Raw genomic sequence first — 57,225 nt, 5'->3', positions numbered from 1 at the left:
CGCCGCTGCATCCGGAAGTCTTCATGTCGCGGCGCTCGATGGCCGGCGCGCTGATCCAGGCCGGCCGCATCGGCGAAGCGCACGACCTGCTCGCACCGCTGCTGGCCGACGCGACGCGCGCGCTCGGCGCCGACCATCGCCTGACGATGAACATCGAACAGGCGCTCGGCACCACGCTGCACTACGGCAAGGACTACGCCGGCGCCATGCGGGTCTTCGAGGGTGTCTACGCGCGGCAGCGCCGGGTGCTCGGCGAGCTGCACACCGACACGCTAGTCACGCGCAGCGGCATGGCCTACCTCTACAGCGACATGGGCGAGCCGCGCAAGGCGATCGCCATCTATCGCGAGGTGCTCGCCGCGCAGACCGCGAAGTTCGGCGAGCGCGACAGCCAGGTGCTGGTGGCCATGCACAACATCGGCCGCATGCTGCAGGATCTCGGCGAATGGCAGGACGCCGCCGACATGCAGCGGCGCGCGCTGCGGGTCATGGAGCAGATCTACGGCCGCCAGGACCACTGGCTGCACGCGACCGTGCTGTCGGCGCTGGCGCACAGCCTCGACAAGCTCGGCGAGGACGAGGAAGCCGCGCAGCTGTTCGGCGCGGCGATCGCCGAGCTGGAGCGCGTGCCGCAGGCCAACCCGCGCTATCTGCAGCGCGCCCGCCAATGGCAGACGGACATGAAGCCGGGCCGCGCCTGATCGCTCAGCCGCGCCGCCAGACGCGGCAGCGGTTGTGGGCCGGCATCGCCAGGTCGGCGGCGAGCGCGAGGCCGTGCCGGGCGGCGAGCGCGTCGACCGCCTCGGCGTCGCGGATACCCATGTGCGCGCCGCGCGCCTTCAGCCAGCCGTCGAAATCGGCGTTGCCCGGGCTCGTGTAAGTGCCGCCCTGGTTGAAAGGTCCGTAGACGACGAGCGTCGCGTCGTCGGCATCGAGCACGCGCGCGAGGCCGGCGAACAGTGCCTCGATGTCCGTCCAGCTCATGATGTGCAGGGTATTGGCGCTGAAGGCGGCGTCGTAGCGGGCGTCCGGCCAGGTGTCGGCGCCGACGTCGAGCGCCAGCGGCGCGAGCACGTTCGGCAGCGCGGCCTCGTCGAGCCAGGCGCGGATGCCCGCGTGGTGTTCGCGGCGGTCCGAGGTCTGCCATTGCAGCCACGGCAGCGCGGCGCCGAAGTACACCGCGTGCTGGCCGGTGCCGCTGCCGATCTCGAGCACGCGGCGCCGATCGGCGAAATGCTCGCGCAGCACGGCGAGGATCGGCTCGCGATTGCGCTCGCAGGAGGGAGCATGCGGTTTGTCCATCGCCGCAGCTTCGCGGCGCGGCGCCGGCGGCGCAAGTCTCAGACGGCGTGCGTCCAGCCGCGCACCTGCGCGATCACCCAGTCGGCGTCGTCGAGCGGCAGATCGTGCCCGGCGTCCGGATGCGCGGCGATCGCGCATTGCCAGCGCCGCGCCAGGCGCTGCGAGCAGCGCGGATCGACGAGGCGATCGCCGAGCCCGACCAGCACCAGCGTCGGCGGCGCCGGCGCGCGACGCGGCGCGCGAAAACGCAAGGCCGCCAGCAGCTGGCGCAGCGCGTTGCCGCGCGATACCGGCCGCGCGAGGCGCCAGGCGATCCAGTCGTCGAGCACCACGCTGCGCTCGGCGGCGCGACTGCTGGTCAGGCGCAGGATGGCCGCTTCGCCATGGCGCGCGTCGGGATTGAGCAGCAGGCGCACGACGGTCGGATAGGCCTGCGGGCGCAGGCGCTGCCAGAACGGGCTCAGCGGCCGCAGGCTGGTGTTGACCAGCACCATCGCGGCGATCTCCTGCGGATGCGCGTCGGCCCAGGCCGTCGCCACCATGCCGCCGAGCGACATCGCCAACAGGCGATACGGCGGCGCGATGCCGCGGCGCCCGAGTTCGGCGCGCGCGTAGGCGACCATGCCGGCGATCGTCGTCGGACTGTCTTGGTGATTCAGCTCGCCGTTGCCCGGCAGGTCGAGGGCGAGGACGTCCGCGCCGCCGAGGCCGGCCGCGAAGCGCTGCGCAAACTCGCCCCAGTGCCGGCGGTCGCGGATCAGGCCGCGCAGCAGGACCCAGGTCGCGGATTTTTGCGGCGGTTCGCTCATGCCGGCACTTTCGCATACCAGCGCGCCATCGCGTCCGCGCGGTGCTGCTCGCGCGCCGGACCGCGCGGCAGCCAGCGCGCATGGCCGATCGCCGCGCGCACGAAGAAATCGAGCAGCGCATGGTGGCGGCGCATGACGCGCTGCTGGCGATGCGCGATCAGCGGATTGAAGATGCCGTAGCGCGTGAAGATCTGCCGCGGATTCTTCTTGACCCACAGCCAGGAGCCCATCTCCAGGGTCAGCGGCAGGAAGGTCGACGCCGGCGTGTCGAGCGCGCGCCGATAGAGGTAATCCCAGAGATCGCCGTGCGTCAGGTATTGCAGGCTCTGCGGCTCGAACACGTAGCGATGATGCGCATGGCTGTTGGCGAAGATCTGGCTCAGCGCATGCATTTCGGCGAGATGCGGAATCGGCGCGCGCGTGTGCGCGTACGGAAACCACAGGCGATCGTCGACGCCGAATCCGGAATGGCAGTCGATGGCGATGCTCAAGGGCCGGCCGAGCAATTCCTGCTCGACGAGCGCGCACAGCGCCGCACTCTCGCTCTCCATCGGTGCGCCGCTGGCGCCGCGGTACCAGGGCAGGCCGGCGCTGAGGCGCTGGCCGCCGACCATGAACGGCACCGACTCGACGGCGTCGATCGGCGCGTTGCGCATCAGATCCACGCCGCGCGGATTGGCGCGCGTGCCGAGCCACAGGCCGCCCGGATTGACGAGCGGCATGAAGACCAGGCGCACGTGCTCGAGCTGCTGGTGCAGCGAGGCGTCCCAGGACAGGCGCGACACCAGGCTGCGCAGGTAGGCGATGACCACTTCCGCGCCGATGCGTTCGAGCCCGTGCACGCCGCCGAAGAAACCGACCGCCGGCGCTTCCGGCGACGGATTGCCGAGCGTCAGCGCATGCACCGGAAACACGCGGTCGCGCACGCGCACCTCGCACAGCACACGCGCCTCGAGCGGCGCCGGCGTGGTGTCGATCAGGCGCTGCAGTTCGGCCAGTTCGGCCGGAGGCGCGGAGGTGAGAAGTGCGGTCATGGCAGTGCGCCAGTGTCGCGCCGCAACATGTCATCCCTTTGACATGCCGCCGTCACAGGAGCGCCTGTCATGCAAGCTCCATCGGGCCGTCACAAAGTCTTGCTACGGTGGCTCCAGACTTCGCAACCCCGGCATTCAGGCAAGGCCGGTCTGGAGCTTCCGATGGCCCGCATCGTCCGCAAAGTAATGACCTCGGCTCCCGTCACCCTCGGCGGCGCCGTCGTGCTCGGCACGCTCGAATTCGTCGCCCTGCAGCGCTCGCGGGCGATGGCGAAGCTGCAGCCGCGCGGCTAGGCGTCCGCCCGGGCGCCGCGTTGCCGCGCACCGGGCACGGCGAGCTAGGCGCGGCGGATATTCACCACGCCCGCCGACACATGCCCGGTGGGGCCGGCGACGACCGCCGACTCGCAGTGCGTGAGCTGGTCGTCGAAGAAGAAATCCGGTTCGAACTCCTTCAGGAACGGCCCCTTCTGCAGGCCGCCGAGGAACATCGCCTCGTCGACTTCGATGCCCCAGTGCATCAGCGTGCGGATCGCGCGCTCGTGGGCCGGCGCGCTGCGCGCGGTGACCAGCGCGGTGCGCAGCTTGACCGGCACTTTCGAACCGGCGGCGCGCTGCAGGCGGTGCAGCGCTTCGAGCAGCGGCTTGAACGGCCCCGGCGGCAGCGGCAGCGCGGCGTTGGTCGTCTCGTGATTCTGGAAGGCGTCGAGGCCGCTGGCCTGGAACACGCGCTCGGCCTCGTCGGAGAACAGCACGGCGTCGCCGTCGAAGGCGATGCGCAGTTCGTTCGGATGACGCGCGGCGTCGATCAGTGATTTCGAGAACACGCGCGCGGCCGGGAAGTTCGAGTCCAGCGCGCCGTGCACGTCGTCCGGATTCGCCGACAGGAACAGGTGCGCGCCGAGCGGCTTGAGATAGCGGTACGGCGGCGCGCCCTTGGTGAAGACGCCGCGTTCCAGCTTCAGGCCCTCCGCCTTCGCCGAATTGAACACGCGCAGGCCGGAGGCCGGGTCGTTGCGCGAGAGGATCACGACCTCGACGCGATGCTCGCCGTCGTCGTTGAAGGCGAGCAGCTTCTTCACCAGCGGAAACGCGACGCCGGGCCTGGCCGGCTGGTCGATGCGCTCCAGCTGGAATTGCTCGTAGGCGTCGTCACCCTGTTCGTCGAACACGCGGTTCTCCGCTTCGAAATCGAACAGCGCGCGCGAGGACAGCGCGACGACCAGCTTGTTGTCGAGAGTGACGCCCATGACGGCTCCAGCTACGCATGCGGTTGCACGTATTGTGCGCGCATGCCGGCTCAATTGATGCGCCCGCCATCCGGGCATGCGGCTACACTGCGCGGCCGCCGGCGTCGGCGGTGCTGAAGGCACGGCACCGATCGTGCATGACGATCCGGCATCGGTCCGGACCGCCACCAGCGCCGCCCTGCGGGGCGGCGGCAGCGATGCGGACACGAGCAACGAATGGTCATCATGAGCAAGGCAAGGGAATGCGGCATCGTGGCGGCAGCGCTGGCCTGCGGGCTGCTGGCGGCCTGCGGGACGAGCGACCCGGCAGCGGCCGGCCATTCCGCGGCGACGGCGGCGACGGCGGTGGAATCGCTGTACGTGAGTCCCGCCGACACCGGCGACGGCATCCGCAACGTGCTCGGCGAGAAGCGCCAGCACTACGTCGTGCAGCCGGCCGGCGGCGAGCGGCGCAATGTGCTGGTGATCTTTCTCGGCGGCACCAACAGCAAGCCTTCGGACTACACGACGCTCGCCGACTACGTCGGCGGCCTCGGCTTCGCGGTCGTCGACCTGCGCTATCCGGACGGACGCCTGATCGGCGCGCTGTGCAATGCCAGCGATGCCTGCTACGCGAAGCTGCGCGGTGAAACGATCTTCGGCGCCGACACCGCCTACGTCGCCGGCGCGCCGCTCTACGACTTTGCCCTGATCCGCGTCGACGCCGCCAACTCCATCATCGGCCGCACGGTCGCGCTGGTCGACTACCTCGCCAATGCCGGCGGCAGCTGGGATCAGGATTTCTGGGACCAGTTCCTGATCGCCGATCCGTCTTCGCCGTACACCGCGCGACATCTAGGCCCGGCCTATCCGGACTGGTCGAAGATCATCGTCGCCGGCCACTCGCAGGGCGGCGGCGATGCCGCGTTCATCGGCATGCACCTGCCGGACAGCGCGGCGCTGCGGCGTGTCGTCATGCTGTCGGCGCCGAACGACAACGTCGACGGCCTGATCAGCGCCAGCTGGATCTCGCAGCCGTCGTCGACGCCGCTCACGCGCTTCTGGGGCTTGCGCGCCGGCGCCGAAGGCCTGTTCGGCGGCTTCATCGCGCGCAACTGGGCGCAGCTCGGCGGCGCCAATGCCGGCGGCGTCGGCGGCCGCGACGAGGCGGAGCGCAACATCGGCGACGGCAGCGGCGACCCGCAGGGTGCGCATCGCCTCGTGCTCGACAGCAGCGGCGGCCCCTTGCAGCAGCACAACAGCACGGCGACCAACGATCCGCGCGACCGCTTTCCGGTGAACCGCGACCTGGCCTGGCAGTACCTCTTTACCGCGCCCGAATAAGCATCAGGCGCGCCCGGCGTTCGCGGCGATCAGCTCGGCCCAGCGCGGCATCAGCGGCAGCGCGACGTCGTGGCCCATGCCGTCGATCAGCTCGAGCCGCGCGCCGCGGATCAGCTGCGCGCTGCGCCGGCCGCAGGCCGGCCGCAGCAGCGGATCGGCGAGACCGTGAATGACCTGCGTCGGCGCCCGGATCTGCGACAGCAGCGGCTCGATGCTGCCGGTGGCGAGGATCGCCTGCGTCTGGCGGAAGCTGCCTTCCGGACGGAACGCGCGGTCATAGGCGCGCCCGGCGAGCGCCCGGCGATATTCCGCCGGCGTCGGGAATTTCGGGCTGCCGACGCGGTTCAGCATGGCCGTCGAGCGGCGGATCACTGCCTCGCGCGATCTCGCGCGCGGCACGCTGGCCATGCGCCACAGCACGTCGAGACGCGCGGCCGGCAGCTTCGGATGATTGGTGCTCGACATGATCGAGGTCAGCGAGCGCACGCGCTGCGGGTGCCGGCCGGCGACGATCTGCGAAATCATGCCGCCCATCGACGCGCCGACGATGTGCGTGCGGCGGATGCCGAGCGTGTCGAGCAGGCCGATGATGTCGTCGGCGTTGTCGTAGAGCGTGTAGTTCGACGGCGTCGAGCGGCCGAAGCGGGCATCGAGCCAGGCTTTCGGCAGGTTCACCTTGACGCCGCGATCACCGGCGCCGGACAGGCCGGCATCGCGATTGTCGAAGCGGATCACGCGGAAGCCGTGCTCGACCAGCGCTGCGCACAGCGCATCCGGCCAGTGGATCAGCTGGCCGCCGAGACCCATCACGAGCAGGAGCGGATCGCCGTGCGCCGGCCCCGTCTCTTCCCAGTGCAGTTGCAGGCCGTTGACGCAGGCGCTGCCGGCGGTCCAGCACAGTTTCATTGCAGTCGCGTGTCCTTTTGGTGACGAATCGGTGAATGTTGCGGGACCTTAGCAAACGACGGGCCTCGTTCGTCACCTCGCCCGGGCGTCGCGCGATGAACGGTGCCTCCATCGCGCCGACGCGCGGCGGCAGCGGCACCGCGCGGCCCGGTCGCCCGACATGTCCTTGATTTGCCGCGACGCGGAGCCGGGCGCCGACACCCGCTTGGCGAAGGTCGTAAGCTAGGACGATGCAGCAGCCGCTTGCCCTCGCCGCACCCGCGACCGCCCAGGACGGGCCGCTCGCGGGCCTGTTCCATCCCGCCGTCGCCGGCTGGTTCGCGGCCGCCTTCGGCGAGCCGACGGCGGTGCAGCGCGCCGCCTGGCAGCTCACGTCCCGGCATCGCGACGCCCTGATCACCGCGCCCACCGGCTCCGGCAAGACGCTCGCCGCGTTCCTCGCGGCGATCAACGATCTGGTCGTCGAGGGCATCGAGCAGGGCCTGCCCGACGAGACGCAGGTGCTGTACATCTCGCCGCTCAAGGCGCTGTCGAACGACGTACAGAAGAATCTCGAAGCGCCGCTGGCCGGCATCGCGCAGCGCGCCCGCGAACTCGGGCTGCGCGAGCTGTCGATCCGCACCGCGGTGCGCACCGGCGATACCTCGAGCGTCGAACGCGAGCGCATGAAGAAGGTGCCGCCGCACATTCTCGTGACGACGCCGGAATCGCTGTTCATCCTGCTCACTTCCGACGCCGGCCGCGCCATGCTCGGCAAGGTGCGCACCGTCATCGTCGACGAACTGCACGCGGTGGCCGGCAGCAAGCGTGGCGCGCATCTGGCGCTGACGCTCGAACGCCTCGCCGCGCTGTGCGGCGGGGCGCCGGTGCGCATCGGCCTGTCGGCGACGCAAAAGCCGATCGCCCTGATGGCGGAACTGTTGTGCGGCGCTGATGCCGCGCGCTGCACGATCGTCGACACCGGCCACAAACGTCGGCGCGACATCGCGCTCGAAGTGCCGCTGTCGCCGCTGACGGCGGTGATGGCGACCGAGGTCTGGGGCGAGATCTACGATCGCCTCGCGGCGCTCGTGCACGAACACCGCACGACGCTGATCTTCGTCAACCAGCGCCGCCTCGCCGAACGCATTGCCCACCACCTCGCCGAGCGCATCGGCGAGGAGCACGTCACCGCGCATCACGGCAGTCTCGCGCGCGAACACCGCCTGAAAGCCGAGCAGCGCCTGAAGTCGGGCGAGCTAAAAGCATTGGTCGCGACCTCGTCGCTCGAACTCGGCATCGACATCGGCGACATCGATCTGGTCTGCCAGATCGGCTCGCCGCGCGGCGTCAACGCCTTCCTGCAACGCGTCGGTCGTGCCGGCCATGCCGTGCGCGCGACGCCGAAAGGCCGGCTGTTCCCGGTCTCGCTCGACGATCTCGCCGAATGCGTCGCCCTGCTCGACTGTGTCAAGCGCGGCGAGCTCGACCGCGCGACGATCTTGCCGGCGCCGCTCGACGTGCTCGCGCAGCAGATCGTCGCCGAAGTCGCCTGCCAGGACTGGTCGCTCGACGAGTTGCACGCGCTCTACACGCGTGCGCGGCCGTATCGCGAACTCAAGCTCGAACGCTTCGAGGAAATCGTGCAGATGCTCGCCGACGGCTACGCGACGCGGCGTGGCCGACGCGGTGCGCTGCTGCACTACGACCAGGTCAACCGCCGCCTGCGCGGCCGCCGCGGCGCCAAGCTGACGACGGTGACGAACGCCGGCACGATTCCCGACCAGTTCGACTACGAAGTCGTGCTGGCCCCGGAGGACCTGCGCATCGGCACCTTGAACGAGGATTTCGCGTTCGAGTCGCTGCCCGGCGATATCGTGCAGCTCGGCAACACCTCGTATCGCGTGCTCAAGGTCGAAACCGGGCGCGTCATCGTCGAGAGCGCCAAGGGCCAGCCGCCGAGCATGCCGTTCTGGCTCGGCGAGGGCCTGGGTCGTACTGACGAGCTGTCGGTCGCGGTCTCGAAACTGCGCGCGAAGGCCGATGCGATCATCGACGAAAACAGCGATGCTGCGGTCGACGCACTGGTCCATTGGCTCGTCGACGAACTGGAGGTCCGCGGTGGCGCGGCCGTGCAGCTCGCGAATTACCTGGCAGCGGCGAAGACCGCGCTCGGCCTGTTGCCGACCCGCGAGAAGATCATCTTCGAACGCTTCTTCGACGAAGTCGGCGACACGCACCTCGTCATTCATGCACCGCTCGGCTCGCGCATCATGCGCGCCTGGGGTCTGGCGCTGCGCAAGCGTTTCTGCCGCCAGTTCAACTTCGAGCTGCAGGCCGCCGCGCTCGACGATTCTCTGGTGCTGTCGCTGGGCCCGACGCACAGCTTTCCGCTGGAAGACGTCACGCATTACCTGCATTCGAACAGCGCGCACGACGTGCTCGTGCAGGCGGTGCTGCAGGCGCCGATGTTCGGTACGCGCTGGCGCTGGGCGGCGTCGATCGCGCTGGCTGTCGCGCGCAACCGCAACGGCAAACGCGTGCCGCCGCAGTTTCAGCGCGCCGATGCCGAAGACCTGCTGACGCATGCGTTTCCCGATGCGCTCGCCTGCCAGGACAACCTGCCCGGCGATCGCGAGGTCCCCGATCATCCGCTCGTGCAGCAGGCGCTCGACGACTGCCTGCACGAGCTGATGGACGAGGACGGTTTCATCGCCCTGCTGCGTCGTCTCGAATCGGGCGCCGTGCAGGTGATCTGCCGCGATCTGACCGCGCCGTCACCGCTGTCGGAATCGATCCTCAACGCCAGGCCCTACGCCTTCCTCGACGACGCAGCCGCCGAGGAACGCCGCACGCTGGCGGTGAAAAGCCGCAGCAGCCTCGAACCACAAAGCGCCGTCGATCTCGGCCGCCTCGATCCGGAAGCGATCGCCCGCGTGCGCACGGAAATGTGGCCGGACCCGGCGAGCGAGGACGAAGTCCACGACGCGCTCGTCGTGCACGGCTTCCTCACCGCCGCCGAAGCGCGGCCGTGGACAGACATGCTGATGAGCCTGATGGCGGCGCGCCGCGTCGCGCGTGTCGCCGCGCCGAATTCCTCTCCCTCGCCCCCGCTTGCGGGGGAGAGGGTTGGGGTGAGGGGGCGGCTGCCATCAGCGCAGGACGGCGCCGAATCGACTGCCCCCCTCGCTGCGGGGGTAGAGGGAGAAATCGAGCTGTGGGTCGCCGCCGAACGCCTGCGCGAACTGCTCGCCGTGCTGCCCGATGCCGGCGTCGCCGGCGATGCGCCGCGTCTCGGCGCGGCGGTCGAGCGCGGAATCGCGCTGCGCGAGCTGATGCGCAGCCGCCTCGAAGGGCTCGGTCCGGTCACCGCGGCGGAACTCGCCGCGCCGCTCGGCGTCGACGTCTCCGAGGTCGACGTGGCTTTGCTCGCGCTCGAACAGCAAGGTTACGTGATGCGCGGCGGGTTCTCCTCTCCGCTCCCCCTTGGGGGGGAGCTTTTGGGGGGGACAGACACATGTGCGCCAGCACCATTCCAGACGGAACGTCTGGAATGGTGCGAGCGCCGTCGTCTCGCGCGCATCCACCGCTACACGCGCGACCGCAAGCGCGCCGAATACGCGCCGGTGCCGCCGGCGGCGCTGATGCGCTTCCTCTTGCACTGGCAGGGTCTCGCCGGCGGCGAGCAGCGCGAAGGCCCGGTCGCGCTCGAAGCGGTGCTCGCGCAGCTCGAAGGCTTTCCCGTCGCCGCCAGCGCCTGGGAAAGCGAAATCCTGCCGGCGCGTATGCGCTGGTACGAGCCGCACTGGCTCGACCAGCTCTGCGCGACCGGCCGCGTCATCTGGCAACGCCTGCCGAACAGCAACGGCCGCCCTCTGCCCGCCACGGGCATCCGCCCGGGGTCCTCCCCTCCCCCGCAAGAAGGAGGAGGGGAGGTCGCGTCGCGATGCGACGAACATGTCCGTCCGCGCAAGAGTGCGCCGGTGCGCGCCACGCCGGTGGTGCTCCTGCGCCGCGAACACGCCGCGTACTGGCAGTCACCGCCGGACAGCGATCCGGACCTGTCCGGTGCGGCGCGCGACGTGCTGGAGGCCTTGCGCACGCACGGCGCCTCGTTCTTCGTCGATCTGGTCAGCGATACGCGGCGCCTGCGCAGCGAAGTCGAGGCCGCGCTCGGCGAACTGGTCAGCCACGGCCTCGTCACCGCCGACGGCTTCGCCGGCCTGCGCGCGCTGATCGCGCCGGCCGAGATCAAGGCGCGGCGCCTGCGTCGCGGCGGTGTGCGCGCGGCGTTCGAGAATCTCGAAGGCGCCGGCCGCTGGAGCCTGGTGCGCGCGCGGCGCCGCGACGAGGAAGCCGACAGCGGGGAGACCGCCAGCCAGACCGAGTACATCGCCCGCGTGCTGCTCAGGCGCTACGGCGTCGTGTTCCGAAGGCTCGTCGAACGCGAGCCGCAACTGCCGCCGTGGCGCGAGCTGTTCTACGTGCTGCGCCGCCTCGAAGCGCGCGGCGAGATTCGCGGCGGCCGCTTCGTCAGCGGTTTCGCCGGCGAGCAGTTCGCCCTGCCGGAAGCGGCGGCGAACCTGATGCGCCAGCGCGAGGACCGCGACGGCGCCCTGGTCGCCGTCTCCGGCTGCGATCCGCTCAACCTCACCGGCCTCATCGTGCCGGGCGAACGCGTGCCGGCGCTGCCCGGCAACCGCGTGCTGCTCCGTGGCGGCGTGCCGGTCGCCGCCAGCATCGGCGGCAAACCGAAGTTTCTCGTCGACGCCGATGCGGAGACACAGTGGGACTGGCGCAACAAGCTGCTGCGCCGCGGCGGCGGCGGCGCGGCGGCCGACGCCGAGCCCGAGGCCGGCGCGGACGGCGACGACACGCCGGTCGCGCCGGAGCAGAACGCTCGCTGATCGCGGCCGGCAAGCGGCGCGTCTTCTGCGACGAGCTCAGGCCCTGAGCGCCGACGCGCCGCGCCCCACCTGCTCGACCAGCCACTCGCGCAGCGAGTCGATGGCGTCGATCTGCGGATGATCGGTGCGCCACACGAAGAAATACGAGGACGGGTCGGGCGCGAAGATATCGAACAGGCGGACGAGGCGGCCGCTCTGCAGATCGCCTTCGGCGAACACGCGGCGCGCCAGCGCCACGCCGAGGCCGTGGGCGGCGGCGTCGAGCAGCACGGCGGAATCGGTGAACACCGGGCCGCGCTTCGGCTCGCGGATGTCGGCCCCGGCCGCGTGCAGCCAGGGCTCCCACGGCACCCACGGATTGCGCAGCAGCGTGCAGCCGGCGAGCTCGTCCAGCGTCTTCGGCAGGGCGCCGCCGCGGTAGTGCGGCGCGCAGACCGGCAGCAGTTCGTCGCCCATCAGGCGGACTTGCTGCACGTCGGGCCAGCCGCCGGTGCCGTAGCGGATCGCCGCGTCGGCTTCGCCGGCCATCAGGTCGGCGAGGCCGGCGCGCACGTCGATGCACAGATCGATGTCCGGGTACTGCTCGACGAAGCTGGCCATGCGCGGCACCAGCCAGCGGCTCGCCAGTGACGACAGCACGCTGAGCGTGAGGCTGACGTGCTCGTTCTGGCCGGCGCGGGCGAAGCCGCGTTCGAGCAGGCCGAGCGCCTGGCGGACCTTGATGACGAGGATGCGGCCGTGGTCGGTCGGCACCATGCGGTTGCGGTCGCGCACGAACAGGCGCAGGCCGAGGCGTTCTTCGAGCATGGCGATGTGATGGCTGATCGCGCCATGGGTCAGCGCCAGTTCCTTCGCGGCGCGCGTGTACGACTGGTGGCGCACGGCGGCTTCGAAGGCTTGCAGGGTTGCGAGCGGCGGCAGACGGGTCGGCATGGCGGCAGGAGTGTATGCCGCACGCGGCAGCGCTGTGAATTCGGCTCACAGCGGCGGGCAAAACCTTTCGATTCCCTGGTCGCGGCGGCGCGCTCACACTGCGCGGCGTCGAAAAGCCGGACGAGATCGTCATGCCGCACTACCGCCTCTACTACGCACCCGGCGCCTGTTCGCTTGCCGCCCACATCGCGCTCGAGGAAATCCAGCTCGCCGGGCTCGGCGATTACGCGACGACGCGCCTGCTGCTGGCGGCCGGCGACCAGCGCAAGCCGGAATTCCTCGCCGTCAATGCGCGCGGCCACGTGCCGGTGCTGAGCTTCCGCGTCGACGGCGAGGCGCAGACGCTGACCGAGAATCTGGCGATCCTGCGCCTGCTCGCCGGGCGGCATCCGCAGGCGAAGCTGCTGCCGGCCGACGCCGTCGGCGCGGCGCGCGCCTGGGAATGGCTGTCGTGGCTCGCCACCGACGTGCACGCCCACGCCTTCATGCAGGTCTTCTATCCGGCTCGCTACGCGGCCGAGGCGGCGGCGCAGGCCGCGGTCGAAGCCAGCGGCCGCGCGCTGCTGAGGCACTGCTGGCAGGACCTCGAAGCGCGCCTGCCGCGACAGGTGCTGGACGCCGGTGCCGGTGCGCAGGGCTACGCGCTCGGCGCCTTCAGCCTCGTCGACGCCTGCCTGATCGTCTTCTTCCGCTGGGCGCGGCGCTACGGCTTCGCGCCGCAGGAACACTATCCGCGCTGGACGGCGCTGACGCAGCGCACGCTGGCGCGGCCGTCCGTGCAGCGCGTGTTCGCCGACGAGCACATCACGCTCGACGATCCGCTGCCGGCACGGTCGAAGCCGGCCGTGTCCATGAGCTCGTTCGGGGAGAACGCCGCATGAGTGCCACCGTCAACGAGGCGGAATCGCGGCGCGGCTTTTCCGCCGCCTTCGGCGCCTTCCTCACCTGGGGCATGCTGCCGCTGTTCATCGGTCTGCTGAAGGCGGCCGGCGCCGTGGAGATCATGGCGCACCGCGTGGTCTGGGCCTGCCTGTTCGTGTTCGGCTGGCTGGCACTGCGCGGCCAGCTCGGCAAGGTGCGCGCAGTGCTGCGCGACCGCGCCATGCTGATCAAGCTCGCCCTCTCGGCGGCGATGATCAGCTGCAACTGGCTGCTCTACGTCTGGGCGATCGGCGCCGGCCACGTCATCGAAACCAGCCTCGGCTACTTCATCAATCCGCTGGTCAGCGTGCTGCTCGGGGTGTTCGTGCTGCGCGAACGCCTGACGCGGGCGCAGTGGCTCGCCGTGATGATCGCCGCGCTCGGCGTGGTCTGGCTGACCTGGCAGGTCGGCCGCCTGCCGTGGATCGCGCTGAGCCTGGCCATGTCGTTCGCGCTCTACGGCCTGGTGCGCAAGATGGCGGTGGTCGACGCGATCGCCGGGCTCGGCGTCGAGACGCTGCTGATCGCGCCGCTGATGCTCGTCTACCTCGGCTGGGAATGGCAGGCCGGCACCCTGCAGTTCCTGCAGCACGGCAGCCTGTTGGCGACGCTGCTCGTCGCCAGCGGCGTCGTCACCGCCGTGCCGCTGGTGCTGTTCGCCTACGGCGTGCGCCGCGTGCCGCTGTCGACGATCGGCCTCATGCAGTACGTGGCGCCGACCCTGCAGCTGCTGTCGGGCGTGTTCGTGTTCCACGAGTCGTTCCCGTCGACGCAGGCCATCGGCTTCGGTCTGATCTGGTCGGCGCTGTTCGTCTATGCCGGAGAAGGCCTGTGGCGCGCGCGCCGCGTGCGGCCCGCGCTGGCAACGGCGTAAGCGCGCCGGCGCGCGAGTTGCGGATCGTCTGGCGCTACACGCCGGACCCGCAACGGCTGCCGGAATTTCTCGCCACCTACGCCAGCGACGGCGTCTGGGCCGAGCTGTTCCGCCAGGCCGACGGCTATCTCGGCACCGAGCTGCGGTCGCTGGCCGACGGCACCTACCGCACGATCGACCGCTGGCGCTCGCCGGACGACTACCGGCATTTCCGCGCGCGCTTCGCGCCGGTCTACGCCCTGCTCGACGAAGCCTGCGCAGCGCTGACGCTCGACAAGCGGCAGGAAACGACCTGAAAAAGGAAGAACGATGGAGACAGGAAATTCCGCGCGCGCGCAGTGGTGCCTGATGATCGCCGCGGCGACCATCCTCACGCTGACCATGGGCGTGCGCCAGTCGCTGGGCCTGTTCGTTGCGCCGATCCACGCGTCGAGCGGCGTCGGCATCGTCGGCATCAGCTTCGCGCTCGCCGTCGGCCAGCTCATGTGGGGCGTCGCGCAGCCGCTGTTCGGCATGCTCGCCGACCGGCGCGGCGCGGTCGGCGTCGTGCAGGCTGGCGGTCTGCTGCTCGCCTTCGGGCTGGTGCTGACGCCCTTCGTTCCGGGCCAATTCGGACTGACGCTGTGCCTCGGCCTGCTGGCGGCGGCGGGCGCCGGCGCCGGCAGCTTCTCGATCCTGATCGGCGCCACCGCGCGCCAGCTGCCGGCCGAGCATCGCGCGTTCGCGGCCGGCTTCATCAACGCCGGCGGCTCCTTCGGCCAGTTCCTGTTCGCGCCGCTGGCGCAGGCGGTGATCGCCGTGGCCGGCTGGGCAGCGGCGCTGTACGCGCTCGCCGCGAGCAGCCTGCTGACCTTGCCGCTGGCGCGTGCGCTGCGTGCGCCGCCTCGGGACGAACCGGCAACCGTCGCAGGCACAGCCGACGACGGACTGAAAGCCGAGCTGCGCCGCGCCTTCGCCGATCGCAACTACTGGTTCCTGCACGCCGGCTTCTTCACCTGCGGGCTGCACATCGCCTTTCTCGTCACGCATTTGCCGGGCGAGGTGCAGCTCTGCGGCCTGCCGGCGAAGGTGTCGTCGAACGCGCTGGCGCTGATCGGCCTGTTCAACATCGCCGGCAGCCTGTTCGCCGGCTGGCTCGGCCAGCGCTACCGCATGAAGTGGACGCTGGCGGCGATCTACGCGAGCCGCGCGCTGATGATCGCCCTGTATCTGGTCTCACCGCGCACGCCGCTGACCTTCTATCTGTTCGCCGCCGGACTCGGCTTCACCTGGCTCGCCACCGTGCCGCCGACCGCGGGCCTGGTCGGCAAGCTGTTCGGCACCCGTTACCTCGCGACGCTGTTCGGCATGACGCTGCTCAGCCATCAGCTCGGCGGTTTCTTCGGCGCCTGGCTCGGCGGCGTGACGCTGGCGCGCTTCGGTGATTACAACTGGATGTGGTATGCCGACATGGCCTTCGCGCTCGCCGCCGCGCTGATCAATGTGCCGATCCGCGAGGCCCGGCCGCTGCCGGCGGCGGCACCTGCCTGAGCCCGCTCTGGCGATGGCAGCCGCAGCGTTATAACATTCGTTAAAACGTCGCGGAGGCCGCCATGGAACTGAAGATCATCGCCGTCGGCAATTCCGCCGGCGTATTGCTGCCGAAGGAACTGCTGGCGCGCCTGCGCGTCGACAAGGGCGACACGCTGTACGTGGCCGAAACGCCGGACGGCATCAAGCTGATGCCGCACGACCCGCAGCTGGCGGCGCAGATGGCGGTAGCCGAGCAGGTCATGCGTGAGGATCGTGCCGTCCTGCGCAAGCTCGCCGACAGCTGAGCACCGGCCATGATCGTCCGGATCGAGAAGCCGCTGGTGCTGATGCTGCACGACCGGCAGATCGCCGAACACGGCGGCAGCGCCGGCCTGCGCGACGAAAACCTGCTCGATCCGGCACTCGCGCGACCGCGGCAATTGTATGCCTACGGCGATCCGCCGCCCGATCTGGCGGCGCTCGCCGCGAGCCTCGCGTTCGGCATCGCCAAGAACCATGCCTTCGTCGACGGCAACAAGCGCACCGCCTTCGTCGCCTACCGTACCTTCCTCGCGCTCAATGATGCGGTGCTGGAGGCCTCCGCCGAGGCCAAGTACACGACCATCCTCGGCCTCGCCGAAGGCCGCATCACTGAAGCCGATTTCGCCGCCTGGCTGCGCGAGCACACGCGCCTGAATCCGCCCGCCCAGGTGCAGGAAGCAACAGCCGCGTACGCAAGTCCCGGCAAGAGCCGGCCGATGACCGCGAAACGCGGGCCGCGCTGAGACGCCTCAGTAGCCGGCCGCCAGTCCCGCCGGCCGGCGCCGGTCGTTGGCGCCGGTGAGCGTGCCGTCGGCATCGACGACGATCGCCGCGTCGGCACCCCAGGATTTGCCGTCCCTGATGGTATGGCCGAGCGCCTGCAGCTGCGCGCGCACCTCCGGCGTCAGCAGGCCCGGCTCGACCATGATCTGATCCGGCAACCACTGCATGTGCAGGCGCGGCGCATCGACGGCCTGCTGGGCGTTCATCCCGTAGGCGATGACGTTGACGATGCTTTGCGCCACCGTCGTGATGATCGTCGAGCCGCCGGGGCTGCCGGTGACCATGAACGGCTTGCCCTTGTCGAGCACGATGGTCGGCGCCATCGAGCTGAGCGGCCGCTTGCCGGCTTCGATCTGGTTCGCCGTGCCCTGCACCAGACCGAAGCCGTTCGGCACACCGGGCTTGGCCGTGAAATCGTCCATCTCGTTGTTGAGGAAGAAGCCGGTATCGCCGGCGATCAGCGCATTGCCGAACAGATAGTTGATCGTGTACGTCACGCCGACCGCATTGCCCTGCGCGTCGACGATCGAATAGTGCGTCGTGTGCTCGCCTTCATCGGCAAACAGATTGCCCTTGATCTCGCTCGAGGGTGTCGCGCGATCGTCGCGAATCGTGCGCCGCAGCGCCGCCGCATGCGCCGGCGCCAGCAACTGCGCCAGCGGATTCGTCACGAACGCCGGATCGCCGAGGTAAGTATTGCGATCGGCATACGCGCGGCGCGACGCCTCGGCAAAAACGTGCAGGCTCTGCGCCGCGCCGTAGCCCCACTGCTGCAGGGGATACGGTTCGACGATCTGCAGGATCTGGCAGACCGTCGTGCCGCCGGAGCTCGGCGGCGGTGACGACAGCACCGCGTAGCCGCGATAGTCGCAGCGCACCGGCGCGTCCCACCGCACGTCGTAGTTCGCGAAATCCTGCATCGACAGAATGCCGCCGCGGGCGATGCTGTCGAGCACCAAAGTGCGCGCGATCGGGCCGCGATAGAACGCGTCGGGACCTTCCTTGCGGATCAGCTCCAGCGTGCGCGCGAGCTGCGGCTGCCGCAGACGCTCGCCGACCTGCCAGGGCTTGCCGTCGTTGAGAAAGATCGCCGCGACGTTGCGGGTCCGCGCGAAATCGGCCGTGCGCGAACCGAGCACATTGACGTCGCCCTGCTGCAGCACATAACCCTCGCGTGCGAGATCGATCGCCGGCTGCATCAGTTGCGCGCGGCTCATCGTGCCGTACTTCGCGCGCGCCGTTTCGAGGCCCAGTACCGTGCCGGGCACGCCCACCGAAAGATATGTGTCGGTACTGCGGCCCTTGACGACCGTGCCCTGGTCGTCCTGCATCATGGTCGGCGTCGCCTTGGCCGGCGCCTTCTCGCGGAAGTCGAGGAACGCCGCCTTGCCGTCGGCGAGATGGATCAGCATGAAACCGCCGCCGCCGATGTTGCCGCAGCACGGCTCGACGACGGCAAGCGCATAGCCGACCGCCACCGCCGCATCGATCGCGTTGCCGCCGGCCTTCAGCACGCGCACGCCGACCTCGGTGGCGAGATGCTGCGAGGTCACGACCATCGCGTGCTTCGCCGCCACCGGCTGCGCCGACGCGAGCTGCGCGAGCGTCGCCGGCGGCGCCGTGGCGTCGAGCGCGCGCGATGAAATGCCGCCCTGCGCACCGGCGGCCGCCGACAGCGAGCCGGCCGCGATCGCCAGGAATGCCACTGCGCACCGCAGGATTGTGTTGCTCATGCCCGATGCCGATCCGGAGGGACTGCAACCATAACGGAGCGACGCCGCGAAGCGGAAATAGCGCGGGACGCCGGCGGCAGGATGGCCGGGCGTACCGGCCTTCGCGCATCGGCAGACGGCACCGCAAGGGCGCGCCTCAAAGCAGGCGCGAATCGCGAACCCGCTTCAGCTTGCTGGCGAAACGGCGGTTGTCGCCCTGCGCGCAGAGGACGAAAGTCTCGCCAGGAAACGCCACCGATTCGACGATGCGTTTCTGCATGGCCAGGCCGCGCTTCCGGGAGTGCCAGGACCACCAGGGCGTGATCGTGAAACCCAGCACATAGCAGGGTCGTTCCGGCAGATGGCGAACCTGCTTGCGTATCAGCCAGGCCGCGCGCAGACCGCGCAGGGCCTGCAGCTGCTCGCGCAAGCCGGCTCGTACCGCGGCCTCGAGTTCGTGCGGGATAAAAGCATCGCTCAGGCGAACCGTTTCGCGCTCGGCCCGCGCGGCAGCCAGCACGCCCTGTTGCTGCAGGCGACGCTCCTGCGCGGCACGCGCCCGCGCCTCGTCGCCGATCGCCAGAAAGTGCTCGATCAGCAGCTCGCAACCCGGCACCACGGCGTCGCTCTCGGCCGCCATCGCCTCCTCGATCAGCGCCACGCCGCCGGCATCGCCGATGCGCAGCAACCTGCGGCCCAGTTCATAGGCCGTCACGACGTCGTGCGGCGCGCGTTCGCGCAGGATGCGGAAGCGTTCGAGTGCCCGCGCAGCGCCCGCGCCCCAGGTCTCCTCGAGCGCCGCCAGCTCGCGCGCCTCGGCCACCGTCAGCTCGGCCCCTTGCGATTCCGATGCGCAGAGCTCGCCATGGCGTTGCTGCTCCTGCTGCGCCTGCGCGTGACGGCGCTGCCAGGCATCGGCCACGGCCTCGCGCCAGCCCTCGTCGAGCTGCGCGGCCAGCCGTGTCGCAGCGTCGCCGAGCAGCTGCTCGGCGCCTTCGCCCTGCGCCGGCAGCGCGAATTCCGCTTCACATCCCAACGCCCGGAGGCGATCGGCGAGCGCCGGGTGCGTATTGTCCGAGGTGGTGCGCTGCCGCAGCGCCTGCTGCAACCAGTCGCTCGATGACGCCATGTCGAGCTCGCGCTGCAGGCTCGCGCCGAACTGCGCATACGGGGTCAGCGACGGCTGCGGCAGATCATTCGCCTTCGCATGAACGCCCGCCCAGAAGCGGCTGCCGAAGTAACGCGCGGAAATCTCGACGTTGGTGAGCGCCTGCGCGGCGGCCTGCGGCGACACCAGACGCGCCGCGACGGCGTCGGCTTCGTACTCGTTGGCACGCGCCAGCGGAAACGAGTACGCCTCGAAGTACGGCAGATAGCGGTTGAGAAAAGGCCCGAACAGCACGCCACCGGCACCGGACGAATGGCGCAGCGCATGGCCGAGACGCTGCCAGGACATGCGCAGCCGGTAGATCCAGTTGCCGACGCGGGCATGCCCGCCAGCCAGGTGTCCGAATTCGTGTGCCAGCACCGCCTCGAACTGCCGCGTGGTAAGGCTCTGCATCAGCGGCAGCCCGAGCAAGAGATAGTTGCGGTGCCCGCCGAAGGGGCCGAGGCGCGGCAACTGCACGACCGCGGCATTCATCTCGTCGACCAGCAGCACATGATGAAAACGCGGCGCACGCAGGCGCGCGCTGAGGCGATCGAGCATCGCGTACAGCTGCGGCACTTCGCTGCGCCGCAGCGGAATGCCGGGCGGCGCGTCGAACTTGACCCACACCGCGCGCAGCACCAGCCAGATGAAGGCCGCCAGCGGAATGATCAGCTTGACCGCCAGCGCCTTGAGAAACAGCACGGAGAGCGCGGCCAGCACCAGCAGCGCGAACAGCGCCAGCAACACCGCACCGAGATAGGCGTAGCCGGCAAAGGCCAGCAACAGAACCCGGCGGCGGTACGCCGCCGGGTTCTGTTGCTGTGCGCGTTCGAGCCGCGCGACGAGCGCGTCGAATTCGTTCCTCGTCATATCCCCCCCCGGCACCCCCGCGCCGTTTCAAAGCGTGCGATAGACCTCGGCGCCCTGCTCGCGGAACTCGGCCGATTTCTCCGCCATGCCCTTCTCCAGCGCCGCCGCTTCGTCGGCGCCGACCTTGGCGGCGTAGTCGCGCACGTCCTGGGTGATCTTCATCGAGCAGAAGTGCGGGCCGCACATCGAGCAGAAGTGCGCGAGCTTGGCGCCTTCCTGCGGCAGGGTTTCGTCGTGGAATTCCTTGGCCTTCTCCGGATCGAGGCCGAGGTTGAACTGGTCTTCCCAGCGGAATTCGAAGCGCGCCTTGGAGAGCGCATTGTCGCGCACCTGCGCGCCGGGGAAGCCCTTGGCGAGATCGGCGGCGTGCGCGGCGATCTTGTAGGTGATGATGCCTTCGCGCACATCGTCCTTGTCCGGCAGGCCGAGGTGTTCCTTGGGCGTGACGTAGCAGAGCATCGCGCAGCCGTACCAGCCGATGTTGGCGGCGCCGATGCCGGAGGTGATGTGGTCGTAGCCCGGCGCGATGTCGGTGGTCAGCGGGCCCAGCGTGTAGAACGGTGCCTCGAAGCAGTGCTTGAGCTGCTCGTCCATGTTCGACTGGATCAGCTGCATCGGCACGTGGCCGGGGCCTTCGATCATCACCTGCACGTCATGCTTCCAGGCGATCTGCGTGAGTTCGCCGAGCGTGTGCAGCTCGCCGAACTGGGCGTCGTCGTTGGCGTCGGCGATCGAGCCCGGGCGCAGGCCGTCGCCGAGGCTGAAGCTGACGTCATACGCCTTCATGATTTCGCAGATTTCCTCGAAGTGCGTGTAGAGGAAATTTTCCTTGTGATGCGCGAGGCACCACTTGGCCATGATCGAGCCGCCGCGCGAGACGATGCCGGTGACGCGGTTCGCGGTCCACGGGATGTAGCGCAGCAGCACGCCGGCGTGGATCGTGAAGTAGTCGACGCCCTGCTCGGCCTGCTCGATCAGCGTGTCGCGGTACAGCTCCCAGCTCAGTTCCTCGGCGCGGCCGTCGACCTTCTCCAGCGCCTGGTAGATCGGCACGGTGCCGATGGGAACCGGCGAGTTGCGCAGGATCCATTCGCGCGTCTCGTGGATGTTCTTGCCGGTCGACAGATCCATCACCGTGTCGCCGCCCCAGCGCGTCGACCACACCATCTTCTCGACTTCCTCGGCGATCGACGAGGTGACGGCGCTGTTGCCGATGTTGGCGTTGATCTTCACGCGGAAGTTGCGGCCGATGATCATCGGCTCGAGTTCCGGGTGGTTGATGTTGGCCGGGATGATGGCGCGGCCGCGCGCGACTTCCGAGCGCACGAATTCCGGCGTGATCTCCTTCTGCAGGAAGGCGCCGAAGGAATGGCCGGCGTGCTGGCGGCGCAGGTAGCCGGCCTTCTCGTAGGTCTCGCGCAGCTCCTGCAGGCGGCAGTTCTCGCGAATGGCGACGAACTCCATCTCCCGGGTCACGATGCCGCGGCGCGCATAGTGCATCTGCGAGACGTTGGCGCCGGCCCTGGCCTTGCGCGGCGCGCGGATGTGCTCGAAGCGCAGCTCGGCGGTCTTGTCGTCGGCGGCGCGGATGCGGCCGTAGATCGAGCTCGGCCCGCGCAGCTGCTCGGTGTCGCCGCGCGCGTCGAGCCACGGCTCGCGCAGCGGCGCGAGGCCGGCACGCAGGTCGATCCTCACGTTCGGGTCGGAATACGGGCCCGAGGTGTCGTAGACCGTGACCGGCGGATTCGGCTCGAGGCCGTTCGCGGTCTTGGTCGCCGTCAGGGAAATCTCGCGCATCGGCACGCGAATGCCCTCGCTGCCCTCGACGTAGATCTTGCGGCTCGCCGGGAACGGCTGGCGGACGTCGGCCGACAGTTCGTCGGCCTTGCGGAAAATATCCTGCAGTAAAGCGCTCATCGCGGCACCTGCGAATGGGGCAAAGAGCGAGCGCGAACGGAAACGAAAATCCCGTCTAGCCTTCCCTTCGCCGGTAGAAAAATCCCTCTCCTGGGGGAAAGGGCTCAACGGCCAGGTTCCAAGGGTCTTATCTCAGCCGTCGCACACGACGGCACCCCCGGCTACGAGCGGCTAGTGTAGTGCGCCCGGCCGTCCCCGCAAACCGTGCGACCGGCGCGGCGCCGCGCTGGTCGGCCCGCAGGGCCCTTCCGGCGACCGCTTCTGCTAGCGTTGCCCGGGCGCCGCACAGAATCGGCGCTTACAGCCAGGGTCGGCCATATGCTGGACAATGCGCACGACGTACCGTCGACGCCGGGCCCGGGACTCGGCGAAGAGGAGCGCCTGCGCCTCGTCATCGAGGCCGCGCCGAACGCCATGATCATGGTCGACCGCCACGGCCGGATGATCCTGGTCAACTCGCAGACCGAGCGCCTGTTCGGCTATCCGCGCAGCGAGCTGCTCGGCCAGTCGGTCGAGATCCTGGTGCCGGCGCGCTTCCGCGAGGGCCACCACGGCGCGCGGCGCGGCTTCTTCGCGCGGCCGGACACGCGCTCGATGGGCGCCGGCCGCGATCTCTACGGCCTGCGCAAGGACGGCAGCGAGGTGCCGATCGAGATCGGCCTCAACCCGCTGACCACGCCGGAAGGCATCTTCGTGCTGGCCTCGGTCATCGACATCACCGAGCGCAAGCGCAGCGAGGAGCGCCTGCGCCTGGTCATCGAGGCGGCGCCCAACGCGATGCTGATGGTCGGCAGCGCCGGCGGCATCGTGCTCGTCAACTCGCAGGCCGAGCGCCTGTTCGGCTACCGGCGCGAGGAACTGCTGCAGATGACGATCGAAGCGCTGATTCCGCAGCGCTTCCGCACCGCGCACCGCCGCGCCCGCGGTGCCTTCTTCGCGCAGCCCGATACGCGCGCCATGGGCGCCGGCCGCGACCTCTACGGCCTGCGCAAGGACGGCAGCGAGGTGCCGATCGAGATAGGCCTCAACCCGCTGACCATCGACCAGTCGCAGTTCGTGCTCGCCTCCGTCATCGACATCACCGAGCGGCGCAACGCGGAACGCCTGCAGCGCGCGCTGCAGGCCGAATCGCTGCGTCAGGCGATCCTCGACAGCCTGCCGTTCAGCGTCATCGCCACCGACACCGAGGGCCGCATCGTCTCGGTCAATCCGGCGGCGGGGCGCATGCTCCACTACCAGCCGCAGGAGCTGGTCGGCCAGTCGACGCTGGTCATGCACGTCGGCGCCGAACTGGAGCGCCGTGCCGAGGAACTGTCGAACCAGACCGGCCTGCACATTCCGCCGGACTTCCAGGTGATCGTCGCTTCCGGCAGCTACGACAAGGCCGACGAGCGCGAGTGGACCTACGTGCGCAAGGACGGCGTGCATCTGCCGGTCAACGTCGCCATCACCGCCATGCGCGACGACGCCGGCCGCGTCAACGGCTTCCTCAAGGTGGCCTACGACATCACCGAGCGGCGCCGCGCCGAGGACTTCATCCGCCACATGGCGCATCACGACGCGCTGACCGGCCTGCCCAACCGCACGCTGCTCAACGACCGCCTCGAGAGCGCGATCCGCCATGCCCTGCGCCACGGCACCGCGGTGACCGTGCTGATGCTCGATCTCGATCACTTCAAGCGCATCAACGACACGCTCGGCCACCAGACCGGCGACAAGCTGCTGCTGCAGGTCTCGCAACGCCTGCAGCGCCGCCTGCGCGACACCGACACCGTGGCGCGGCTCGGCGGCGACGAGTTCATCGTCGTGCTGCCGGACGCCGGGCCGCCGGACGAGATGCAGTGGCTCGCCCACGAGCTGATGCGCGCGATCTCGGCGCCGATGCAGATCGACGGCCGCGAGCTGCTGGTCACGCCGAGCATCGGCGGCGCGCTGTTCCCGCGCGACGGCCTCGACGCCGGCACCCTGCTCCGGCACGCCGACACGGCCATGTATCACGCCAAGGCGAGCGGGCGCAGCAGTTTTCACTGGTTCACCGAGAGCATGCTCGAGCAGTCGCAGGACAAGCTCGAGCTCGGCTCGGCGCTGCGCCGCGCCATCCACAACAACGAGCTGACCCTGGTGTTCCAGCCCGAGATCTCGCTGCGCGAACGGCGCACCGTCGGCATCGAGGCGCTGCTGCGCTGGCAGGGACCGCAAGGCGACATTTCGCCGGACCGTTTCGTGCCCATCGCCGAGGAGACCGGCCTCATCGTGCAGCTCGGCGACTGGGTGCTGCGCCGCGCCTGCCAGGAATGCGCCGAGCTGCAGCGCCGCACCGGCCAGCCGCTGCGCGTGGCGGTCAATGTCTCGCCGCGCCAGTTCCGTCACAAGGAGCTGATGCGCACGCTGCGCCGCGCCCTGCTCGAAAGCGGCCTGCCGCCCGCCTGCCTGGAGCTGGAAATCACCGAAGGCATGCTGATGGACGAGCCGAAGGAAAGCGCCGCGCTGCTGCTGTCGCTGCGCCGTCTCGGCATCGCCATCGTCGTCGACGATTTCGGCACCGGCTATTCGAGCCTCGCCTATCTCACGCGCTTCCCGATCGACAAGATCAAGATCGACCGCTCCTTCGTGCGCGATCTCGCGCACGACAGCGCCGACGCCGCCGTCGTCAACGCCATCATCGCCATGGCGCACAGCCTCGACATCCGCGTCATCGCCGAAGGCGTGGAGACCGAGGCGCAGGAGCGCTATCTGCTCGAACGCGGCTGCGACGAGGTGCAGGGCTTCCGCTACAGCCCCGGCGTGTCGGTCGACGCCATCGAAGCGCTGCTGACGACAGCACCCGGCTGAGCCGCGCGCGCCGCTCGTCCGCGGCATCGCTACCGCCGGTGCCGGGCGGCGCGGCTTTCGACATTGCGTTGACGTGCCGTGCACCGGCCTTTGACGCGGCGTGCCTGACAGTCGCCCGCAGCCGCAGACCGCGGCGGAGCGGGACCTCCACGCATGAATGCACGACCGGCCCTGGCCGCCATCGCCACGACGCTGGCGCTGCTGACGACGGCCGGCGCGCAGGCCGGCAGCGGCATCGCCGACGAAATCAGGAGCGACCCCGATCGCGCCGCCGGCGACATCTTCCAGATCCTCGATCCGCTGCTCGCCGCCGGCATCACCCTGTACAAGGGCGACGATCAGGGCACCAGGGAATATGCCTACGATTTCGCGGCGACCTTCGCGGCCACCGAGGCACTGAAGTACGCCTTCAACAACACCCGCTGGGGCGAGCGGCCGAACGGCCACGACGGTTCCTTCCCGTCGGGCCACACCTCGGCGGCCTGCTCGGCGGCGGCCTTCATCAGCGACCGCTACGGCTGGCAGTACGGCCTGCCGCTGTACGCGACCGCCGCCTTCACCGCGTACTCGCGCGTCGACGAGGGTTTCCACCACTGGCGCGACGTCATCGCCGGCTGCGCGCTGGCCTACGGCATCTCCAAGCTGATCACCAGGCCTTACGCGCCGCAGGGGCTGACCGTATCGCCGATGATCGACAAGGACACCGTCGGCGTCGAGCTGCGTCTCAACTTCGACCGCTAGCGGAAGCGCGGCGTGCACGGCCGCGCGGCCTTCAGCCCGTCAGGCGCCGTCGCGCTGGATGAAGTACAGCGCCGCGTAGACGCGCGGCTCGATCAGCAGGCCTTCGGCGGCGCGGGCGCGCAGCCACTCGTCCACCGCGCCGAGCGGCACCAGGTGCACGGTGATGTTTTCACCGGCGACGCCGCCGCCCTGGCCGACGCGCCGCAGGCCGCGGATGCGCACCAGGTGCAGCATCTCGCTGGTCAGACCGGCGGCGACCGGCCCCGAGACGAGGATGTCGGCGCGCGCGCCGCGGAAGCCGGTCTCCTCCTCGAGTTCGCGCAGCGCCGAGGCTTCGATGCTCTCGTCCTCGAGGCCCGCCTCGTCGCCGATCATGCCGGCCGGCAGCTCGATGGTGCGCGCCCGCAGCGGCAGGCGGTATTGCTCGACGAGCACCAGCTCGCGCGCATCGGTGACGGCGGCGATGAAGCCGGCGCCGCTGCTGTTGACGCGGCTCACGTACTCCCAGTGGCGGTCGCGCAGCAGGCGCAGGAACTTGCCGCGGTACAGTTCTTCGATCGGGTGACTGTCGTTCATGGTCGATGAGAAGGCCGCGCCGCAGGCGGCCGATGGGCGTTCAGGATTTTTTGCCGGGCGTCCACTGCTCGGCGCGCGCCGCCGCCTTCGCGCCCTGCGCGAGCTGCTGCGCCAGCCACGGCAGCGCCGCGTCGGCCTCGCCGACGAAGGCGAACGGCGGGTTGACGACGACGACGCCGCAGGCGTGCATCTGGCCCTCGCTCGGCGCGCCGGTCTCCAGCATGTAGTTGATCGCCTCGCGCGCGCAGTCGCGGCGCAGGCGGCGCAGGAAGCGCTCGGTATCGAAGCGCTTCTTGTACGGATACCAGACGGCGTAGACGCCGTTCGCGAAACGCCCGAGCGCGCGCTGCATGAACGCGCCCACGGCGTCGAACTCGTCGGGCCGCTCGAACGGCGGATCGACCAGCACCAGGCCGCGCTTCTCGCGCGGCGGCAGCAGCGCCGGCGCCTCGTAGCCGTCGCGCTGGTGGATCGCCACGCGCGGATCGGCGGCCAGCGTGCCCTTCAGCTCGGCGGCGATCGCCGCCTCGCGCTCGCAGAGCAGCACGCGGTCATTGCCGCGCGCGGCGCGCGCCGCGAACCACGGCGAACCCGGATAGCGGCGCAGCTCGCCGTCCGCCCAGCGCGGATTCATGGCGCGCACCACGTCGAGATAGGCGGCGACCGGCTCCGGCGCGGCGGCGGCGCCGATCAGGCGCGCGATGCCGTCGTGGAACTCGCCGGTCTGCTCCGCCGCCGTGCGCTGCGCCGCGTCGCGCAGCTCGTAGGCGCCGGCGCCGGCGTGCGTCTCGACATAGGCCCAGGGCGCGTCCTTGTGGTTCAGCGCGCGCAGCAGGCCGCAGAGCAGGACGTGCTTGAAGACGTCGGCGAAGTTGCCGGCGTGATAGCGGTGTTGGTAGTGCACGGGTCATTATCCCGCGTTCGCGCCGCCGCGGAACACCGGACGTGAAACGAGAACGGGTGCGGCGCCGGGAGTGATGGCGCCGCACCCCTTCACGGGGGCGGCCCGGGTCCGCCCCCTTCCCCCGAACGCTAGCGGCGACGGTTCATCACAGCCGGCGCCGGCGGCGCGCGGCGCAGCGGCGCCCGCGCTGTCTTCAGCGCCGCCGCATCGAGCGGCTCGTAGTCGTAGAAGCGCACCAGCGCGGTGTTCGGCGTGCTGTCGGAAACGCCGTGCACGGTGTCGGTGAAGCGCAGCTCGAGCACGTACTTGCGCAGGCCCTCGCCGGCCAGCGGAATGATCCAGCGCCGGTCGGTGACGATGCAGCCGGCCGTGCCGGGCTGGCAGTTCGGCGTGTCGCTGCCGATGTCGTAGGTGCGCTCGGCGGCGATGCCGTCGCCCTGCACGCGCCAGAAGAACGGCGTCTGCGTGGTGTGCACCTCGCCGTCGTAGAAATCGTCTTCCTGCGCCCCGCTGCCGCCGACGTCGAAGCGCAGGCGGAAGCCCTTCAGCGGCAGGTCCGGCGCCTGTTCGTTGCCGATGCCGAACTGGTAGTAGCGGCCCGGCACGTCCGCGGCGTCGACGTCCTCCGCATCGTCGAGATCGACCAGCGCGGCGCCGGCGTCGACGAAGCGGCCGTCGTCGGTGTCGAGTTCGTAGAACAGGTCGTCGGCATGCGCGTCGACGGCGCGCAGCACGCGGTAGTGGCCCGTGCTGCCGTCGTCGAATGCCAGCGTCACCGCGCGGCCGCCGGCGTCCACGCTCCAGTCGAAGCCCTTGCCGAGCACGTCGGCGCTGCCGCTGCCGTCGGCGTTGAAGACGGCGATGTCGGCCTTCACGGCGTGCTGGGCGGCGTCGTAGACGTAGAAGGTGATGCGGCTGCCGGCGAGATCGGCGCCGTCGATTTCGGCGAAGTCGCTGTCGGCGAGAATGGTGCGCGCGCTGGTCGTGGTCGCCGTGCGCGCTTCGAGCGACGGGCAGTCGAGGTACGTGACCTGCTCGGTCTCGGTGCTGGCCAGCGTGCGTGCGCTGAGCAGGGACAGCGTGGCGCCGTCGCTGACGTGGCGCGCCTGCACTTGGCGCACCGTGCCGTTGCAGTTCTCGACGTCGTAGCCGGTGACTTCGATCGGCGCCGCGTAGCTGATCCTGATCGTCGAGCCCTCGACGGCCCAGCTGATGTCGGTGCTGAACGAGCCGGCCGCCAGCGTGCCGCTGCCGTCGGCGTTGAAGGTGTAGGCCGACACGCGGTTGAAATAGTTGAAAGTGAAGTTGGCGTCGGTCGACAGCGTCGCCGCGGTCAGCGTGGCCGGCACGGCGCCGCTGCTCAGCGGCTGGTTGAGGCTGCTGTCGCTGCTGATCGCGGTCTGCGTTTCGGCGAAGGCCGCCGGGTCCTGATCGTGGGCGGCGGCGACGAAGGCCTGCGCCGCCTCCGCATCGTTGACCAGGTCGAGCGTCGACGCGTAGCCCTCGGGCAGCGGATAGCTTGCCGCCGCATCGACGGCGAGCTTGATGGCCGTCGCCAGATCGAGCACGTCCTGGCCGTTGATCGCCGAGCCGAGACTCTGCAGCACCGCCGCGCTGGTGATCGGCTGGCCGCCGTTGGCCTGCCGCAGCAGCGCCGCCTCGGCGGTGCTGACGTTGGTGACCTGCGTGGCGAAGTTCTCGTCCGGCGTCAGCGTGCCGTCGTCGCCGGCCTGTCCGGCCAGCGTGCCGAGATCGCCGAGCAGGCTGGTGAACTCGACGAAGGACTGCGCGCCCGTGCCCCTGGCGTCGACGCTGACGAAGCCGTCCGCCTCGTCCTCGGGGACTTCGACATCGACGCTGTAATCGCCATCGGCATCGGCCGTCGCGGTGAAGGTGCGGGCGCCGACATGGACGCTGACGTCGGCGTTGGCGACCGGCTCGTCGGTGACCCTGCCCGTCAGCCGGAGCTTGACGGTCGTCGCCGGCGGCGGCGTGTCATCGCCGCCGCCGCCGCAGGCGACGAGCTGGGTGCCGAGCAGGGCGGCGGCAATGAGCGTGAGCCGGTACGGCCGGCCGGCAAGGCGGTGCGCGTTCATCAGGATGCTCCCGGACGTGGTCGATGACCGGCTCGCCGGACGACGGCGCGGTTCTGCGAAGCACGCTAGGCGCGCGCTCCCGGCCAGTCCTGTGGATGGCCTCGCCGAGTTCTGGCGGATTTCTGTTGACGGCCGCCCGGGGCGACGACGCGGCGGCAATCCAGGCTTGCGCGGCGCGCAAAAAGGCCGCGGCCGCATTCCGGGAGCAATGCGACCGCGGCGACACGGCCGGCGCCGGAGGCGAGGTGGCGGCTGGCGATGCGGGGAACGGCGCTGCGGCGATCAGAACATGTATTTCGCCGAGAACTGCAGACGGTCGAGGGCGCCGTCGTCGCCGTTCTCGACCTTGCGCTGCGCATGGCGGAACTCGACGCCGACGGTGAGCGGCTTGACCGGCGAGTAGAGCAGGTTCACGGCGGCGCTGTAGACGCTCTTGGTCGTGGTGCCGGCGACGAGGTGCTCGTCGTTGTCGATGTGGATGCCGGACAGCGCCACCGTGCTGCGCAGGCGCTCGGTCCAGGGATGGCGGTAGGCGACGTAGCCGGCGACCAGGGGCACGGTATCGAGGCCGGTGCCGCTGCCGTCGACCACGGCGTCGGAGCCGGTGCCGAGCGCGACGTAGCGGCCGATGCCGTCGCCGCCGGTCAGCATGAAGCGGACGTCGTCGCGGCCGAAGGGAATCTTGCCCGACAGGCTGACGCCGCCGCCGATCGCCGTGTCGTCGCGCGCCGGCACCGCCGGCGGGCCGGCGACGGCGGCGTTGTCGATCTTCAGCTGGCGCAGCAGGCCGGCGACCATCAGTTCGGCGCGGCCGAGCCTGAAGCCGTAACGCGCGGTGAGGTCCGGCAGGATGTTGTCGTCGGTGCTGCCGACGCCGGCGACCGTGGTCTGCGGGTTCTCCAGCGCGATGGCGAAGCCGCCCTGCGTGTAGCGCACCTGCGGCTGGCGCGCGAACACGGTGCCGTCGCTCGGGAAAGCGACGAAGTCGAGCGTTTCCGGAATCGCGCCGAGATTCTCGAACGTGGTCCAGTCCTGGCCGAACAGCCAGTTGTCGAAGGTGATGTAGGCGCGGCGCAGGGCCGGGTTGTAGGCGTTGGTGACGTTCTCGTTGCCGGCGCCGCTCGCCGCGTTGCTGATGGTCGGGTTGATCTGGCCGCTGATGAAATCGAACTCGATCACGGTGCCGAGCTTGTGGCCGTCGATCGGCGTGTCGGTCTTGATGAACAGGCGCGTTTCCTTGGCCTGGAAATCGAGCGTCGAATGCGAATCGCCGCTGCCGTCCGAGACCGGGATCGAACTCGGCACGTAGAAGTCGCGCGCCGTGCCCTGGCCGACTTCGCCGTCCGAGAAGCGACTGGCCAGCACGTCGAGCTTCACGTAGCCGCCGATCGCCAGGATCGTATCGCCGATCTTCGTTTCGACGGCCTGCGCCGCCTGCGCCGCGCACAGCGCTGCCGCTGCCGCGGCGATGCCTAGCTTCTTCATGACTCCTCCATATCGTTATCGGGCACCGGCACGGAACCGGCGTGAGTCAGCGGGGGCAAGCGCTGTGCCACGTCATCTTTGCCAAGCGCGCCAAGCACTTGCGCCAGAGACAGCGGGGCTTGCGGCAATCCCGCTGTCACCTTCCGGAACCGGACTGTTACGCTGCGTAACGGCAGCACGAGAACGAGGAGACGCGCATGCAGCGCGACACGGACCGCGGATCCAGCAGCGGCGGCGGCAATGACCGCGCCGTCGTGCTGTTCCTGCTCGCGCTCGGCGTGCTGCTGCCGCCCGGCCTGTGGGTGTGGACCGGCGGCGGCCGGCCCTGGTGGTGGCTGTACGCGGCCTGGTTCGCGGTGATCGTCGCCACCGCCCTGCTGCAGGGGCGCCGGCCGCGATGAGCGCGCTGCCGACACCGCTGTGGCAGCCGCAACTCGGCCAGTTGCTGCTCGCCGGGCTCGGCTATCTGGCGGTGCTGTTCGTCGTCGCCTACGCCGCCGAGCGGGGCGCGCTGCCGCAGCGCCTGATCCGCCATCCGCTGACCTACACGCTGTCGCTCGGCGTCTACGCGACCACCTGGAGCTTCTACGGCAGCGTCGGCTTCGCGCACACGCAGGGCTACCTGTTCCTGACCATCTACGTCGGCGTCACGCTCGCTTTCGTGCTGGCGCCGGTACTGCTGCAGCCGCTGCTGCGCCTGGTGCGCGACTACCAGCTGACCTCGCTCGCCGATCTCTTCGCCTTCCGCTACTCAAGCCCGTGGACCGGCATGCTGGTCACGGTCTGCATGCTGGCCTCGGTGCTGCCGTACATCGCCCTGCAGATCCAGGCGGTGGTGACCTCCGCGCAGGTGCTGACCCAGGAAGCCGCGACCGGCATGCTGGCGCTGGTGTTCTGCGCGACGGTGACGCTGTTCGCGGTGCTGTTCGGCGCGCGCAACGTCACGCCGCGCGAGAAGCACGAAGGCCTGGTGGTGGCGATCGCCTTCGAATCGCTGATCAAGCTGCTGGCGCTCGCCGCCTGCAGCGCGGTCGCGCTGTTCGGCGTGTTCGGCGGTCCGGCCGGGCTCGACGCCTGGCTCGCCGCGCACCCGCAGAGCGTCGCCGCGCTGCAGACGCCGCTGCGCCAGGGCAGCTGGACGACCTTGCTGCTGCTCGCCTTCTCGGCGGCCTTCCTGCTGCCGCGGCAGTTCCACATGCTGTTCGCCGAGAACATCAATCCCGACGGCCTGCGCACCGCGAGCTGGGCCTTCCCGCTGTTCCTGCTGCTGCTCAATCTCGCCGTGCCGGTGCTGCTGTGGGCCGGGCAGGCGGCGCAGCTGCAGGTGGCGCCGGACTACTACGCGCTGGCGCTGGCGCGCCACGCCGGCCAGCGCTGGCTGGTGTTCCTCACCTTCATCGGCGGCATCTCCGCGGCCAGCGCGATGATCATCGTCGAGAGCCTCGCGCTCGCCGCGATGTGCCTCAACCACCTGATCCTGCCGGTGTGGATCGGCAGCGGCGCGCAGCCCTCGCACGATCTCTACCGTCGCCTGCTGTGGGGCCGCCGCGCCCTGATCGGCATCGTCATCTTCATCGGCTACGGCGCCTACGCGACCATGCGCCAGACGGCCGGTCTCGCCCACCTCGGCCTGATCTCCTTCGTCGGCGTCACGCAGTTCCTGCCGGCGGTGCTGGCGATGCTGGTCTGGCCGCGCGCCAACCGCGTCGGCTTTCTCGCCGGCGTGTCCGGCGGCATGACGATGTGGCTGCTGATCCTGGTCTGGCCGCTCGCCTTCGGCACGCCTTCGCCGCTCGCGCCGCTGCCGCTGCACGACGAGGATCCCTGGCTGTTCGCGACCTTCTGGTCGCTGGCGGTCAACGGCCTGCTGTTCGCGCTCGGTTCGCTGTCGACGCGGCCGAGCGCCAAGGAGCAGGCCGCCGACCAGGCCTGCCGCCTCGATGCCGTGCTGCTGCTCAGCGAACAGCCGCGCACCCTCGGCGTCGGCGAACTGCGCGGACGTCTGGCCGACGCGCTCGGCGAGGAGGCCGCGCACGCCGAGATCGAGCGCGCGCTCAGCGATCTCAAGCTCGACGCGCGCGAGCGCCGGCCGCGCCAGCTGCACTACGTGCTCGAACGCCTGCAGCGCAACCTGTCCGGCCTGATCGGCCCGCAGCTGGCGCGCGAGGTGCTCGCCAGCGACGACGACGCGCTGCCGCGACGCCGCCTCGTCGAGGAGGAGCTCGAACATTCGCAGGACCGCCTGCGCGGCCTCGCTGCCGAGCTCAACCACCTGCGCCGCTTCCACCGCCAGATCCTGCAGGACCTGCCGATCGGCGTCTGCTCGCTCGGCGCGCGACACGAAGTGCTGCTGTGGAACGAGCGCATGGCGACGATCACGCAGCTGCCGGCCGACGCGGTGCTCGGCGCGCGCATCGCCGAACTGCCGGCGCCGTGGCCGGTGCTGTTCGCGCAGCTGATCGAAGCCGGCACGCCGCATCTCTACAAGCAGCAGGCGCTGCTCGCCGGCCACACGCGCTGGCTCAATCTGCACAAGGAGGAAGTGCGCGAGGCCGGCAGCGACACCAGCGGTCTCGTGCTGCTGGTCGAGGACCTCACCGAGCAGCAGCGCCTCGAAGCGGAGCTCGCGCACAGCGCGCGCCTGGCGTCGATCGGCACGCTGGCCTCCGGCGTCGCGCACGAGATCGGCAACCCGCTCACCGGCATTTCCTGCATCGCGCAGAACCTGCGCGACGAGGACGATCCGCTCGAACGCGAACAGGGACTCGACGACATCCTGCAGCAGTCGAAACGCATCAGCGACATCGTGCAGTCGCTGCTCAGCTTCGCGCGCAGCTCGCCGGCCGACACGCGCAACCGCCTCGCCCTGGCGACTCTGGTCGACGAGGCGATCCGCCTGGTGCGCCTGTCGCGCAGCGGCCGCGACATCCGCTTCGCCAATGCCGTGCCGGCGACGCTGTCGGTCGACGGCGACGGCGCGCGCCTGACGCAGGTCTTCGTCAACCTGCTCGCCAACGCCGCCGACGCCTCGCCGCCGGACGGGCGCGTCGAGATTCGCGCGGCGCAGGGCGCGGCGAGCGTGACGGTCGAGGTGCAGGACTGGGGCGCCGGCATCGCCGCCGAGCTGCAGGACCGCATCTTCGAGCCCTTCGTCACCACCAAGGAGCCGGGCCGCGGCACCGGGCTCGGCCTGCCGCTGGTGTTCCGCATCGTCGCCGACCACGGCGGCAGCATCGGCGTCGACAGCCGGCCCGGTCACGGCACCACTTTCACGCTGCGCCTGCCGGTCGCGTCCGACGCGCTGCACGGCGTGCTCACCTGAGGCAGACGTTCACATGAAACGCATCCTCGTCGTCGAAGACGAAGACGTCATCCGCCGGCAGCTCGCCCGCCTGCTGACGCGCAACGACTACAAGATCAGCGAAGCCGGCAGCGTCGCCGAAGCCGAAGCGCTCGGCCTCGCCACCTTCGACCTGATCATCGCCGACGTGCGCCTGCCCGGCGTCGCCGGCACCGAGCTGATCGCGCGCGCCGCGCCGGTGCCGGTGCTGGTGATGACCAGCTACGCCAGCATCCGCTCGGCGGTCGAGGCCATGCAGCTCGGCGCCGCCGACTACATCGCCAAGCCCTTCGACCACGACGAGATGCTGCTGACCATTGCGCGCATCCTCAAGAGCGGCCTGCAGGCACGGCAGAACGCGGCGCTGAAGCAGGACGTCGAACGCGACTGGCCGACCTTCGGCATCGTCGGCCGCAGTGCCGTGATGCGCGAGATCTTCGATCGCGTGCGTCGCGTCGCCGCGACCGACGCCACCGTGCTGATCCGCGGCGAGTCCGGCACCGGCAAGGAACTCGTGGCGCGCGCGATCCACGACCAGGGCGCGCGCCGCGACGGCCCGTTCATCGCCGTCAACTGCGCGGCGATTCCCGAGAACCTGATCGAAGCCGAGCTGTTCGGCCACGAGAAGGGCGCCTTCACCGGCGCCGTGCAGCGCAAGGACGGCCTGATCGCCGCCGCCAACGGCGGCACCCTGTTCATGGACGAGGTCGGCGAGCTGGCGCTCGCGGTGCAGGCGCGCCTGCTGCGCGTGCTGCAGGAGGGCGAGATCCGCCCGGTCGGCAGCATCGTGTCGCGGCGCGTCGACGTGCGCCTGCTCGCCGCCACGCATCGCGATCTCGAGAAGATGGTGCAGGAGCGCGCGTTCCGCGACGATCTCTATTACCGGCTGTGCGTGTTCGAGATCGCCATGCCGCCGCTGCGCGCGCGCGGCGACGACATCGAACTGCTCGCGCGCTATCTGCTCGACAAGGCGGCGCGGCGCCTCAGCCGCGCCGGCCTGCGCCTGTCCGAGCGCGCGCTTGCCGCGATCCACCGCTACCACTGGCCGGGCAACGTGCGCGAACTCGGCAATGCGCTCGAACGCGCGGTGATCCTCTGCGACGGGCCGGCGATCGAGCCCGAACACCTGGCGATTCCCGGCGACCGCCCGGCGCCGCCGCAGCCGGTCGCGGCCGGCAGCGACGGCCACAAGCTCGACGACTACTTCCGCAACTTCGTGCTCGCCAACCAGCATGCGATGACCGAATCCGAGCTCGCGCGCGCGCTCGGCATCAGCCGCAAGACGCTGTGGGAGCGGCGCGGCAAGATGAACCTGCCGCGCAGCCGAAGCTGAGCGCGGCGCCCGACCCTCAGCCGCAGTGCGACGCGGCGCGGACGACGATGCCGTCGAGCTCGCGCGAGACCAGCACCTGGCAGCTCAGCCGCTGCGCTCCGGGCTCGCAGCCGAGACCGTCGAGCAGCGCGAGTTCGTCGACCTGCGCGTCGGGCAGGCGCGCCCGCCACGCCGCGTCGATGCTGACGACGCAGGTGCCGCAGGAGACGCCGCCGCCGCAGACCGCGTCGACGAGCCCGAGTTCGCGCAACGGCTCCATCAGCGGCGTGCCTTCGGACAGCTCGTGTTCCCGACCCTCGCCGTCGGCGCCGACGATGACGATCCGCGGCATGCGCTCAGGCGCCGACCGGCTCAGCGCGCGTGCGCGTGGCGAGCGCCTCGATCAACAGCTGTCCGCAAGCGCCGGCCGAGGCGGGGTTCTGCCCCGTCACGAGCAGGCCGTCGCGCACGGCGTGCGAGCCGAACGGCTCGGCGGCGAAGCTCAGGATCGCGCCGGCCGCGCGCAGCGGCGCTTCCGGCATGAACGGCACGAGCTTGTCGTATCCCGCGAGCGCGTCCTCGCGGTCGCTGATGCAGGTGAGCCGCCTGCCTTTGACGAAATCCGGACCGGCGTGCGGATTGAGCAGTCCGGCGACGCCGTGACAGACGCCGCCGTACGCGCGGCCGCTGTCGGCGAAGCGGCGCAGCAGGCGGCCGAGCAGCGCGTCGTGCGGGAAGTCCCACATCACGGCGGCGCCGCCGACGAGGAAGATCGCGTCGAAGCCGTCGGCGTCCAGCGCGGCCAGCGAAGGCGTCGCCCCGAGCAGCGCCATCGCCTCGCCGTCGTCGAGCAGACGGCGGCCGTCGTCGGTGAGCCACGGCGCCGCGCGGCTCGCCGGATCGAGCGGCGCCGCGCCGCCCCGTATCGAGGCGAACACGGGCACGCAGCCCGCGTCGTGCAGCACCCAATAGGGCGCGGCGAGCTCCTCGAGCCAGCTTCCGGCCGCCATGCCGCCTTCGCCGAGATGCGCCTGCGATGTCAGGACCAGCAGAACCTTCGATGCCATCTTGTCCTCCTGCGGCGGAGCGCCGGCGTTGCGGTGACGGCACTCTAGCGACGCGGTCTGCGCGGCGCGCTCTACCAAAAAGGGAGAGGCCGGCGTACGGTAAGGAGGCACAGCTTTTGCTGGCTTCTGCAGACCGAGCATTGTGACGGCGATCTTTCGCCAGCGAGGCAACTGTGTCGAACCGCGCCGCGCGAAGTTTCCAGCGTAGCTCCGAGGCGAAGGCTTTCCTGCCGCGTCCGGGACTGGTCGACGCCGCCCTGCCCGACGGCGGCAGGGGCCTGCTCGTGCTCGCCGCGCCCGCGGGCTACGGTAAGACCTGGCTCGCCCGGCAGCTCGCGCAAGTCTGGTCGGAGCGGAATCCGGAACGCGTGCGCGTCTGGACGCTGCACAGCGCGACGAGCCTCACGCAGGCACTGCGCTCATTCTGCGAGCTCTGCGGCCACGCCGGCATGCCAGCCTCGCTGAATCCCGACGTCGCCGCGGACACCGCGCTCGAAGCCATGAGCCAGTGCCCCGGCGGGCTCGGCACGCTGATCGTCGACATGGATGGCGCGCCGCCGGGACACGCGGTGAAGTCGCTCGTGCGCCAGATCCTGCTCGAATTCTGCACGCAGGGCCGCGCCGTGCTCGCCTGCCGCAATCCGCACGTGCTGCCGCTCGAGCGCATCGCCATGTTCGCGCCGGTGCAGCGCTACGGCAGCGCCGAGCTCGCCTTCGGCGTCGACGAGATCGCCGCCGCGCAGGCACTCGGCCGCGACGCCGCGCTGCGCTGGATGGAGCTCACGGAAGGCTGGCCGCTCGCCTGCGGCCAGCGCTCCGCGGCCTTCGCCGACGCGACGCCCGACGATCTCGTCGCGCGCCTCGCCGAGCATCGCGCCGACTATTTCGAGCACGAGCTGCTGGCGGCGCTTCCGGCGCGCGACCAGCGCCTGCTGATGCAGGCCGCCGTGCTCGATGCCGTCGAGCCGGGCATGCTCGAGGCGCTCGATGCGACGGCTTCGCTGCCACGGCTGTTCGGCCTCGTCGAGGACGGCCTGCCGGTCTCGGCGCGGTGGACGGACCACGACCGCGTCGTCCTCCATCCCGTGCTGCGCGCCTTCCTGCTGCGCCGCCTGCGCGTCCAGGCGCCGGCGTTGCATCAGGCCGCACAGCGGCGCGCCGCCGAAGCCTGCGCCGACGCCGGGAATTACCGGCAGGCGCTCGCGCACGCGCGCCGCACCGGCGATCCCTCGTTCGCGGCGCAGATCACCGAGCGCAGCGGCGGCTGGCGCGTCATCTGGCACGACGGGCTGCGCGCGCTCGATGGCGGCGCGCCGAACATCGCGGGCCTCGCGGAGCGCTTCCCGGCCGCGATCCTCGCGCGCATCTACTGGCAGGCACAGACCGGCCGCGTCGACGAGGCACAGCGCGCGCTCGACGCCGTGCGCGCGCACCAGACGCCCGCGAGCCTGCACGTCGACCTCGCCGTGATCGCCACCGTCGTCGACGTCTATCGCGACCGTCCGTTCGCCGAGGAAAGCCTCGCGCAGCTTGAGCAGCGCGCCGGCGACGCGGCGGCGAGCGAGGCGCCGCTGCTCGCGCCGAGCGCGGCGGCGGTCGCCTGCGCGGTCCTCAACAACGCCGGACTGTACGAGCGCACGCTGCCGAGCGCGCGCGCGGCGATCCTCGAGGCCGAAGCGCTCGACAGCGCCTACGTCGAGCTCTACGGACGCTGGCAGTGCGCACTGGCGCTGCACGGGCTCGGCCGCGTCGGCGAGGCGCTCGGCGAGTACGAGCGGGCCGCGGCGCTTGCCGGGGACGTGCTGGGCGAAGCGAGCAACGAGCGGCGCGTGATCCGGCTCGACGCGGCGCATGCCGCGTACCTCGCCGGCGAGAACGAACGCGCCGAGTGCCTTGCCGGCGACCTCACGAGCCTCTACCGCCTGCACTCGTGGTTCGAAGCCTACGCGCGCGCGCTCGACGCCGCTGCGGCGCTGAGCCGCGCCAGCGGCGACCGCGCGCTCGAGGAGCACGTGCTCGAGAGCTTCGCCGATCTCGCCGCGCGCCGACGCCTGCCGCGCCTCGACATCCTCGTGCGCCTCCATCGCGCACGGCGCGCCGGCGCCGACGGCGATCTCGAGGCCGCCGGCCATCTCTGCGCCGAAGCGCTCGCGCGCGCGCGCCAGCAGCCGCCCGCGACGCCGGACGGCGTGCGCGTCCTCGCGCCGGCCTGGCTCGAGACGGCACGCCTCGCCCTCGCGGGCGCACGCTTCGACACAGCGGCGGAGGCGCTCGCGGCGCTGCAGGCGCTGCAGCCGGCGCCGCGCGACGGCGGCATCCATCTCGAAGCCGCGCTGCTCGCGGCCTGTCTCGCCATGCGCGGCCGCCGCTACCGCGAGGCCGCGCGCCATCTCGCGCGGGCCGTGACGCAGGCCGAGCGCAGCGGCCTGCGGCGCCCCTTCCTCGCGCACGCGCCCCTGATCGACGAGCTCGCCGAGCTCGCGCGCCTGCGGCCGATGAACTTCGACGCCGACGTACTGCGCCGCGCACGCGCGCTCGCCGGCCCCGCGCCCGGCGCAGACGCTCCCGCGCGACGCATGCCGACGCCCGGCGGACGCCTGCTGCTGACCGAGCGCGAGCTCGACATCCTGCACTTCCTCGTCGACGGCCTGTCGAGCAAGGAGATGGCGCGGCGGCTGCAGATCGCCGAAGGCACCATCAAGACGCACCGCAAGCATCTCTACGAGAAGCTCAAGGCAGGCCTGCGCTCGCAGGCGATCACGCGCGCACGCGAGCTCGGGCTGCTCTGAGGCTCCGCGCGCCGCGCCGGTGCGCCACCTCTCTCCCTTTTTGGTGGATGGGAAGCGTCCCCGCCCTTTGTTGCAATCCCGTTGCCGGAGAGCGCCTTCGCAAGGCCGGGAATCTCCGCGCCACTCACGATCAGACGGGGATTTCGACATGGGGACACCCAGTTGTCCGCAACGCGCGATGCGCCGGGGCACGGCGCATTGGCTCTTGATGCTGTTCGCGCTCGACGCCGGCCACGCGTTCGCGCAGGAAGCCGCCACGCCACCGGCCGACGCCGGCACGACAGCGATACCGCCACCGTACGCAACCATTCCCGTTCCTGACGCGGCGCCGGCCAGTCCGGCGACGCCGGCCGCCGACGCGGCCGACCTGGACGCCGTCCAGACGATCGTCGTCACTGCGCGCAAACGCGAGGAGCTGCTCAGCGAAGTGCCCGTCTCGATCCAGGCCTATACCGGCGACACACTCGAACAGGCGGGCGTCGGCACGGTCAAGGACCTGACTCGGCTGACCTCGAATTTCAATCTCATCGAGGCCCAGCAGCCTGGCGTCGTGCTCATCAACATCCGCGGCATCGGCCAGATCCGCATGGGCGAGGCGCCGATCGCCGTGGTCGTCGACGGCGTGCAGAGCAACATTCCGAACGAGATCACGCAGGAGCTGTTCGACGTCGAGCGCATCGAGATGCTCAAGGGACCGCAGGGCTCGATCTACGGCCGCAACGCCGAGGGCGGCGCCATCAACATCGTCACCCGGCAGCCGACCAACGACTTCAGCGGCCGCCTCAAGGGCACCTGGGGCAACGGCGACGATCAGCGTGTCTCGGCCCAGTTGTCGGGGCCGATCGTGGACGATGTGCTGCTGTTCCGTATCGCCGGACAGTACCGCGACTTCGGCGGCCTCATCAACGACGAGACGCTCAACCAAAAGGTCGACGACGAGCATGCCAAGAGCGTGCGCGCCAACCTGCTCTTCATCCCCACGGACCGGCTGACGTTCTCGCTGACCGGCACCTACGACGACATCCGCGCCGGTGCCGCCTACTACGTGCCGTACTCGCTGCTGCGCGGCCTCGGCCAAGACCGCGACATCAGCGATCCGAAACCGGTCATCCTCGACCACAAGGGGCTCGGCACGCGGCGCATCGAGGAGGTCTCGCTGCGCGCCGACTACGACGCGGGCTTCGCGAAGCTGTCCTCGGTCAGCGCCTACTCCAAGCTCGACTCGTATCTGAGCGAGGATCTCGACTACCTGCCGCTGCCGCTGCTGACAGCGATCCAGACGGTCGACAACAAGGCGTTCAGCCAGGAGCTGCGCCTCACCTCGAACGATTCCGGCGCGCTGCACTGGCTGCTCGGCGGCTACTACCTCTCGGTCGACCGCGAGACGCTGACGCAGCCCTACATCGCGCAGGACCTGACGGACGCGCTCGGCCTGCCGTTCTCGATCCCGTTTGTCAACAAGCATTTCGCCGACAGCAACCACTCGTACGCGGCCTTCGGACACCTCGACTACGACATCAGTAGGGCATTCCAGGCGAGCCTCGGCCTGCGCTACGACATCGACGACCGCCACCAGGTGAGCCTGCTCAGCGACGGCGCCGTGAACGACGCGACGTTCCGCTCGCTGCAGCCGCAGTTCACGCTCAGCTATACCTTCGACACGCCGCCCAACGGCCTCATCCAGCATTTCATGCCGTACGCGACGGTCAGCAAGGGCTTCCGCAGCGGCGGCTTCAACCCCACGGACAAGGTCGGCCGCCAGTACAAGAAGGAAGAGCTCTGGAACTACGAGGCCGGATTCAAGAGCCAGATCGGCAAGCGCAGCTTCTTCAACGCTTCCTTCTTCTACATGGACATCGCGGACCGGCAGGTCTACACGCTCGACCTGCTGACCGTCTCGCAACTGATCGCGAACCCCATCCCCAAATCGCACGTCGCCGGCCTCGAGCTCGAGCTGTCGACGCAGCCGATCCGGCACCTGCAGATCGGCGCCGGCTTCGGCCTGCTGCGCTCGCGGATCGACTCCTACGATCCGAGCGTCTACGCCAACACCGTCGCGCGCGGCGACTTCGACGGCAACCAGCTCAACCAGGTGCCCGGCTACTCGTACAACGCCTACATCGAGTACCACCAGCCGATCGCCGCGCTCGAGCTGATCGGGCGCGGCGAAATCAATGGCTCGGGCGGCGACTACTACTGGGAGATCGACAACGAGGACAAGCGCGCGCCGCAGCACTTCGTGAACTTCCGGCTGACGCTGAAGGGCGAGCACTGGTCGCTGGCCGGCTTCGTCGACAACGCCTTCAACGAGCGCTACGTCGTCGAATTCGTACCCTACGAATTCAGCGGCGGCCTCTCCGATCTCGGCCTGCCGAGCCGTCCGCGCCGCTACGGCGTCGAGCTCGGCTTCAACTTCTGAGCACCGCGCGCTCTCCCTTTTTGGTGGATGGGCGGAGCCGGAACGCGTCTGCTGCAATCGGCCCTACCATCCACCCGCACAAGCCCGGACTGTTCCCGCCCCGGGCGGCTTACCGCCACAGGAGAACCCCATGGATGACGTGAAACCCGCAGCCCCCACCGAACCGGTCGCACGCCGCGACCCCATCCCGCTCGCGGAACGCCGGCGCTTCACCGGCATGCACGTGCCGGCCGAAGGCGAGGGCGGCCTGTTCACGCAGTCGTGGTTCCCGATCGCGCTGTCCACCGAAGTGCCCGCCGGCACCATCATCGGCCGCGACTTCCTCGACGGGCGCGTGGTGATCTACCGCGGCGAGGACGGCGTGGTGCGCGTGCAGAGCGCCTATTGCCCGCATATCGGCGCCGACCTCTCGGTCGGCAAGGTGCTCGGCAACCGCGTGCAGTGCGCGTTCCATCGCTGGGAATACGACGAGAACGGCATGTGCGTGAAGACCGGCGCCGGCCTGCCGCCGCCGCCCGGCGCCTGCCTCTACACCTTCCCGGTCACCGAGCGCTTCGGAATCATCTACGTCTTCAACGGCTACGAGCCGCTATGGCAGATCGCCGACTTCGAGTACCCGGACGAGCAGCTCGTCGCCGAAGCGTTCATGTCGGAACTCTACACCTGCGATCCGTGGATCTTCGCGTCCAACACGCCCGACACGCAGCACATCTCCGTCGTGCACGGCTTCAAGTTCAAGAGCGACGATCCGATGAACAGCATCAAATGGGAGCCGTGGGGCTTCCGCATGAAGATCGACGCCTTCCACCAGGACAATGAAGACCTCGCCTGGGAGGCCGGCATCTACGGCAGCAGCACCTTCCTCCAGCAGGGCACGGTCGACGGCTGGTGGCTCGGCATCGCCGCCGGCTTCTCGATGCCGAAACCCGGCACCCACTACGTCTTCATCTCCGTGCTCGTGCGCAACGTCGACGTCGAAGGCGGCAAGACACTGCGCGAGCGACTCGACTTCGGCAAGTTCCTGCTCGCGCGCACTGCGGCCGAGGACAAGCCCATCCTCGACAGCATCCACCACAAGGTCGGCTATCTCACCAGGGCCGACACCGCGCTGGCGCGCTACTTCGACTTCCTGCGCAACTATCCGCGCGCGCATCCCTCGCGCGACTTCATCCGCTGAAAGACCGGACCGACATCATGAGCATCGAAGCACCCGACGAGATCCGGCGCATCATCAAGGAGCGCAGCGACCTGTTCGAGAAGAACTTCGCCGCGGGCGACGCGGCGGCGATCGTCCGCGACTACTACGTCCCCGACGCGCTCGCGCCGACCGTCTCCGAAGGCAGCGGCCCGACAGTCGTCGGGCACGCCGCGCTGACGAGCCTGTTCGAGGCCTTCTGCAAGGACTTCGCCAAGGCCCGCCAAGTGCCGCGCTACATTCGCGCCGACCGCGACCTCGCATACGAGGTGTCGAACTCGTACCTGACGCCAAAAGCCGGCGGCGACGAAGTGGAATTCCGTTACGTCGCCGTCTGGCGCCGCTGCGCGGACACCTGGCGCGTCGAGACGGATTTCTTCGCGCTCGGCAAGCTGGTCTGACCATGGCGAGCTTCGAGATCGCCGCCCGCTTCGACGCGCCGGCCGAGAAGGTCTGGGGCTTCGTGAGCTGGGACGGCATGCCCGTACTGACGAAGGGCGGCTTTTTCACCAGAGCCGAGTTCCCGGCCGGCCCGCAGATCGCACCCGGCGCGCTGCGCCGCGTGCACCTGCCGGAAGGGCCACCGTTCGTCGAGCGGCTCGAGGAGATCGTGCCCAAGGACTTCTACTACCGCTATCGACTCGTCGACACCGGCGCACTGCCGATCACCGACTACACCGGCATCGTGCGCGTCACGCCGGCGGGGTCCGGCTGCTGCCTGAAGTTCGGCCACTGCTGCACGCTGCTCGAGGGCGACGCGGCCTCCTGGTTTCAGGCCTGGTCCGCCATCGAGCAGCAGGTCTTCGATTTCATCCGGCGCTCGCTCTGAGCGCGGCGGCGCGGCGCACATGCCCGGCTTCAATAGCGAAGCTCAGGCGCTGGCCTTGTCAAGTTGCGCGAGATCGTCCGGCGACAGCGCGAGCCTCGCCGCACCGAGCAAGTCACGTAGCTGCTCGACGCTCGTCGCGCTGGCGATCGGCGCGCTGATGCTCGGACGCGCGAGCTGCCAGGCAAGCGCGACCTGCGTCGGCGTCGCCCGCAGGCGCGCGGCGATGTCGCGCAGCGCCTCGACGATGCGCCAGCCGCGCGGCGTCGCGTAGCGCTCGAGCATCATCGCGCGCGGACGTCCCGCGAAGTCGGCGGCGCTGCGGTACTTGCCAGTGAGGAAGCCGCTCGCAAGCGCGAAGAACGGGATGACACCGACCTGCTCCTTCAGCACCAGCGGCTCGTATTCGCGCTCGTAGGCGGTGCGCTCGCAGAGGCTGTACTCGGGCTGCAGCGTTTCGTAGCGCGGCAGGCCGTGTTCGCGCGCCACGCGCAAAGCCTCGGCGAAGCGCGCGCCGCTGTAGTTCGACGCGCCGATCGCACGCACCTTGCCCTGCTCGATCAGGCGCTGGAAGGCGCCGAGCGTGTCGGCCAGCGGCGTGTGCGCATCGTCGGCGTGCGCCTGGTAGAGGTCGATGCAGTCGGTCTGCAGGCGCCGCAGCGACGCCTCGACCGCCTTGCGCACGTAGTCCGGCGCGAGGCCCTGCAGGCCCGGCCCCATCGGCTTGCCGAGCTTGCTGGCGAGCACGATGCGCGCACGTCGCGCGCCGCCCTGCGCGAGCCATCGGCCGATGATCGTTTCCGACTCGCCGCCGGCGTTGCCGGGCGCCCAGTGCGAGTAGTTGTCGGCGGTGTCGACGAGATTGCCGCCGGCGTCGACGAAGGCGTCGAGCAGCGCGAACGAGGTCTTCTCGTCGGCGGTCCAGCCGAACACGTTGCCGCCGAAAGCCAGCGGCGCGATCTCGAGGGCCGAGCGGCCCAGCGTGCGCATTTCCATGATGAACGGTCGCGATCCGCCGGCGTGGTTGGCCCATGAGTATCGCACCACGCCGAAGCGTCGTCCGGGGCGGACGAACGGCGCGCCGCGCGGAGCCGGGCCGGCTTACGCTCACAGCGTCATGGGAGAAAATGTCTATGCGCCTGTTGATACTGCTCGCCGCCCTGCTTGGCACCACGCCGGCTTTCGCCGCCACCGTCAGCAATTTCGTCGGTGCTTACACCGGCCCCATCGGTGACCTTACCGTCTCCGACGCCAAGAAGGCCGGCAAGCTGACGGCCAACACCGTCGTCACGATCAACGGTCGTCTGCTGACCCTGCCGCGCGGCTCGGCGGCCTTCGACATCAGCTTCGCGCACGCTGGCGCCACGCGCCGCTTCCTCGTCGTGCGGCCGGAGCCGGCCAATGCGAACGCGCCGGCGGTGTTCGTGCTGCACGGCACCGGCGGCACGCCGGAAGCGCAGTCGAACCTGACGGTCATCGCCGAGAGCGTGGTCGCCAACGGCTACTGGGCGATCCTGCCGGAAGCGCTGGACGGCGGCTGGAACGATGATCCCGGCTACTCGAACGGCACCGATGACGTCGGCTTCCACGCCAAGGTCATCGACATCGTCACCGGCTACCTCGGCCTCGATGCCGACCGCCTCTATCTCAGCGGCCTGTCGGACGGCGCGTTCATGGCCGAGCGCCTCGGCTGCGAGCTGTCGGACCGCATCGCGGCGATCGCCCTGGTCGCCGGCACCATCAGCAAGGGCCTGTCGCTGGCCTGCGCGCCGGCCACGCCGCGGCCGGTGATCCTGGTCAATGGCAGCGCCGACCCCATCGTGCCGTTCAACGGCGGGCGCGTCGGCGTGCTGTCGGCGCCGGACGCCTTCTCGTTCTGGCTGTCGCGCCACAACTGCACGGCGAGCGCGACGAGCAGCGTGGCCTTGCCCGACACCGCCGCCGACGGCACGACGACGACCCTGCTGCGCAATGTCGGCTGCGGCAGCGGCGGCGAAGTGCGGCAGTACATCGTCAACAACGGCGGCCACACCTGGCCGGGCGGGCGCCAGTACATGTCCGAGTCGCTGATCGGCAAGACCAGCCAGGATTTCAGCATCAACGCCGAGATGTGGAGCTTCTTCAGCGCGCACCCGCGCTGAGCCCGCAGCCGGTGCGGGCGGCCGGAGAGTTGCGGTACTTGCGGCGCGGCATGCTTGCACTCCCAGGCAGCCGCGCCGCTTTCGTTTTGTTACGTGCTGTTACGTCACGTAACAGCCGTCATCGGGCTGTAACCCTCAAGTCCCTGTTTTCATTCATTCTCGATCATGGCATCGGTCCTGCTGTGCAGACTGCTGACGCCGTCTGCGCGCGGGAATCCGCAACGGCCATAACGACATCGAGGAGAACAGCAATATGAGCAGCCCGGCCGGCACCTTGGGTGCCTCGCAGACCACGATCGGCAAATCGGAAGCGCGGCGCGTGATCTTCGCGTCATCGCTCGGCACCGTCTTCGAGTGGTACGACTTCTACCTCTACGGCTCGCTGGCGGCGATCATCGCCAGGCAGTTCTTCTCCGGCCTCAACGACACCAGCGCCTTCATCTTCGCGCTGCTGGCTTTCGCCGCCGGCTTCGCGGTGCGGCCGTTCGGCGCGCTGGTGTTCGGCCGGCTCGGCGATCTGGTCGGCCGCAAGTACACCTTCCTCGTCACCATCCTGATCATGGGTCTGTCGACCTTCCTGGTCGGCGTGCTGCCGAGCTACGCCTCGATCGGCGTCGCCGCGCCGGTGATCCTGATCTCGCTGCGCCTGCTGCAGGGCCTCGCGCTCGGCGGCGAGTACGGCGGCGCCGCGACCTACGTCGCCGAGCACTCGCGCGACGACAACCGCGGCTACGCGACGAGCTGGATCCAGACCACCGCGACCGGCGGCCTGTTCCTCTCGCTGCTGGTGATCCTCGGCTGCCGGCTCGCGCTCGGCACCGAGGCCTTCGAGGCCTGGGGCTGGCGCATTCCCTTCCTCGTCTCGGCGCTGCTGCTGGCGATCTCGGTCTACATCCGCCTGCAGCTCAACGAGTCGCCGCTGTTCAAGAAGATGAAAGAGGAAGGCAAGCATTCGAAGGCGCCGCTCTCGGAAGCCTTCGGCCAGTGGAAGAACCTCAAGATCGTCATTCTCGCCCTGTTCGGCGCCACCGCCGGCCAGGCCGTGGTCTGGTACACCGGCCAGTTCTACGCGCTGTACTTCCTCACGCAGACGCTGAAGGTCGACGCGACGACCGCCAATCTGCTGGTCGCCGCCGGCCTGCTGATCGGCACGCCGTTCTTCATCTTCTTCGGCTGGCTGTCCGACCGCATCGGCCGCAAGTCCGTGGTCATGGCCGGCTGCCTGATCGCGGCGCTGACCTACTTCCCGATCTTCAAGGCGATCACGCACTACGCCAATCCGGCGCTCGAGACGGCCGCGGCGACCAGCCCGGTCACCGTGATCGCCGATCCGGCACAGTGCAGCTTCCAGTTCGACCCGGTCGGCAAGAAGGTCTTCAACAGCTCCTGCGACATCGCCAAGAGCGCGCTGGCCAAGGCCGGCATCCCGTACGCGAACGAGGCCGCGCCGGCGGGCACCGTGGCGCAGGTGCGGATCGGCAGCACGCCGGTCGACGCCTTCAACGGCAAGGCCCTCGACAAGGCGGCCTTCAAGGAGCAGAACGCCGCCTTCGGCAGCGCGCTCGGCGAGGCGCTGACCGCCGCCGGCTATCCGAAGAAGGCCGATCCCGCCGCGGTCAACAAGCCGATGCTGGTGATCCTGCTCGCGATCCTCGTCATCTACGTGACGATGGTCTACGGGCCGATCGCCGCCTGGCTGGTCGAGATGTTCCCGACGCGCATCCGCTACAGCTCGATGTCGCTGCCGTACCACATCGGCAACGGCTGGTTCGGCGGCTTCGTGCCGACCATCGCCTTCGCCCTGGTCAGCCTGCACGGCGACATCTACTACGGCCTCTGGTATCCGATCGTGATCGCGGTGATGACACTGATCATCGGCACGCTGTTCGTCCGCGAGACCAAGGGCAGCTCGCTGCACGCGCACGACTGAACGTCGCCGCGCAAGAAAGCCCCCGGCCCGCGCGCCGGGGCTTTCGCGCGAGCGGCACCGCGACGCAGGCACGTGCCCGGCGGATTGCGGAATAATGTTTCGACATCAGGACAACGATGCGGCCCGCGCCGCCCCAGCCCAGCTTCAGGAGAACCGCATGGCTGACAACAAGAATCTGCAATCGGTGCTGACGGAGAAGCGCCTGTTCGCGCCGCAGCCGGAATTCGTCGCGCGCGCGCGCCTCGATCCTGAGCGCCTGCAGGCCTTGCACGCCGCCGCGGCCCGAGATCACGTCGGCTTCTGGGCCGATCTCGGCCGCAAGGAACTGTCCTGGCACACGCCGTTCGGCAAGGCGCTCGACGATTCGAAGGCGCCGAACTACCAGTGGTTCGGCGACGGCAAGCTCAACGCCTCGGCGAACTGCCTAGACCGCCATCTCGGCGCGAAGGGCGACAAGATCGCGATCCGCTTCGAAGGCGAACCGGGCGACCGGAAGAACTACACGTACAAGGAACTGCACGCCGAAGTCTGCCGCGTCGCCAACGCGCTGAAGTCGTTCGGCGTGAAGAAGGGCGACCGCGTCGTCATCTACATGCCGATGGTGCCGGAAGCGGTGATGGCGATGCAGGCCTGCGCGCGCATCGGTGCGATCCACAGCATCGTCTTCGGCGGTTTCTCGTCGTCGTCGCTGAAGGACCGCATCGAGGACGCCGGCGCCAAGGTGCTGATCACCGCCGACGGCGGCCATCGCGCCGGGCACATCGTCGAGCTCAAGAAAGCCGCCGACGAGGCGCTGAGCCAGGGCTGCAAGACGATCGAGAAGGTGCTGGTGCTGAAACGCACCCGGCACGAGGTCGCCTTCGACGTGAAGCGCGACGTGTGGTGGCACGACGTCGTCGGCCAGCAGAAGCCGAGCTGCGACCCCGAATGGGTCGACGCCGAGCATCCGCTGTTCCTGCTCTACACCTCGGGTTCCACCGGCAAGCCCAAGGGCATCCAGCATTCGACCGGCGGCTATCTGCTCGGCGCGATGACGAGCTGCCAGTGGGTCTTCGACCTGCGCGACGACGACGTGTTCTGGTGCACCGCCGACGTCGGCTGGATCACCGGCCATTCCTACGTTTGCTACGGCCCGCTCGCCAACGGCGCGACCATCCTCATGTACGAAGGCGCACCGACCGTGCCGGACGCGGGCCGCTTCTGGAAGATCGCCCAGGATCATGCGGTGACGATCTTCTATACCGCGCCGACCGCGATCCGCGCGCTGATGAAACTCGGCGACGACTGGCCGAAGAAATATGACCTGTCGAAGCTGCGCCTGCTCGGCAGCGTCGGCGAGCCGATCAATCCGGAAGCGTGGATGTGGTACCACACGGTGATCGGCAAGGAGCGCCTGCCGATCGTCGATACCTGGTGGCAGACCGAGACCGGCAGCATCATGATCTCGCCGATTCCCGGCGCCGTGCCGACCAAGCCGGGTTCCTGCACCAAGCCGCTGCCGGGCATCGCCGTCGAAGTCGTCGACGAGGCCGGCGAGATTCTCCGCGACAAGGATGCCGGCGGCTATCTCGTCGTGACCAAGCCCTGGCCGTCGATGCTGCGCACGATCTGGGGCGACAACGAGCGCTACCTGAAGACTTACTGGAGCCAGTTCCACAACAAGTACTACGTCGCCGGCGACTCGACGCATCGCGACGAGGACGGCTACTACTGGATCCTCGGCCGCATCGACGATGTGCTCAACGTGTCCGGCCATCGTCTCGGCACGATGGAGATCGAAAGCGCGCTGGTCAGCCATCCGAAAGTCGCCGAGGCGGCGGTCGTCGGCCGTCCGCACGAGGTCAAGGGCGAGAGCGTGTTCGCCTTCGTGATCTGCCGCGGCGAGCGTCCGCACGGCGCCGAGGCCGAGAAGCTGGCCAAGGAGCTGCGCGAGCACGTCGGCCGCGAGATCGGCGCGCTCGCCAAGCCGGACGACATCCGCTTCGCCGACAACCTGCCGAAGACGCGCTCCGGCAAGATCATGCGCCGCCTGCTGCGCTCGATCGCCAAGGGCGAGGAGATCACGCAGGACGTGTCGACGCTGGAAAATCCGGCGATCGTCGCGCAGCTCGCCGGCAAGGCCTAGAGCCGGTTCACGCCAACCGCGCTCCGCTCGCCTACGCGTGGTCGAGCGCGGCGAGGAAGTCGTCGCACCAGCGCGTCACGTCGTTCTCGAGCAGGCCGCGCATCAGGTCCGCGTGGCGCTCGCGGCGCTCCTCGATCGCCATGTGCCGCGCGGTCTGCAGCGCCTCGGCGACGCCGGCGATGTCGTAGGGATTGACGATCAGCGCCGCCGGCATCTGCCTGCCGCTGCCGGCGAAGCGCGACAGCACCAGCACGCCCGGGTCCGCCGGGTCCTGCGCGGCGGCGTATTCCTTGGCGACGAGATTCATGCCGTCGCGCAGCGGCGTGACGAGGCCGATGCGGCTCATGCGGTAGAGGCCGGCGAGCTGGCGGCGCGTGATCGCGCGGTTGATGTAGCGCAGCGGCGTCCAGTCGAGCTGCGCGAAGCGGCCGTTGATGTGGCCGGCCAGCGTCTCGAGCTCCTGGCGGATGTTGATGTATTCCGGCACGTCGCCGCGCGAGGTCGGCGCGATCTGCAGGAAGCTCACCTGGCCGTGCGCGTCCGGATAGTCCTCCAGCAGCTTCTGATACGACAGGAAGCGCTCCGGCAGGCCCTTGGTGTAGTCGAGGCGGTCGACGCCGACGATCTGCACGCGGTTGAAGATCGCGGCGCGCAGCCGCGCGGCATCGCGACGCGCCTCGTCGCTGGCGGCCATCTGCGCGAACTGCGCCGTGTCGATGCCGATCGGGAAGGCGCGCGCCACGACACTGCGACCGTAGGCGTGCAGCGTGTCGCCGTCGGCGCTGCCGCCGGCCTCGCGCAGCACGTAGTCGCGGAAGCACTGCAGGTCGGTGTCGGTCTGGAAGCCGATCAGGTCGTAGGCCAGCAGCGCGCGCACGAGACGATCGTGGCCCGGCAGCGCCGTGAAGATCTCGCGTACCGGAAACGGGATATGCAGGAAGAAGCCGAGCTTCTGCCGCACGCCCATGGCGCGCAGCATCTCGCCGAACGGCAGCAGGTGGTAGTCGTGCACCCAGATCACGTCGTCGTCGCGCAGCAGCGGCGCGAGCGCCTGCGCGAAACGGCGGTTGACGCGCTGATAGCCGTCATAGAAACGGCGATCGAAAGCGGTGAGATCGAGGCGATAGTGAAACAGCGGCCACAGGCAGCGGTTCGCATAACCGTTGTAGTAGTCGTCGTGCTCGGTCTGGTTGAGATCGAGCGTCGCGCGGGTGACGCCGCCGACGGTCTGCGTCTGCAGGCGCGGCTCGGCGTTCTCCGCCACCTCGCCGCTCCAGCCGAACCACAGGCCGCGACGGCGCTGCAAGGCCTCGGCGAGAGCGACCGCGAGGCCGCCGGCGCGCGCCGTGCCGCGCAGCGGGCCGACGCGGTTGGAAACGACGACGAGACGGCTCATGGCGTCACGCCGATTCGCGGGCGCGGGCGCCGGCATCGGCGCTGTCGGCCAGCCAGCGATGCACGGCGTCGACGTCGGACAGGCGATAGCGCGCCCGCGTCTCGCCCTCGCCGACCTTGATGCCGTGGCCGCCGCGCGTCTCGACCAGCGCGAAGCCGTCCTCGTCGGTGGTGTCGTCGCCGATGAACACCGGCCGCCGACCGCTGAACAGCGGACGTTCGAGCAGGGCCTCGACGGCGACGCCCTTGTGCAGGCCACGCGGCCGCACTTCGACGACCATCTTGCCGACGATCACCGCGAGTCCGTGCCGCGCGGCGATTTCGCGCGCGGCGTTCTCGCACTCGCCGGCGCGCTGCGGCGCCGCGCGGTAATGCAGGGCGACGGCGGCGCCCTTGTTCTCGACCAGCAGTTCGGGATCGCCGCCATAGCGCTCGCGCAGGGTCGACGCGGCCTGCGCCACGCCCGGCCAGATGCGACGCTTCGGCGTGGCATTGCCGTGCACGCGCAGCTCGGCGCCGTGCTGGCCGGCGCCGGGCAGCTGCAGGGGCGTGAGGTAATGATCGAGCTCGCGCAGCGGACGGCCGCTGATGACCGCGAGCGCACCGCCGAGCAGGCGCTGCGTGCGTTCGATCAGCGGCACCAGATCGCGTTCGATCCGCACCAGCTCGGGACGCGCAACGATCTCGGTCAGCGTGCCATCGAAATCGACGAACAGCGCATCGCGCGACGTGAGCAGCGGCGGCGACGCCGTGGAATCGTGTGGCGTTTGCATCGGCCCAAGTGTGGCCAATTGAAACGCGCAGGACAACCCTCGCGATTCAGTGCGCGTTCATCCTTTGCTACACGGCGCAGCGCAAGCGGCGTGACGGCGGCACCTGATGACCGCCGTCCGGCAACGCGCGTTCGGCTTCGAGGCGGAATCCGTGCAGGCGATACAGCGCCAGCGCCGCTTCATTGTCACGCGCGACATCAAGCGCGCAGTGCGTATGTCCGCGCCTGCGCGCGATCTGCAGCGCTTCGTGCAAGAGCCGCGTGGCGATGCCGCGGCGACGAAGATCGTCGGCGACGCTGAGATGCGCGATATACAGATCGCCTGCCGCCGGCGGCGGCTGCATGGCGCCGATCTGCAAGGCGCGATGGATGACGCGCATCGCGCTCCACGGTCGGTACAGGCGGAAGTACTGCCAGAGGCTCGCCTGCGCGAGCGTCGCGAGCTGATTCGCGTCGTAGAGCGCCATGCAGGCGACGATGCGCTCGCCGTGCAGCGCGACGCGATGGTGCGGCCAGCCGAGCAGGCCGCGGCCGTCGTCGAGCGCCGCGCGCAGGAACGCTTCGGCGCTGCGCCCGCCGCAGGCGAACACGTAGTCGAAGGCGGCCGGCCCGGACGCGCGCACCAGCGCCGCCAGCGCGCCCGCATCCTCGCGGCGCGCATCACGCAGCAGCACGGCGATGGCTTCTTTCGGAGCGGCGGGCATGGCGGGGCGAAGATCGGCGCGCGGCTATCGTAGCGCGGCGCCAGGGCCGCGCGGCGCGCCTCACGCGCAGTGCGCGCGGCGCGCCGGCGCGAGCGACAGCACGAGCAGATTGTCCCGCGCGCGCAGATAGCCTGGGTCGATCGCCAGGGCTTGCTCGTAGGCCAGACGCGCCTGCGCGCCGCAGCCGGCGAGCTGGTAGGCGTAGCCGAGATTGTTCCAGGGCCGCGCCTTGCCCGGCGACGCCGCGACGGTGGCGCGCCACAGGGCGATCTCGCTGCGATAGTCGTCGTTGCGCAGCCGCGTGCCGAGCAGCAGGGCCACGCACAGCGCGGCGCAGGCCGGCAGGACGACGAGCGCGCGCGGCTTCTCGAAGGCCCGCCGCGCGGCGAGTTCGGCGGCGACGCCGAGCAGCGGGCCGATGCTGGCCAGATACAGCTGGCGATCGTTGACGAGGTCGTAGCGCGGCAGCAGCGAGTTGGTCGGCAGCAGGGCGATGACGAACCAGGCGAACGCGAAGATCAGCCAGGGCCGCGTCCGTCTGCAGGCGTGGGCAGCGGCCGCGGCGAGCGCCAGCAGCAGGGCGCCCGCGAGCAGCGCGGGCGTCCACTGCGTCGCCTCGGCGAGATCGGGATCGATGTTCGGTGCGCGCAAGCCAAGCGCGAGCTCGACGAGATAGCGCAACGCCCCGAGCTGCGACAGCAGATTGTCGCCGGGCGTGCGCGTGCCGAGGCTGGCGAGCAGGAAATCGTGGTAGCGCGTGTGCAGCAGCATCCAGCCGCCGAGCACCAGCGGCACGGCGAAGAAGACGGCGAGACGTCGGCGCCGCACCGTCGCGCGCGCAGGCGGCGCCGGGCCGCAGCGCTCGATCAGGCACAGCAGCAGCGGCAGGATCGCCGCCGGCTCCTTGATCGCCATGGCCGCGACGAAGGCCGCGCCGGCCGCCAGCCAGCGCTGCCGCAGATAGGCGTGGAGCGCCAGCAGCAGCGCCAGCGTCATCAACGACACCGAGCGGCCGCTGATGTAGGTGACGGCCTCGGTCTGCGCCGGATGCAGGGCGAACACCAGCGCCGCGAACAGCGCGGCCCGATCGCGCGTCGCGGCGTCGGCCTGCGGCAGCCAGTGGCCGAGACAGCGCCGCGCCAGCGCCAGCACGAGCAGCGCATTGGCGAGATGAATCGCCAGGTTGCTGAGATGAAAGCCCGGCGCGCCGAAGCCGAGCCGCCAGTCGGCGAGATAGCTGAGCTTGAGCAGCGGGCGCAGCCCGTGGCCGAGGTCCTGCCACCAGGCCGCGAGCGTGTGCGCGGCCGGCACGTCGACGAAGGCGTCGAAATCGTCGAACTGGTAGGGCCCGCCGAGCGCATCGGCGTATGCCAATACGACGGCGGCGGCGACGACGGCCGCCGCGCACCGCGGCGATCGCAGGACGGCGTTCATCGCCGCTGCGCGATGCGCGCCTCGCGGCGCCGCGCGCTCAGTGGCCGAGCCAGTTCAGCACCTTCCTGGCGCCGTCCTGCACGCTGCGCGTCGCCTTGCCGGCGGGGCCCGGCCGCGAACTGCCGCTGCGGCCGCCCGAGCTGCCGTCGCGGCCGAAGCGCGTCTCGTAGCCGCAGCTCGCCTCGCTGCCGACCACGGCGAGCGGCTGACCGGCCGACTGCGTCTTGCCGGCGCCCCAGGCGCCGACGTCGAGCCAGGCCGCCTCCGACAACTGCAGCAGCGACTCGGCCGAGGCGAGGATCTGCTGCTGATAGCCGAGCAGCTGCGACTGGCCGTTGTAGCTCCTCGCCTGCGCGCCGTATTGCGTCGGCGCCAGCACGCGATCGGCCTCGGCGGCGTCCTTGCGCGCGCGCGCCAGCTGCTGCTGGTAGGCGGACTGCAGGCTCGTCAGCTGCTGCGCGGCGAGCGCGGCATGCTGATCCCAGCAGGCGCCGGACTTCGTCTTGAGGCAGGCCTGGACCTGCGCCGGATCGGCGGCGGTGACGCAGCTCGCCGCCTCGCGGCTGAGGCGTTCATCGAGTTCGCGGTGCGCCTGCTCGAGAGCCGGCACGAGCCGCATGGTCGCCGCGCCGTTCTGCAGCTGCAGGGCAAACTGCTGCTGGTACTGCATGGAGGCCGTCTGCGCGGCCTGCACCGCCGCGCTCTCCGGCGCGCCCAGACTGGCGCCGCCGGCGTAGCTCGTGCCCATGCTCTTCTGCATCTGGCCGTTCATCTTCATCGCGAAGGCCATCTTCTCGGCGTCGGTCATGCGTTCCAGCTTCTTCTGGAATTCCGGACTGCTGATGTCCTCGCCGGCGGCGGCGTTCAGGTCCTGCTGCATGCCGCCGACCGCGGCCTCGCCCTTCTGGGCCGCCGCGGCCGCCTGCTGTTCCAGCGTCTGGCGGCGCGCCCGCAACTGCTGCGCGTAGCTGTCATGCGCCGGCGCGTCGAGCGTGGCACGGCCGTTCGCGTAATGGATGCGCGCCTGCGCCTCGGCGACGGTTTTCGGCATCGCCGGCAGGCGGTCGAACCACGGCGCGAGCGCGGCGTCACCGGCGGCGAAAGTCTGGAACGCGCACAGCGCCAGCGCGGCGCCAGCCGATCGAACGTGATGCTTCATGACGAATCCCCCAAGCCCGAAAAAAGAAGGGCGCGACTTCAGCACAGCGCCCACCCCGAAACCGTGCACTCCTGCACAGTGCCGGCGGCGATTCGTGCGCCGCCGCACAACATGCCGCGCGACCGCCCCCGGGCGCGCGACAGATGCTTGTCAGCTCGAGCGGCGCGCCATGAACGCCACGCGCTCGAACAGATGCACGTCCGCTTCGTTCTTCAGCAGCGCGCCGTACAGCGGCGGCAGGCTCTTCTTGGTGCTCGCCTCGTGCAGCACGGCCGGATCGATGTCCTCGGCGAGCAGCAGCTTGAGCCAGTCGAGCAGCTCGGAGGTCGACGGCTTCTTCTTCAGGCCCGGCAGCTCGCGCAGGCCGAAGAACACTTCCATCGCTTCCTTCGTCAGGTGCTTCTTCAGATCGGGGAAATGCACGTCGACGATTTTCTGCATCGTTTCCTTGTCCGGGAAACGGATGTAGTGGAAGAAGCAGCGGCGCAGGAAAGCGTCCGGCAGCTCCTTCTCGTTGTTCGAGGTGATGATGATGATCGGCCGGTTCTTCGCCTTCACTGTCTCGCGCGTCTCGTAGACGTAGAACTCCATCTGGTCGAGTTCGCGCAGCAGGTCGTTGGGGAATTCGATGTCGGCCTTGTCGATCTCGTCGATCAGCAGCACCGGCTGCTCGTCCGAGGCGAAGGCCTCCCAGAGCTTGCCCTTGACGATGTAGTTGCCGATGTCCTTGACCTTGGCGTCGCCGAGCTGCGAATCGCGCAGGCGCGACACCGCGTCGTACTCGTACAAGCCGTGCTGCGCCTTGGTCGTCGACTTGATCGCCCAGTCGAGGAACGGCCGCTTCAGCGCGCGTGCGATCTCGCGCGCCAGCTGCGTCTTGCCGGTGCCCGGCTCGCCCTTGACCAGCAGCGGCCGCTGCAGGGTCACGGCGGCGTTGACCGCCATCATCAGATCGTCGGTGGCGACGTAGTTCTCGGTGCCTTCGAAGCGCATCGGTCGAATCCTTGGTTGGGTGCTCAGTTTAGCGGCGCGAACAGCTCGGCGACGGTCTCGGCATCGAATTCCACGTTCTCGCCGCTGTCGGCGAACAGGGCTTCGGCGAGCTGGCGCTTGCGCGCCTGCAGCTCGGCGATCTTCTCCTCGACGGTGCCCTCGCTGAGCAGCTTGTAGACGAAGACCGGCTTGTCCTGGCCGATGCGGTGCGCGCGATCGGTCGCCTGGTTCTCGACCGCCGGATTCCACCACGGGTCATAGTGGATCACCGTGTCGGCGGCGGTGAGATTGAGGCCGACGCCGCCGGCCTTGAGGCTGATCAGGAACAGCGGCACTTCCTCGCGCTGGAAGCGGTCGACCAGCGATTCGCGGTCGTGCGTCGCGCCGGTCAGCAGCAGGTAGTCGATGCCGCGTTCCTTCAGCGCCTGCTCGATCAGCGCCAGCATCGAGGTGAACTGCGAGAACAGCAGGATGCGGCGGCCCTGGCGCAGCATGTCGGGCAGCAGGGTCATCAGCAGATCGAGCTTGGCCGACTCGTGCACGGCCGGCTCCTCGCTGCCTTCCTCGCGTTTCAGCAGGCGCGGATCGCAGCAGATCTGGCGCAGCTTGAGCAGCGCCGCGAGCAGGGCGATGCGCGACTGCGCGAGGCCGTGCCGCTCGATCTCCGCCTGCAGCTCGTCGTGCATCGCCGTGCGCACGGTCTCGTAGAGATCGCGCTGCGCGCCGTCGAGCGCGACGCTGCGGATGATCTCGGTGCGCGGCGGCA

At 69.9% G+C, this 57,225-nt stretch carries 46 protein-coding genes (2 of these 46 only partly in view); 23 read left to right on the top strand and 23 right to left on the bottom strand.

Going from position 1 to position 57,225, the window contains the following annotated elements; translation table 11 throughout:
* A protein-coding gene (locus K344_RS23205) for a tetratricopeptide repeat protein (RefSeq protein WP_051362365.1) crosses the window boundary here: on the top strand, positions 1–701 show its 3' end. 2,023 nt of this gene lie to the left of the window's left edge; only the last 701 of its 2,724 coding nucleotides appear in the window; its start codon lies beyond the left edge, outside the window; the stop codon is at positions 699–701.
* A gap of 4 nt (positions 702–705) precedes the next feature.
* On the opposite strand, the gene K344_RS0117590 is transcribed toward K344_RS23205, so the two are convergent.
* From K344_RS0117590 to K344_RS22375, 3 genes are read right to left on the bottom strand one after another with little or no spacing between them, the layout of a single operon-like run.
* Complete coding sequence (locus K344_RS0117590) at positions 706–1,302, bottom strand: DUF938 domain-containing protein (protein WP_028081770.1); 597 nt, start codon at positions 1,300–1,302, stop codon at positions 706–708.
* Between the two features lie 38 nt (positions 1,303–1,340).
* On the bottom strand, positions 1,341–2,111 hold the full coding sequence (locus K344_RS0117585; RefSeq protein WP_028081769.1) for an alpha/beta fold hydrolase: 771 nt from the start codon (positions 2,109–2,111) through the stop codon (positions 1,341–1,343).
* Complete coding sequence (locus tag K344_RS22375; RefSeq protein WP_043114845.1) at positions 2,108–3,145, bottom strand: M14 family zinc carboxypeptidase; 1,038 nt, start codon at positions 3,143–3,145, stop codon at positions 2,108–2,110. Before K344_RS22375 ends, K344_RS0117585 begins: the two co-directional genes overlap by 4 nt.
* 162 nt (positions 3,146–3,307) lie before the next feature.
* Here K344_RS22375 and K344_RS24875 point away from each other — a divergent pair, with 162 nt between their 5' ends.
* A complete protein-coding gene (locus tag K344_RS24875) occupies positions 3,308–3,439 on the top strand; it encodes a hypothetical protein (RefSeq protein WP_281169467.1) in 132 nt (43 codons plus the stop codon).
* 44 nt (positions 3,440–3,483) lie between these two features.
* Here K344_RS24875 and K344_RS0117570 read toward each other — a convergent pair whose 3' ends face one another.
* The gene (locus tag K344_RS0117570) at positions 3,484–4,395 is read right to left on the bottom strand and encodes a 5'-nucleotidase (protein ID WP_028081768.1); all 912 of its coding nucleotides are present in this window, start codon (positions 4,393–4,395) and stop codon (positions 3,484–3,486) included.
* A gap of 225 nt (positions 4,396–4,620) precedes the next feature.
* Here K344_RS0117570 and K344_RS0117565 point away from each other — a divergent pair, with 225 nt between their 5' ends.
* Positions 4,621–5,718: a BPSS1187 family protein gene (locus K344_RS0117565; protein WP_157623077.1), complete on the top strand. Its 1,098-nt coding sequence runs from the start codon at positions 4,621–4,623 to the stop codon at positions 5,716–5,718.
* A gap of 3 nt (positions 5,719–5,721) precedes the next feature.
* Here K344_RS0117565 and K344_RS0117560 read toward each other — a convergent pair whose 3' ends face one another.
* Complete coding sequence (locus tag K344_RS0117560; protein WP_043114844.1) at positions 5,722–6,624, bottom strand: alpha/beta fold hydrolase; 903 nt, start codon at positions 6,622–6,624, stop codon at positions 5,722–5,724.
* Positions 6,625–6,854: 230 nt separating this feature from the next.
* Between K344_RS0117560 and K344_RS22370 the strand changes: the two genes are divergently transcribed.
* The gene (locus tag K344_RS22370; protein ID WP_084197576.1) at positions 6,855–11,510 is read left to right on the top strand and encodes a DEAD/DEAH box helicase; all 4,656 of its coding nucleotides are present in this window, start codon (positions 6,855–6,857) and stop codon (positions 11,508–11,510) included.
* Positions 11,511–11,546: 36 nt separating this feature from the next.
* Here the strand turns inward: K344_RS22370 and gcvA are convergent, their stop codons facing one another.
* Positions 11,547–12,443: a transcriptional regulator GcvA gene (gcvA, locus tag K344_RS0117550; protein WP_043114843.1), complete on the bottom strand. Its 897-nt coding sequence runs from the start codon at positions 12,441–12,443 to the stop codon at positions 11,547–11,549.
* A 131-nt stretch (positions 12,444–12,574) separates the two neighbouring features.
* Here gcvA and K344_RS22365 point away from each other — a divergent pair, with 131 nt between their 5' ends.
* From K344_RS22365 to K344_RS0117520, 6 genes are all read left to right on the top strand, one after another.
* Complete coding sequence (locus tag K344_RS22365; RefSeq protein ID WP_051362364.1) at positions 12,575–13,324, top strand: glutathione S-transferase family protein; 750 nt, start codon at positions 12,575–12,577, stop codon at positions 13,322–13,324.
* Entirely contained in the window at positions 13,321–14,238 is a 918-nt protein-coding gene (gene rarD, locus K344_RS0117540; protein WP_028081764.1) for an EamA family transporter RarD, read from the top strand. The genes K344_RS22365 and rarD overlap by 4 nt, the downstream gene beginning before the upstream one ends.
* 17 nt (positions 14,239–14,255) lie before the next feature.
* Positions 14,256–14,534, top strand: a complete 279-nt coding sequence (locus K344_RS0117535; protein ID WP_157623075.1) for a hypothetical protein — start codon at positions 14,256–14,258, stop codon at positions 14,532–14,534.
* Between the two features lie 13 nt (positions 14,535–14,547).
* Positions 14,548–15,768: an MFS transporter gene (locus K344_RS0117530; RefSeq protein WP_028081762.1), complete on the top strand. Its 1,221-nt coding sequence runs from the start codon at positions 14,548–14,550 to the stop codon at positions 15,766–15,768.
* Between the two features lie 62 nt (positions 15,769–15,830).
* On the top strand, positions 15,831–16,055 hold the full coding sequence (locus K344_RS0117525; protein ID WP_028081761.1) for an AbrB/MazE/SpoVT family DNA-binding domain-containing protein: 225 nt from the start codon (positions 15,831–15,833) through the stop codon (positions 16,053–16,055).
* A 9-nt stretch (positions 16,056–16,064) separates the two neighbouring features.
* Entirely contained in the window at positions 16,065–16,535 is a 471-nt protein-coding gene (locus K344_RS0117520) for a type II toxin-antitoxin system death-on-curing family toxin (RefSeq protein ID WP_028081760.1), read from the top strand.
* A 6-nt stretch (positions 16,536–16,541) separates the two neighbouring features.
* Here the strand turns inward: K344_RS0117520 and ggt are convergent, their stop codons facing one another.
* From ggt to thiC, 3 genes are all read right to left on the bottom strand, one after another.
* Complete coding sequence (gene ggt / locus K344_RS0117515; RefSeq protein ID WP_051362363.1) at positions 16,542–18,308, bottom strand: gamma-glutamyltransferase; 1,767 nt, start codon at positions 18,306–18,308, stop codon at positions 16,542–16,544.
* Positions 18,309–18,444: 136 nt separating this feature from the next.
* Positions 18,445–20,307, bottom strand: a complete 1,863-nt coding sequence (locus tag K344_RS0117510; RefSeq protein ID WP_028081758.1) for a M48 family metallopeptidase — start codon at positions 20,305–20,307, stop codon at positions 18,445–18,447.
* A gap of 27 nt (positions 20,308–20,334) precedes the next feature.
* On the bottom strand, positions 20,335–22,224 hold the full coding sequence (thiC, locus tag K344_RS0117505) for a phosphomethylpyrimidine synthase ThiC (protein ID WP_028081757.1): 1,890 nt from the start codon (positions 22,222–22,224) through the stop codon (positions 20,335–20,337).
* A gap of 318 nt (positions 22,225–22,542) precedes the next feature.
* On the opposite strand from thiC, the gene K344_RS0117500 reads away from it, so the two are divergent.
* Positions 22,543–25,056 carry a sensor domain-containing protein gene (locus K344_RS0117500; RefSeq protein ID WP_051362362.1) on the top strand — a complete coding sequence of 838 codons (2,514 nt, stop codon included), beginning with the start codon at positions 22,543–22,545 and terminating at the stop codon, positions 25,054–25,056.
* Between the two features lie 153 nt (positions 25,057–25,209).
* A complete protein-coding gene (locus K344_RS22360) occupies positions 25,210–25,797 on the top strand; it encodes a phosphatase PAP2 family protein (protein ID WP_051362361.1) in 588 nt (195 codons plus the stop codon).
* A gap of 39 nt (positions 25,798–25,836) precedes the next feature.
* Here the strand turns inward: K344_RS22360 and K344_RS0117490 are convergent, their stop codons facing one another.
* The 4 genes from K344_RS0117490 to K344_RS0117475 form a co-directional block, all read right to left on the bottom strand.
* On the bottom strand, positions 25,837–26,373 hold the full coding sequence (locus K344_RS0117490; RefSeq protein ID WP_028081755.1) for an NUDIX hydrolase: 537 nt from the start codon (positions 26,371–26,373) through the stop codon (positions 25,837–25,839).
* Positions 26,374–26,413: 40 nt separating this feature from the next.
* On the bottom strand, positions 26,414–27,277 hold the full coding sequence (locus K344_RS0117485) for a 23S rRNA (adenine(2030)-N(6))-methyltransferase RlmJ (protein ID WP_028081754.1): 864 nt from the start codon (positions 27,275–27,277) through the stop codon (positions 26,414–26,416).
* Positions 27,278–27,405: 128 nt separating this feature from the next.
* Positions 27,406–29,373 (bottom strand): hypothetical protein, encoded by a 1,968-nt coding sequence (locus K344_RS0117480; RefSeq protein ID WP_028081753.1) that lies wholly within the window; start codon positions 29,371–29,373, stop codon positions 27,406–27,408.
* A 282-nt stretch (positions 29,374–29,655) separates the two neighbouring features.
* Positions 29,656–30,858, bottom strand: a complete 1,203-nt coding sequence (locus K344_RS0117475) for a DcaP family trimeric outer membrane transporter (protein WP_028081752.1) — start codon at positions 30,856–30,858, stop codon at positions 29,656–29,658.
* Between the two features lie 197 nt (positions 30,859–31,055).
* On the opposite strand from K344_RS0117475, the gene K344_RS0117470 reads away from it, so the two are divergent.
* From K344_RS0117470 to K344_RS0117460, 3 genes are read left to right on the top strand one after another with little or no spacing between them, the layout of a single operon-like run.
* Positions 31,056–31,259, top strand: a complete 204-nt coding sequence (locus tag K344_RS0117470; protein ID WP_028081751.1) for a hypothetical protein — start codon at positions 31,056–31,058, stop codon at positions 31,257–31,259.
* On the top strand, positions 31,256–34,180 hold the full coding sequence (locus tag K344_RS0117465) for a sensor histidine kinase (RefSeq protein WP_051362360.1): 2,925 nt from the start codon (positions 31,256–31,258) through the stop codon (positions 34,178–34,180). The genes K344_RS0117470 and K344_RS0117465 overlap by 4 nt, the downstream gene beginning before the upstream one ends.
* A gap of 13 nt (positions 34,181–34,193) precedes the next feature.
* The gene (locus tag K344_RS0117460) at positions 34,194–35,531 is read left to right on the top strand and encodes a sigma-54-dependent transcriptional regulator (protein WP_028081749.1); all 1,338 of its coding nucleotides are present in this window, start codon (positions 34,194–34,196) and stop codon (positions 35,529–35,531) included.
* Positions 35,532–35,547: 16 nt separating this feature from the next.
* Here K344_RS0117460 and K344_RS0117455 read toward each other — a convergent pair whose 3' ends face one another.
* Both K344_RS0117455 and K344_RS0117450 read right to left on the bottom strand, forming a co-directional pair.
* A complete protein-coding gene (locus K344_RS0117455; protein ID WP_028081748.1) occupies positions 35,548–35,862 on the bottom strand; it encodes a 2Fe-2S iron-sulfur cluster-binding protein in 315 nt (104 codons plus the stop codon).
* 4 nt (positions 35,863–35,866) lie between these two features.
* Complete coding sequence (locus K344_RS0117450; protein WP_028081747.1) at positions 35,867–36,577, bottom strand: type 1 glutamine amidotransferase domain-containing protein; 711 nt, start codon at positions 36,575–36,577, stop codon at positions 35,867–35,869.
* A 173-nt stretch (positions 36,578–36,750) separates the two neighbouring features.
* On the opposite strand from K344_RS0117450, the gene K344_RS0117445 reads away from it, so the two are divergent.
* The 5 genes from K344_RS0117445 (at position 36,751) to K344_RS0117425 (ending at position 43,809) form a co-directional block, all read left to right on the top strand.
* Complete coding sequence (locus K344_RS0117445) at positions 36,751–39,366, top strand: LuxR C-terminal-related transcriptional regulator (RefSeq protein WP_028081746.1); 2,616 nt, start codon at positions 36,751–36,753, stop codon at positions 39,364–39,366.
* Positions 39,367–39,544: 178 nt separating this feature from the next.
* A complete protein-coding gene (locus K344_RS22355; protein WP_051362359.1) occupies positions 39,545–41,785 on the top strand; it encodes a TonB-dependent receptor in 2,241 nt (746 codons plus the stop codon).
* Between the two features lie 130 nt (positions 41,786–41,915).
* On the top strand, positions 41,916–42,962 hold the full coding sequence (locus tag K344_RS22350) for a Rieske 2Fe-2S domain-containing protein (protein ID WP_084197572.1): 1,047 nt from the start codon (positions 41,916–41,918) through the stop codon (positions 42,960–42,962).
* 17 nt (positions 42,963–42,979) lie between these two features.
* The gene (locus K344_RS0117430; protein WP_028081745.1) at positions 42,980–43,381 is read left to right on the top strand and encodes a YybH family protein; all 402 of its coding nucleotides are present in this window, start codon (positions 42,980–42,982) and stop codon (positions 43,379–43,381) included.
* A 2-nt stretch (positions 43,382–43,383) separates the two neighbouring features.
* Entirely contained in the window at positions 43,384–43,809 is a 426-nt protein-coding gene (locus K344_RS0117425) for an SRPBCC family protein (protein WP_028081744.1), read from the top strand.
* Positions 43,810–43,851: 42 nt separating this feature from the next.
* Here the strand turns inward: K344_RS0117425 and K344_RS0117420 are convergent, their stop codons facing one another.
* Positions 43,852–44,805, bottom strand: coding sequence for an aldo/keto reductase (locus K344_RS0117420; protein ID WP_157623091.1), 954 nt, complete (start codon positions 44,803–44,805; stop codon positions 43,852–43,854).
* Positions 44,806–44,939: 134 nt separating this feature from the next.
* Here K344_RS0117420 and K344_RS0117415 point away from each other — a divergent pair, with 134 nt between their 5' ends.
* The 3 genes from K344_RS0117415 to acs all read left to right on the top strand — a co-directional run bounded on the left by K344_RS0117415 (position 44,940) and on the right by acs (position 50,002).
* Positions 44,940–45,947, top strand: a complete 1,008-nt coding sequence (locus K344_RS0117415) for a CE1 family esterase (RefSeq protein ID WP_028081742.1) — start codon at positions 44,940–44,942, stop codon at positions 45,945–45,947.
* A gap of 253 nt (positions 45,948–46,200) precedes the next feature.
* The gene (locus tag K344_RS0117410) at positions 46,201–47,877 is read left to right on the top strand and encodes an MFS transporter (RefSeq protein ID WP_051362358.1); all 1,677 of its coding nucleotides are present in this window, start codon (positions 46,201–46,203) and stop codon (positions 47,875–47,877) included.
* Positions 47,878–48,034: 157 nt separating this feature from the next.
* Positions 48,035–50,002 carry an acetate--CoA ligase gene (gene acs, locus K344_RS0117405; RefSeq protein ID WP_028081740.1) on the top strand — a complete coding sequence of 656 codons (1,968 nt, stop codon included), beginning with the start codon at positions 48,035–48,037 and terminating at the stop codon, positions 50,000–50,002.
* A 31-nt stretch (positions 50,003–50,033) separates the two neighbouring features.
* On the opposite strand, the gene otsA is transcribed toward acs, so the two are convergent.
* The 7 genes from otsA to K344_RS22335 all read right to left on the bottom strand — a co-directional run.
* Positions 50,034–51,398, bottom strand: coding sequence for an alpha,alpha-trehalose-phosphate synthase (UDP-forming) (gene otsA, locus K344_RS0117400; protein ID WP_028081739.1), 1,365 nt, complete (start codon positions 51,396–51,398; stop codon positions 50,034–50,036).
* 4 nt (positions 51,399–51,402) lie between these two features.
* Positions 51,403–52,170, bottom strand: a complete 768-nt coding sequence (gene otsB, locus K344_RS22345; RefSeq protein WP_043114840.1) for a trehalose-phosphatase — start codon at positions 52,168–52,170, stop codon at positions 51,403–51,405.
* Between the two features lie 67 nt (positions 52,171–52,237).
* The gene (locus tag K344_RS22340) at positions 52,238–52,843 is read right to left on the bottom strand and encodes a GNAT family N-acetyltransferase (RefSeq protein ID WP_157623073.1); all 606 of its coding nucleotides are present in this window, start codon (positions 52,841–52,843) and stop codon (positions 52,238–52,240) included.
* 90 nt (positions 52,844–52,933) lie between these two features.
* Positions 52,934–54,307: a glycosyltransferase 87 family protein gene (locus K344_RS0117385; protein ID WP_028081738.1), complete on the bottom strand. Its 1,374-nt coding sequence runs from the start codon at positions 54,305–54,307 to the stop codon at positions 52,934–52,936.
* A 37-nt stretch (positions 54,308–54,344) separates the two neighbouring features.
* Positions 54,345–55,466 (bottom strand): hypothetical protein, encoded by a 1,122-nt coding sequence (locus tag K344_RS0117380; protein WP_028081737.1) that lies wholly within the window; start codon positions 55,464–55,466, stop codon positions 54,345–54,347.
* Positions 55,467–55,616: 150 nt separating this feature from the next.
* Positions 55,617–56,459 carry an AAA family ATPase gene (locus tag K344_RS0117375; RefSeq protein ID WP_028081736.1) on the bottom strand — a complete coding sequence of 281 codons (843 nt, stop codon included), beginning with the start codon at positions 56,457–56,459 and terminating at the stop codon, positions 55,617–55,619.
* A gap of 23 nt (positions 56,460–56,482) precedes the next feature.
* Positions 56,483–57,225 carry the final stretch of a DEAD/DEAH box helicase gene (locus tag K344_RS22335; protein ID WP_051362356.1) on the bottom strand. The gene runs 2,215 nt beyond the window's last position, so only the last 743 of its 2,958 coding nucleotides appear in the window; its start codon lies off the right edge, out of view; its stop codon occupies positions 56,483–56,485.

It is taken from the genome of Solimonas soli DSM 21787 (assembly GCF_000474945.1).
GTDB classification, from domain to species: Bacteria; Pseudomonadota; Gammaproteobacteria; order Nevskiales; family Nevskiaceae; genus Solimonas; species Solimonas soli.
Note: the sequence above shows the minus strand (reverse complement) of the source record. Positions and strands in the feature narration are given on the sequence as shown.

What these genes read in the sequence shown, in the direction of transcription:
- K344_RS0117590 (WP_028081770.1), bottom strand. Translation starts at nt 1,302, where the DNA reads ATGGACAAACCGCATGCTCCCTCCTGCGAGCGCAATCGCGAGCCGATC.
- K344_RS0117585 (WP_028081769.1), bottom strand. Translation starts at nt 2,111, where the DNA reads ATGAGCGAACCGCCGCAAAAATCCGCGACCTGGGTCCTGCTGCGCGGC.
- K344_RS22375 (WP_043114845.1), bottom strand. Translation starts at nt 3,145, where the DNA reads ATGACCGCACTTCTCACCTCCGCGCCTCCGGCCGAACTGGCCGAACTG.
- K344_RS24875 (WP_281169467.1), top strand. Translation starts at nt 3,308, where the DNA reads ATGGCCCGCATCGTCCGCAAAGTAATGACCTCGGCTCCCGTCACCCTC.
- K344_RS0117570 (WP_028081768.1), bottom strand. Translation starts at nt 4,395, where the DNA reads ATGGGCGTCACTCTCGACAACAAGCTGGTCGTCGCGCTGTCCTCGCGC.
- K344_RS0117565 (WP_157623077.1), top strand. Translation starts at nt 4,621, where the DNA reads ATGAGCAAGGCAAGGGAATGCGGCATCGTGGCGGCAGCGCTGGCCTGC.
- K344_RS0117560 (WP_043114844.1), bottom strand. Translation starts at nt 6,624, where the DNA reads ATGAAACTGTGCTGGACCGCCGGCAGCGCCTGCGTCAACGGCCTGCAA.
- K344_RS22370 (WP_084197576.1), top strand. Translation starts at nt 6,855, where the DNA reads ATGCAGCAGCCGCTTGCCCTCGCCGCACCCGCGACCGCCCAGGACGGG.
- gcvA (WP_043114843.1), bottom strand. Translation starts at nt 12,443, where the DNA reads ATGCCGACCCGTCTGCCGCCGCTCGCAACCCTGCAAGCCTTCGAAGCC.
- K344_RS22365 (WP_051362364.1), top strand. Translation starts at nt 12,575, where the DNA reads ATGCCGCACTACCGCCTCTACTACGCACCCGGCGCCTGTTCGCTTGCC.
- rarD (WP_028081764.1), top strand. Translation starts at nt 13,321, where the DNA reads ATGAGTGCCACCGTCAACGAGGCGGAATCGCGGCGCGGCTTTTCCGCC.
- K344_RS0117530 (WP_028081762.1), top strand. Translation starts at nt 14,548, where the DNA reads ATGGAGACAGGAAATTCCGCGCGCGCGCAGTGGTGCCTGATGATCGCC.
- K344_RS0117525 (WP_028081761.1), top strand. Translation starts at nt 15,831, where the DNA reads ATGGAACTGAAGATCATCGCCGTCGGCAATTCCGCCGGCGTATTGCTG.
- K344_RS0117520 (WP_028081760.1), top strand. Translation starts at nt 16,065, where the DNA reads ATGATCGTCCGGATCGAGAAGCCGCTGGTGCTGATGCTGCACGACCGG.
- ggt (WP_051362363.1), bottom strand. Translation starts at nt 18,308, where the DNA reads ATGAGCAACACAATCCTGCGGTGCGCAGTGGCATTCCTGGCGATCGCG.
- K344_RS0117510 (WP_028081758.1), bottom strand. Translation starts at nt 20,307, where the DNA reads ATGACGAGGAACGAATTCGACGCGCTCGTCGCGCGGCTCGAACGCGCA.
- thiC (WP_028081757.1), bottom strand. Translation starts at nt 22,224, where the DNA reads ATGAGCGCTTTACTGCAGGATATTTTCCGCAAGGCCGACGAACTGTCG.
- K344_RS0117500 (WP_051362362.1), top strand. Translation starts at nt 22,543, where the DNA reads ATGCTGGACAATGCGCACGACGTACCGTCGACGCCGGGCCCGGGACTC.
- K344_RS22360 (WP_051362361.1), top strand. Translation starts at nt 25,210, where the DNA reads ATGAATGCACGACCGGCCCTGGCCGCCATCGCCACGACGCTGGCGCTG.
- K344_RS0117490 (WP_028081755.1), bottom strand. Translation starts at nt 26,373, where the DNA reads ATGAACGACAGTCACCCGATCGAAGAACTGTACCGCGGCAAGTTCCTG.
- K344_RS0117480 (WP_028081753.1), bottom strand. Translation starts at nt 29,373, where the DNA reads ATGAACGCGCACCGCCTTGCCGGCCGGCCGTACCGGCTCACGCTCATT.
- K344_RS0117475 (WP_028081752.1), bottom strand. Translation starts at nt 30,858, where the DNA reads ATGAAGAAGCTAGGCATCGCCGCGGCAGCGGCAGCGCTGTGCGCGGCG.
- K344_RS0117470 (WP_028081751.1), top strand. Translation starts at nt 31,056, where the DNA reads ATGCAGCGCGACACGGACCGCGGATCCAGCAGCGGCGGCGGCAATGAC.
- K344_RS0117465 (WP_051362360.1), top strand. Translation starts at nt 31,256, where the DNA reads ATGAGCGCGCTGCCGACACCGCTGTGGCAGCCGCAACTCGGCCAGTTG.
- K344_RS0117460 (WP_028081749.1), top strand. Translation starts at nt 34,194, where the DNA reads ATGAAACGCATCCTCGTCGTCGAAGACGAAGACGTCATCCGCCGGCAG.
- K344_RS0117455 (WP_028081748.1), bottom strand. Translation starts at nt 35,862, where the DNA reads ATGCCGCGGATCGTCATCGTCGGCGCCGACGGCGAGGGTCGGGAACAC.
- K344_RS0117450 (WP_028081747.1), bottom strand. Translation starts at nt 36,577, where the DNA reads ATGGCATCGAAGGTTCTGCTGGTCCTGACATCGCAGGCGCATCTCGGC.
- K344_RS22355 (WP_051362359.1), top strand. Translation starts at nt 39,545, where the DNA reads ATGCGCCGGGGCACGGCGCATTGGCTCTTGATGCTGTTCGCGCTCGAC.
- K344_RS22350 (WP_084197572.1), top strand. Translation starts at nt 41,916, where the DNA reads ATGGATGACGTGAAACCCGCAGCCCCCACCGAACCGGTCGCACGCCGC.
- K344_RS0117430 (WP_028081745.1), top strand. Translation starts at nt 42,980, where the DNA reads ATGAGCATCGAAGCACCCGACGAGATCCGGCGCATCATCAAGGAGCGC.
- K344_RS0117425 (WP_028081744.1), top strand. Translation starts at nt 43,384, where the DNA reads ATGGCGAGCTTCGAGATCGCCGCCCGCTTCGACGCGCCGGCCGAGAAG.
- K344_RS0117415 (WP_028081742.1), top strand. Translation starts at nt 44,940, where the DNA reads ATGCGCCTGTTGATACTGCTCGCCGCCCTGCTTGGCACCACGCCGGCT.
- K344_RS0117410 (WP_051362358.1), top strand. Translation starts at nt 46,201, where the DNA reads ATGAGCAGCCCGGCCGGCACCTTGGGTGCCTCGCAGACCACGATCGGC.
- acs (WP_028081740.1), top strand. Translation starts at nt 48,035, where the DNA reads ATGGCTGACAACAAGAATCTGCAATCGGTGCTGACGGAGAAGCGCCTG.
- otsA (WP_028081739.1), bottom strand. Translation starts at nt 51,398, where the DNA reads ATGAGCCGTCTCGTCGTCGTTTCCAACCGCGTCGGCCCGCTGCGCGGC.
- otsB (WP_043114840.1), bottom strand. Translation starts at nt 52,170, where the DNA reads ATGCAAACGCCACACGATTCCACGGCGTCGCCGCCGCTGCTCACGTCG.
- K344_RS0117385 (WP_028081738.1), bottom strand. Translation starts at nt 54,307, where the DNA reads ATGAACGCCGTCCTGCGATCGCCGCGGTGCGCGGCGGCCGTCGTCGCC.
- K344_RS0117380 (WP_028081737.1), bottom strand. Translation starts at nt 55,466, where the DNA reads ATGAAGCATCACGTTCGATCGGCTGGCGCCGCGCTGGCGCTGTGCGCG.
- K344_RS0117375 (WP_028081736.1), bottom strand. Translation starts at nt 56,459, where the DNA reads ATGCGCTTCGAAGGCACCGAGAACTACGTCGCCACCGACGATCTGATG.